The sequence below is a fragment of the Arthrobacter sp. NPDC093125 genome (assembly GCF_044754225.1).
Taxonomy (GTDB): Bacteria; Actinomycetota; Actinomycetes; order Actinomycetales; family Micrococcaceae; genus Arthrobacter.
Map to the genome: position 1 here is coordinate 1 of NZ_JBIVOQ010000017.1, position 56292 is coordinate 56292.

The window sequence follows — 56292 nt, forward strand, 5'->3', positions numbered from 1 at the left end:
CAACGCGCTACGACAAACTCGCACTCACTTACCGCGGCGGAGCCGTCCTCCGGGCCGTCAGCATTTGGCTGACAGCTTTAGGAGACACGCCCTAGGCCCCGGCCGTCCGGGGCCAACCGCCTCCGGCCCTGCAGGCCAGGCGCGGCGGTCTAGGACTCTGCAGCCCCAGCCCACGCCATGCTGGGTCCGATCGCCTCCACGGCCTGCGAGAGAGGAATGCCCGAACCGTCGCGGCGCCCGTGTTCCTGGGGGAGCGAACGTGCCACACCCGCCAGGGACGACGCCTTCGCGGGCCCATGGCCGGCCCACGCCTGCAGCAGGATGTCCTCGCCCTTCAGGAAGCGGTGTGCCCGGACTCCGGCGGTGGCCCGGCCCTTCGCCGGGTACTCGGAAAACGCGGTCACCTTCGCGGCTCCCGGCGCGGTGCCCGGCAGCGCGCCGTCGGTCCCTGAGATGGTGACGACGACGGCGGCCTCATCGCCGGGGGCAACGGCGCCGAAGAAGATCACCTGGTCGCCCGGTGCAAGCTTGATGCCTGCCATGCCGCCAGCCGTCCGGCCCTGCGGGCGGACATTGGCCGCGCTGAAGCGCAGCAGCTGGGCCTGGCGGGTCAGGAAGGCGAGCTCGGTGTCGTCGCTCCCGGCCGGTGCGACGCCCACCACGCTGTCCTTGTCCTTAAGCGCGATGACCTCCCAGTCCTCACGGTTGAGCGGGTAGTCGGGCTGCACGCGCTTCACAACGCCCTGGGCGGTACCGATCGCGAGCACTTCATCCAGAGGCGCGAACGCCACCAGCGACTCGCCCTTCAGCAGCGTTATGAAGTCCTTTGCAGGGACACCGCCGGCCAGGTTGGGCAGGCCGGACATCGGAGGGAGGACCGGCATGTCCATCACCTGGATGCGCAGCATCCGCCCCTGCGACGTGACGGCCGCAATCTCGCCCCGGGCCGAGGTCTTCACGACGGAGCGGAACACATCGTGCTTGGAGCGCGGCCCTGATTCGGCGAGGCTGTCCTGATTGGACGTCCTGGCGATCTGCCCGGACGCAGTGAGGATGGCCCAGCAGGGATCGTCCGCGATTTCCAGGGCGAGCGGCGCAGCCTTGCCCTTAACGCCGGCTTTGCCCTGAAGGCCAACTGCTGCCGCTGAGACAGTGGGGGAGACAGCCTCGGACTCCAGGAGCACAGTTCGCCGGGGAGTGCCGTATTTCTCCGCGATCTCCGCCAGTTCCCCGGAGACCAGATCACGCAGCATTTCGTCGGACGCGAGGATCGCTTCGAGCTCGGCGATCTCGCGGCGCAGCTCGTCCTGCTCCTTCTCCAGCTCGATCCGGGAATACTTCGTGAGCTGGCGCAGGCGCAGTTCCAGGATGTAGTTGGCCTGGATCTCCGATAGGTCGTAGATGGACATCAGCCGTTCACGCGCTGCTGACGCCTCATCCGAGGACCGGATGATCTGGATGACTTCATCGATGTCCACGATGGCAATCAGGAGGCCCTCCACCAGGTGCAGGCGGTCCTTCTTCTTCCCGAGCCGGAACGCCGTGCGACGCCGCACCACGGTCAGGCGGTGGTCCACGTAGACAGTGAGCAGCTGCAGCAGGCCCAGGGTCTGCGGCTGCCCGTCCACGAGCGTGACGTTGTTGATGCCGAAGGAGTCTTCCATGGGCGAGTAGCGGTAGAGCTGCTGGAGCACCGCATTGGGGTTGAAGCCGTTCTTCAGCTCAATGACCAGGCGCAGGCCGTGCTTGCGGTCGGTCAGGTCAACGATGTCGCTGATACCCGCCAGCTTCTTGCTGTTGACGGCGTCCTTGATCTTTTCGATCACCTTTTCCGGGCCCACCATGTACGGCAGTTCGGTGACAACGAGGCCCGTGCGGCGGGCTGACAGCTGCTCCACCTCCACCTTGGCGCGGGTCTTGAAGGAGCCGCGGCCGGTGGCGTACGCGTCCCGGATGCCGTCCAGGCCGACGATGCGGCCCCCGGTGGGAAGGTCGGGGCCGGGCACGAACTGCATGATGTCATCCAGCGTGGCATCCGGGTTGGCGATCAGGTGCCGGGCCGCGGAGATGACTTCCACCAGGTTGTGCGGGGCCATGTTGGTGGCCATGCCCACCGCAATGCCCGTGGCGCCGTTGACCAGCAGGTTGGGAAACGCTGCCGGGAGGACGTCAGGCTGGGTGAGCTGGTTGTCGTAGTTCGGAACGAAATCAACAACGTCTTCGTCGAGGTGGTCGGTCAGGGTGAGGGCGGCCGCCGCTAGGCGGGCCTCCGTGTAACGCGGGGCCGCAGGGCCGTCGTCGAGAGATCCAAAGTTGCCGTGTCCGTCGATCAACGGAAGCCGCAGCGAAAAGTCCTGGGCCATGCGGACCATGGCGTCGTAAATGGCGGTGTCACCGTGCGGGTGGAGCTTTCCCATGACCTCGCCCACCACGCGGGCGCTCTTGACGTGGCCGCGGTCCGGCCGCAGGCCCATGTCGCTCATCATGTACAGGATGCGCCGCTGCACGGGCTTGAGCCCGTCCCTGGCGTCGGGAAGCGCCCGGGAGTAGATGACGGAATAGGCGTACTCCAGGAAGGAGCCTTCCATTTCGGAAGTGACGTCGATGTCTACGATGTTTTCGGTGTAGTCCTGGACAATTTCCCCTGCGGGGGTGGAACTCTGGCGGCGGGCCATGGGGCTGGTAGATCCTTTTTGGGGTGCACTTCGGAAGTCTTAGCTAGGCTAAGCCTATGGTGGAACATCCCGCAGACGGCGAATATCCGGAATATTGGGAAGCCGATGTCGTGCTGCGGGACGGCGGAACTGCCCACCTGCGGCCCATCCATCCTACCGATGCGGACGCCGTACAGGCCTTCCACACCGGACAGTCGCAGAACTCGATTTACATGCGGTTCTTCTCTTTCAAGGCCCGCCTTTCAACCAAGGAGCTCAAGCGGTTCACCGAGGTGGACTACCGAAACCGGGTTGCCTTCGTGATCACCATCGGCGGGGAAATCATTGGCATCGGCCGCTACGACAGGCTGGATGACCCTTCGGAAGCCGAGGTGGCCTTCAACATCGCCGACAGGCACCAGGGCCGGGGCATCGGCTCCATCCTGCTGGAACACCTGGCCGCTGCTGCCCGTGAAAACGGCATCCGCCGCTTCACCGCCGAAGTCCTGCCGGAGAACCGGAAAATGCTGACGGTCTTTTCCGAGGCGGGTTACGACGTCAAAAGGCATTTCGACGACGGCGTGGTCAGCCTGGAGTTCAACATCGACCCCACGGACAAATCCCGTGCGGTGATGGAAGCCCGGGAACACCGTGCAGAGGCGAGGAGCGTGCGGGACCTGCTCGCGCCGTCGTCGGTTGCGGTGATCGGTGCGAGCCGCAGGTGGGGCACGGTGGGATACCAGCTCCTTGAGCACATTATCGGAGGCGGGTTCCCTGGCCCGGTCTATGCCATCAACCCTGAGGCGTTTGAACTGGCCGGGATGCTGTCCTTCGGCAAACTCTCGGAAGTTCCCGGGCCTGTGCAGCTGGCCATCATCGCCGTGCCCTACGAGGAAGTCCCCAAGGTGGTCGACGAATGCGCGGCTGCCGGAGTGAAGGGAATCCTCGTGGCGTCGGCCGGGTTCGCCGAAGACGGGGAGCGCGGCCTGGTGCGCCAGCGGGCGCTGGTCCGCCAGGCGCGGGCGAACGGGATGAGGGTGATCGGACCGGCTTCGCTGGGCATTGTGAACACGCATCCGGCGGTGTGCCTTAACGCGTCCATGGCGCCCAGCCTCGCCATCCGCGGGGGGCTGGGCCTGTTCAGCCAGTCAGCGGCGATCGGGGTGGCCCTGTACGCGGCCTCCAGCCGCCGCCGCGTCGGCATCTCCACCTTCCTGTCCGCGGGCAACCGCGCGGACGTCTCCGGCAACGACATGATGCAGTTCTGGGAGGACGACGCCGACACCTCCGCCGTGGGGCTGTACCTGGAGTCGATCGGCAACCCTCGCAAATTCTCCCGGCTGGCCCGCCGTCTCGCCCTCACCAAGCCCGTCATCGTCGCCAAATCGAGCTCCATGGGCCTGCAGCTGCCGCCGGGGCACGCGGTGCGCACCACCCAGGCCCCGCCGGGCGCACTCGACGCAATGATGCGCCAGGCCGGAGTGATCCGCGTGGAAACAATCGAGCAGCTCATGGATGTTGCACAGATCGTCTCCTCGCAGCCGCTGCCCAAGGGCGCCGACGTCGCCGTGTTCAGCAACTCAGGGGCGCTCGGAAAAGTCGTGGCGGACAGCGCGGCATCCCACGGGCTCGGTATCCAGGACCTCGTGGCCGACCTCGACCTGGATACCGGCATGTCCCGCGCGCTGCCGGAACTGCAGCGCCGGCTGCGCGCTTCCCTGGCCCGGGACGAGGTGCATGCGGCCGTGGTGGCTTTCCTGCCGGCCCGGGGGCTGACCGTGGAGAAGATCGCCGACGCGCTCGCGGACTGTTCTGCGGAGGCCGGAAAACCGGTGGTCGCGGCCTTTACCGGCATCCTTGACCCTTCCATTTACGTTGAGGGCATGGTGGGGGACGGCACCCCCGCCCCGCCCGTTCCCTGCTACTCAAATCCGGGGGCCGCCGTCGCCGCCCTGTCGGCGGTGGTGCGCTACGCCGAATGGGCGGACCGCGACCAGGGGCTGTTCGCAGAACCGGAAGGCTGTAACAGTGAGGCCGCGCACGCCGATCTTGAGGGGCTGCTTCACGACGTCCGCGGGGAGCAGCTGAAGGAACTGGCCCCGGCTGACGCTGCCCGCCTGCTGGGGCACTACGGAATCAGGGTGCTGCCCTCTGAGGGCTTCGTTACGGCCGACGAAGCGGTGGCCGCCGCGGACGGGCTGGGCTGGCCGGTGGCGCTCAAGACAACCGACCCCACGCTGCGGCACAGGCTCGATCTGGGCGGAGTGCGGCTCGACATCCAGGATCCGGAGTCCCTCAGGCTTAACATCGCGCAAATGCGGCGTGCGCTGGAAGGCTACGGCTCGTCATCCCTGGAAGTGCAGGCCATGGCTCCCGTGGGGCAGGCCTGCACATTCCGGGCCATCGAGGACCCGCTGCTCGGACCCGTGGTCTCCTTCGGACTGGCCGGTGACGCCGTGAACCTGCTGGATGACTGGGCCCACCGGGTGCCGCCGCTGTCCGGGGCCGATCTTCGTGACTTCATCCGCAGTCCCCGCGCCTCCCGCAGGCTCTTCGGCTACCAGGGACTTCCCGCCGTCGACGTCGCGGCGCTGGAAGACCTGGCTGCCCGCCTGACCCTGCTCAAGGACGCGCATCCGGAGATTTCCGTGGTCGAGTTCAACCCCGTCCTCGCCACGCCGCAGGGCGTGTTCATCCTCGCGGCGGACGTGCGGATCGGCAACGCGGCTCAGCGGACTGACAGCGCCCGCCGGGCCCTGCGCAACTGAACACCCGGTTAGCATGTGCCAAGCCGATCTGTGAAAATGGGGAAATGAGCTCCCAGCCTCCCACCTCGAAGCCTCAGGCCCCTGACCACAGCCCCCAGGCTTCCATCCACCACAGCTCACACAACCACACCGCCCAGGGCCAGAGCCTGGACGGGGCCCTGCAGCAGGCCGGTTTCTACCCGCGCCTCGTGGCCGACGTCGTGGATGACGCGCTCGACGGCCGGGACTGCCTTGCCCACCTCGTGCACCTTGAGACGCACTTCGACCGTGCTGAAGTCCGGCGCCACATCACCGTCCTGGTGCTCACCGAGGACATGCTTGTGATCACGCACGTGGATGACCAGCAGCTCGACGAGGCCGGTGAGCAGATCGTGGCGCAGATTTCCACGGAGTCCGTCCCCGTCGCCCAGATCCGGTCCGTGGTGCTGAGCTACATGTACTCCCAGCCGCAGAACTACAAGCCCTCTGACCCGGTCCGGGAAGTCACCCTGTCCATCGCGTGGTCGGGCGGCCAGCGGCTCGAGATGGGCCCGGCCAGCTGCGGTGACCCGCAGTGCGAGGCAGACCACGGCTACAGCGGCACCATCGCCCAGGAGGACATCGTCCTGCGCATCTCCGCCGAAGCGGACGGGCTGCAGGCCGTGCAGGACGCCAAGCTTTTTGCCCGCGCGCTCCGCGCAGTAAACACCGGTTCCCCGGCTCCCGTCCCGCACGGGGGCCGCTCGTCCCAACCGCGTCCCCGGATGGGCGTTTTTTCCAACCGCCTCAGCCGCGGACACCAGCGCTGAGATGGGGCCGGACCACGACCTTTCCGCTCCCGTCATACCCTCAACGCCTTCGGCGTCATCCGCGCTTCCCCCTGCGCCAGCGTATGGGCGGCGGTCGGTTGCCGAGGTGCTTGGCAGCGCCGCCGCGAGCATCGGCGTGGACGGCTTCGAGAACCGGCTCGGGCTGCCGGCCGCCAAGCGGATCTGTGTTGTCCTCGCAGATGGCCTGGGCCGCGGCCTGCTGAAGCAGAAATCCGCGCACACCCCGTTCCTCCGGGGTGTTCTGCAGCAGGGCCAGGGCGAGGTCCCGGTGTGGCTCGATTCCGCATTTCCCTCCACGACGGCGGCCTCGCTCGCCAGCCTCGGCACCGGCCTTGCTCCCGGACAGCACGGCCTGGTCGGGTATGACGTCCTTGATCCGTCCCAGGACAAGGTGGTCAACATGCTGGGCAACTGGGATGCCGGCGTGGACCCTCAGGACTGGCAGCCGTACCCCACCATTTTTGAGCGGGCCGCGGAACACGTCGACGTCACCACTGTCAGCCTGCCCCAATTCGGTGACTCGCCCATGACCCGCGCAGCCCTCCGTGGCGGCACGTTCGTTTCAGCGATTACGTCACATGCCCGCACAGCCGCCGCTGCCGAGGCGATGGCCGGCACGGACGCGTCCCTCATGTACTTCTATGTGAACGACCTCGACAAGGCCGGCCACCGCCACGGATGCCAGTCGCCCGAGTGGGAGCACCAGCTGGAAGAACTGGACGCCACCGTCAAGCGCCTTGATTCTTCCCTGCCCGCAGGGACCACAGTGCTTCTGACCGCCGACCACGGCATGCTTGACGTGCCCGAGCCGCAGCGGATCGACTACTCCGCCGACCCGGCACTGGTGGCCGGCGTCCGGCACACGGCGGGGGAGCCGCGCATGCTGCACCTGTACCTGGAGGACAACTCTTCCCGCAGCGGCGCCGGCGCCGGCCGGCAGCGCCTGCTGGACGCGTGGCGTGGCAGGTTCGGCGAGCGGATCTGGGCCTTCACCCGGGAAGAAGCCATAGCCGCCGGTCTCTTCGGTCCGGTCCGGCCCGGCGTCGAACAGCGCATCGGCGACGTCATGATCGCGGCCCGTGATGCCTTGGCCTTCTACGACATCGGCCGCGTGCGTCCCACCGCCATGGAGGTGGTGGGCCAGCACGGTTCCCTGACCAAGGCGGAGCGGGAAGTTCCGCTGCTCTGCTTCCAGGCCTCCGGCAGGACGTCAGGCCCGGCCTCCGCCAAGACCGCCCGCCGCAGGGGAGCCCGTGGCTGAGCTCGTCTTCTTTTCGGGAACCATGGACTGCGGCAAGTCCACCCTCGCCCTCCAGATGGACCACAACCACCGTGCCCGCGGCCGCGGCGGAGTCCGCTTCAGCCGCAACGACCGTGCCGGAGGATCGCGCATCTCAAGCCGGCTCGGCCTGGAGACGGACGCCGTGGAAGTCCTGGACACTACTGATTTTTGGGAAGAAGTGGTGCTGCGCCGCACCAACGGCGTGCGCGTGGACTACCTCATCTGCGACGAAGCCCAATTCTATTCGGCTGCCCAGGTGGAACAGCTCGCCCGGGTAGTGGACGAGATCGACATCGACGTCTTTGCCTTTGGCATCACATCCGATTTCCGCACCCGCCTTTTCCCCGGTTCCCAGCGCCTCATCGAGCTTGCCGACCGGGTGCAGGTGCTGCAGGTGGAGGCGCTGTGCTGGTGCGGGCGCCGGGCCACGCACAACGCCAGGACGGTCGACGGCGTCATGGTCACCGAGGGAGCCCAGGTGGTGGTCGGTGACGTCGCGGCCGCCGGAGAGACAACTGCAGGCGCAGCGCCTGCTGGAGCAGCCCCGCTTGCCGGAGAAGCGCTGCCTGCCGGAGCATCGGGCAACGTTGGGACGGACGACGCCGGGACGGCACCTGCCGTGGGCTACGAGACGCTGTGCCGGCGGCACTTCATGCGCCGCGTGACCGCCCACGGGGCCAACATCATGGCCCAGAAGGACCAGCTGTTGCCGTTTGAGGTCGATGCCTGCCTGTGGCGCGGGGCCGGCAGTGTTGCGGGCAGCTCAGCGTAGCGGCAAATCAACCGCCGACGGCCAGCCCGGTCTAGGCGCCCTAAACCGGACTAGCTGCGTGACCCTATTAGCCGCGCAATCTGATTAGCCGCCGGGCCTTGCTAGTCGCCCCTGGTCCCGAAGACAATTTCGTCCCAGCTGGGGACGCTTGAGCGTTTCGGCCGTGCCGGCTGGCGCTCTGGTTCTTCCCTGTCCTGGTTCTGGCGCGGAGATGCTCCATGATCCGTTGCTGGCCGGCCTGCATCAAGCCGGCGGCGGGGGACTCCCCGGCCGAGTAGCTCATCAAGTCCTGGATTACCCGCAGCGGACGCGCTGGCTGGACGTTCGACCGGACGGTCCGTCGGCCGCTCCGCAGGTTTGTCCTGGGCGGCAGGATTTTCCGTATCCGCATTTCCGGCAGGGCCCGCACTTCCGGCAGGGCCCGCACTTCCGACAGGGCCCGCACTTCCGACAGGGCGCAGCGGTGACGGGACGATGGTAATTTCGCGGGTGTCGGTGCTGACGCCCTCGTGAAGCTGGAGGGAATCATCCTCCCGGTCGCCGGAGAAGGTCTGGTGCTGGGGTGCCAGGCTCAGGCGGGACATCATGGAGGGCCGGGCATCGCGGCGCCGTGTGGCAGGTCCGTGCGTTGTTGCAGCGCCGTGCTCAGCCGTAGAGTCCGTAGCCCCGCCAGCAGTGTCATCATCCGCAGGTTCGTCTTCGTCCGAAGCCGGGGCGGCAGAGACTTCCTCCGGTCGGGGGTGGGCTGCGGGCACGCCGTTAGCCAGCAGGAGCGCCAGGGCGTCGTCGCTGTCTTCGTCCAGACCCAGCCGCTGACCCCTTCGGGAGCGCAGCATGTCCAGCAGGCCATCCGCGTCCTTCTGCTGATCGGCGCTGTTCCGGGCTGCCGTCTCGGCGTCGGTTTCAAAGTCGAATGGCCGGTCGGAAACCGCTGACAGGCGGCGGGCGGGCACGGGACCGTCCAGGGGCTCCAGCTCACTGAGCTGCTGCGCCCAACGGTTGGCGTTCTGCAGAGATTTGCGGGACGGGTTGAACGTCCACATGGCAGGGGGCTCTTCGCCGATGGTTACGGGACTGCCCGCCTGCGTCTCGAACCTTGCCACCACAGTCCAGGTGCCGTCGGGGCGGCGCCAGGAATCCCATTCCAGGGTGGACGAAGAGATTCCATGCGCCGTGAGGCGGTGCCCCACCATGTCACCGAGGGTGGCCGGGTTATCGCCGAAGGCCGACCGGTAGATGTCGTGGCCGGGGGCCGGTGAGGCAACCTCCACCTTGCGGGCCTGCTGGGCGATGTATTCGCGCTCGGCCAGGACCGGGCCTTCATACCGCTCGACCTTTTCCAGCGGCAGCCCGGAGGCCTCGGCTACCTCGGCAGCGGTCGCCCCGCTGCGGATTCTGGCCTGGATATCGCGCGGGGACAAGGCCGTCACTGGGGCGGCCTGCCTCCGCACGGAGGGCCGGCTTGCCGCCAGCCGTAACGCTTCATTGATCGGCAGCTGGAACATCTCGCCGCCGGCGCCGCTCAACAGGAGATGCTCCCCGTCGTCGTGGACGCCTACAAGCCGTAGATCCTGCATACAATCCTCCACCCTGGCTTTACTATCATTCGAAACTCTGCCACCGCAGCCCGTCTTTTCCGGTTAGGACGGCGGGCGCGCCGCGAAATTCCGGGACTTTGCGGCCGCGGGCAGGACTTCCACGTGCAGGAGGCCGCCGGCCGCCCTCATGGCCGGGCTATGGCTTTTCCCCGGCTCTTAGGGAAAAATGGCCCCGAACCGGGCACAAACCGGGCGCTTTCGGCGTTGTGCACGTTGCATCATCCATGTGAGTCGACGGAGTGTGAGCAGCAGGCCATGGCCACAGACTATGACGCGCCGAGGAAGTCGGAAGAGGATCTCAACGAGGACTCGATTGAAGAGCTGAAGACCCGGCGCGCCGAAAAACCGACCGCGGTGGTGGAAGAGGACGAAGCCGACCTCGCGGAGGGATACGAGCTGCCCGGAGCCGACCTCTCCGGAGAGGAACTGCTGGTCCGCGTCATGCCGGCCCAGGCCGATGAGTTCACCTGTTCCTCGTGCTTCCTGGTCAGGCACCGCTCCCAGATTGCCCGCGAAAAAGACGGCCTCCTGTATTGCCGGGACTGCGAAGGCTGAAAAATTACCGGAGGGACCGGCTTTCCGGGAGGACTGCTGGGCGCAGAGTCATTGGGCAGACGGCGATTATTTGGCGAACAGCGATTGAGTGGCAGGCAGTGGTTACTTGGGGGAAAGCGCGGCCACGAGTTCTTCCGGGCGTCGGGTGGATGTCAGCCAGTACGGCGTGGGATCAGAGGGGTCGTTGATGTCAATCCGCACCACCGGATCGATCCAGCCGCGGATGCAAAGGTACGCCAGGCCGTTCAGGCGCGTGCCCCGCTCAGCCGTGGCTTCCTCCTTGCGGAACGCCTCCGCCTGACCGACCAGCCTGCGTTCGATGACTGCCCGACCCACCTGCAGCGTCCGGGACGTGACGGTGACGGCGGGCGTCGAGAGAATGAGCAGGGTGGCCTGGATGGCGAACAGGACCGCGGCAGCCGTGAACCCGGCGGCCGGGCTAATGGGTGCAAAAACAAGGATGCCTGCCCCAGCCAGCCCAGCCGCAACCAGCCAGATCCAGGCACTGGGCCACAGCTTCTCAGTAAAGAGGACGGTGTCGTCCTGTGGCGGCTGGTGGTGGGCAGGCACTGCTGCGCTCGATTCGGGCATGCACCCAGCTTTCCATCTTTGCCGGGGCATTTCATCCCGGCCGGGTTTCGCCTGCCCAATAGGAGTAGCGGCACCCCGGGCGATAGAGTGAGGGACTGTGACTGACGAACAAACAGCCATTAAGCCCACGCTGCAGCACACTGTGCAGATCCAGCTGAAGATGCTCGACGACGGCCTGGAGGCCCCTTCCTACGCCCACCCCGGCGACGCCGGTGCCGATCTGCGCGCACGAGAGGACGTCGTGCTGGAACCGGGGGAGCGGCGCCTCGTGCCCACCGGTGTATCCATCGCTCTTCCGGACGGCTTCGTGGCGCTGATCCACCCGCGGTCCGGCCTTGCCACAAAGCACGGTCTCACCGTGGTCAACGCCCCGGGAACAGTCGATGCAGGATACCGCGGCGAGATCGCCGTGACGCTCCTGAACACCGACCGGGACAAGGCGATAGAACTCCGCCGCGGCGATAGAATTGCACAGATGGTCATTCAGCGCGTGGAGTACGCGCAGTTCGTCGCCGTGGGGGAACTGAGCGACTCCGTCCGCGGCACCGGGGGCTTCGGCTCCACGGGCGGCTTTGCCCTGCCAGACGTACAGGTATAAAAGCGCACAGCATAAGAGCGCACAGGGTAAAAGCGCCGAGGGTCAACGCCCCCGGTAAACAGCGCGGCTGTCCCCAAATGCATAGGGGACAGATCACAACTAAGGAGACAACCCATGGTTTTTGGGCGGCGCAGGAAAGCCAAGATGGAAGAGGCTGCACACCTGGAAGAAGTGCAGGATTACGACGCAGCCGATGAGGCAGGCGGCGTTCCCGAAGCATCCGGCCGCAGCGTCACGGGCCCCTTCGATGTCTCCGAGGTCAGCAGCAAGGACGGCTACGTCGACCTGGGCGCCCTGCTGATTGCACCCCGCGAAGGGCTGCAACTGCGGCTGGAGGTCGAGGAGGCTACCCAGCGCGTAGTGGCAGTCACCATGGACCTGGACGGGTCGAGCCTGCAGCTGCAGGCGTTCGCGGCTCCCCGCTCCGAGGGCCTGTGGGATGAAATCCGCGAACAGATCGGCCAGTCGGTCGGCAGCCAGGGCGGGCAGGTCGAGGAGATCCCGGGCGAGTTCGGCACCGAGCTTGTGGCCAAGCTACCCTCCGGCATCAACGACGGGACCCAGGGATACCGCGTGGCGCGCTTCATCGGCGTCGACGGTCCGCGCTGGTTCCTCCGCGGTGTGTTCGGAGGCGAGGCTGCCCTGAACCGGGAAGCCGCGGCCGGCCTCGAGGAACTGTTCCGCAAGATCGTCGTTATCCGGGGCGACAACCCCATGCCGCCAAGGGACCTGCTGCAGCTGCGCCTGCCCAAGGACGCGGCAGGACCTGCACCGCAGGGCGCACCTGAGGGCGCGCCGGAATTCGAACAGCCTGAGCGCGGCCCGGAGATCACCCAGATTGGTTGACGCCCGACCCTCTCCGCAGGACGGACCGGTGCCCATCAGCGGCCTGCCGGAACGGGGGCGCGTGCTGTGCCAGGGCTTCATCGAGTCGGTGACCTACGTCCCTGCCAGCCAGGTGGCGTCTTTCACCGCCACAGTGTCAGACCATGAAGGTCGCGGCCGGCTGCGCGTCATCTGGCTGGGGCGCAGGCGCGTTCCCGGTATCGACGCCGGCACTGAAGTCCGCCTGCAAGGCATGCTGACCGTGCGTGAGGGCGTCCCCACCATGTTCAACCCCCGCTACGAAATACTGTCCCGCCAGGAGAACCAATGACACTGCCCGACAACCCCGAGCAGGAGAGGGATAGGCCCGAGCAGGAGAATCATAGGCCGACGCCGCCGGAGGCTCCGGGCTTCGCGGACCTGGCTGAGGGCTACGCCTCCAAGGCAGGGCTGCACCGCACAGACGACGGCCGTATCGACGTCCTCAAGAGCGCCGGCGGCTACCAGGGTATCGCGGAGAGCATCCTCCCCGGCCTGGTGTTCCTTGTCTCCTTCACCGTCACAGCTGCCCTGACGCCGTCGCTGATTGCCGCACTGGCAACGGCCGCGGTGTTTACCGTGGTGCGCCTCGCCCAGCGCCGCCCGCTGACCCAGGCCCTGGCCGGAGTGGTCGGCGTCGGGATTTCCGCCTGGCTTGCCAACAGCACCGGCAAGGCGGAGAACTTTTACCTTCCCGGCTTCCTGACCAATGCGGCCTACATCGTGGCGATGGTCACTTCCATCGCCGTCCGGTGGCCCATCGCCGGACTGCTGTTCGGCTTCATCCGCAATGAGGGTCTGGACTGGCGGCAGCACCCGGCCCGGGTGCGCGCCTACCAGCTGGGCACATGGATCATCGTGGGTGTGCTGGCCCTCCGGCTAGTGGTGCAGGTGCCGTTGTACCTCATGGGCCCTGACGGACTCGCCGCCCTGGCCACCACGCGGCTCATCATGGGCGCGCCGCTGTACATACTGGGCGTGTGGCTGGCATGGCTGGTAACCCGGCCGGCACCCGTGCCGGGAACTCAGCCGGCGAAGCCGTCGTCGTCCACCGACTGATCCAGCCTCGTCTGCGGGACCGGAGCCGGGACGTCCTCTGAAGTCCCGCTGGAAGCTGCCTCGTGCGACGGCAACCCGGCCTCATCGGAGGACGCGGTTCCGCCGAAAGCCTCCTCGCCGTGTAACGATCCGGGGCCCTGTGACGATCCGGGGGAGAGCAGCTCACGCAGCTGGTCCTCCGCGGCAATCGTTGTCACGAAGAAGAGCTCGTCGCCGCCGTCAATGACGTCGTCGCGGCTCGGCGTGATCGGTGCCTGGTCGCGGAGGATCGCCACGAGCGTCGAGTCCTCCGGCCAGTCGATGCTTCCAACGGTGAGGCCAATGGCGTGGGAGTCGTGCGGCACCGTGAATTCCACGAGGGATGACACACCGGTCTGCAGCGTGAGCAGCCGGACGAGGTCGCCGATCTCCACCGCTTCCTCCACCAGCGCCGTCATGAGCTGCGGAGTGTTGACCGCGACGTCGACGCCCCAGGAGTCGTTGAACATCCAGTCATTCTTGGGGTTGTTCACGCGCCCCACCGTGCGTCCCACACCGAATTCGGTCTTGGCCAGCAGGGAAACGACCAGGTTGACCTTGTCGTCGCCGGTCGCCGAGACCACCACGTCCGCGTCTTCAAGCTTCGCGTCCTGCAGCGTGCTCAGTTCACACGCGTCGCCCACCAGCCAGTGCGCGCCGCGCAGGCCGCTGCGGCCGATGACTTCGGGTTTGAGGTCGATGAGCAGGATCTCATGCTTGTGGGCCAGCAGCTCCCGGGCGATCGAGGAACCCACGCTTCCGGCTCCGACGATGACGACTTTCACTTACAACTCCTTGGCGGGTGCTTTGGCGAGAATCTGCGACACTTCCGCGCTGCGGTCCAGGCGCATCATGGCGTGCACGGTGTCGCCGTCCTGATACGAGGTGCCGGAGGTTGGAAGCATCCCTTCGCCGAAGCGGGTCAGGTACGCGATGCGGACATCGGCGGCCTTTTCAATCGAGGCGACAGGGTGGCCGATCCACGCGGGGTCGATGTCGAGTTCGGCGAGGACCAACCGGCCCGAAGGCTCGCGGAAGTCCCCGGCCATGTGCTGTTCGGGGAGGATGCGGCGCAGGACCTGATCGGCGCTCCACCGCACGGCGGCCACCGTGGGAATGCCCAGCCGCTGGTAGATCTCGGCCCGGCCCGGATCGTAGATCCTGGCGACCACGTGCTGGACGTGGAAGGTCTCGCGCGCTACGCGGGTGGCCAGGATGTTGGAGTTGTCACCGCTGGACACCGCGGCGAAAGCGTAGGCCTCGGCCACTCCCGCCTGCTTCAGAGTGTCGCGGTCAAAACCGACGCCGGTGACTTTGCGCCCCGTGAAGCCGGAACGCAGCCGGCGGAAAGCGCGGTCGTCCTGGTCGATGATGGCCACTGAATGGCCTGCGTCCTCGAGCGTGTGCGCGAGGGTGGCCCCGACGCGTCCACAACCCATGATCACGAAGTGCGCCACCCGTGTCTCCTCCAGTTTCCTCTGCTGCCCGGTACGACTCTACCGCCGGATCACCGCCATGACATCGCGCGTGAATCAGACTAACTTTGTGTGGTGCTGACAATTCTGAATGCCGTGAAGCGGGTGCTCGTGGGGAGGCCCTTCCGGAGCGACCGGATGGCCCACACGCTGCTGCCGAAGAGAATTGCGCTTCCCGTCTATGCTTCGGACGCATTGTCATCCGTGGCCTACGCCCCCGATGAGATCCTCCTGACGCTGGCGCTGGCCGGCGTGAGCGCGGTGGCGTTTTCCCCCCTTGTGGGACTCGCAGTCATGGTGGTGCTGCTGACGGTCGTGGCCTCCTACCGCCAGAACGTCCACGCCTACCCCTCCGGCGGCGGCGACTACGAGATCGCAAACGTGAACCTGGGAAGGCACGCCGGACTGACTGTGGCATCGGCGCTGCTCGTCGACTATGTTCTGACCGTTGCCGTCTCGATGTCCTCTGCGGCGACCTACCTGACTACAGCCATACCCTCCCTCCACGGCCAGCAGGCGATGCTGGCCACGGTCGGTGTGATCATCCTGGCCCTCGTGAACCTGCGCGGCGTCAAGGAGGCCGGAAGTCTATTCGCGGTGCCCACGTACATCTTTATGGCATCGATCCTGGGCATGACCGCCGTCGGTATTTTCCAGGGGCTGGCAGGCCAACTTGGCCAGGCGCCGTCGGCCGCCTTCACTATCGTGCCGGCTCCCGGCTTCGACGAGGGGCTGGTGGGCCTGGCCGGCGCATTCCTGCTGCTGCGGGCGTTCTCCTCCGGGGCCGCGGCGCTGACCGGCGTGGAGGCCATCAGCAACGGCGTGCCCAATTTCCAGAAGCCGAAGAGCAAAAACGCCGCGACGACGCTGCTGCTCCTCGGGATCATCGGGTCGTCCATGCTGGCTGGCGTCATCTACCTGGCCAATGCAACCAAAGTGCACATCGTGATGGATCCGGCCACGGAATTCCTGCTGAACGGGCAGCCACCGCCGACGGGGTACATTCAGACCCCCGCCATCAGCCAGATCGCGCAGACCGTTTTCGGGCCCGGGTCCATCTTCTTTTACATTGTGGTCGCCGCGACGGGCGTGATCCTGGTGTTTGCCGCCAACACGGCCTTCAACGGTTTCCCCGTGCTGGGATCCATCCTCGCCCAGGATGGCTACCTGCCCCGCCAGCTCCGCACCCGCGGCGACCGCCTGGCGTTCAGCAACGGCGTGCTCGCCCTGGCCGCCGGTGCGCTGGTGCTCATTCTGTCGTTTAACGCTGATGTGACCAAGCTCATCCAGCTGTACATCGTAGGGGTCTTCATTTCCTTTACGGCCAGCCAGCTGGGCATGGTCAGGCACTGGGGCCGTGAGCTGAAACTGGCCCGGGACAAGGCCGTGCGCCTCCGGATGATCAAGTCCAGGACCATCAACATGATCGGCTTCGGGATGACAGCGCTCGTCCTCGTCATCGTGCTCGTCACCAAGTTCGAGCAGGGTGCCTGGATCGCCCTGCTGGCAATGGTCGTGCTGTTCCTCATCATGTGGAGCATCCGGGCGCACTACGACAACGTGGCCAGGGAACTTGCCGTCGACGAGGATTCCTCACCGCGCGCCCTGCCCACCCGTGTCCACGCCGTGCTGCTGGTGTCCCACGTCCGCAAGCCCGTGCTCCGAGCCCTGGCCTACGCCCGCGCCTCCAGGCCCTCCCGGCTGGACGCCATCACCGTGGACATCAACGAGGAGGAAACAGCCCACACCCTCGCCGACTGGGAAAAGCTGGACATCCCTGTGCCCCTCACGGTCCTTGCCAGCCCCTACCGCGAAACCGTGACTCCCATCATGGAGTACATCAAGAACATGCGCAGGGACTCACCCCGCGACCTCATCGTTGTCTACATACCCGAATATGTGGTGGGCAAGTGGTGGGAACAGCTCGTCCATAACCAGACGGCGCTGCGCATCAAGACCAGGCTCCACTTCGAACCAGGCGTCATGGTGGCCAGCGTTCCCTGGCAGCTCAAATCATCCGAAGAAGCAAAGAAACTGCAGGACATCCAATGAACCCCGAACCTCAGACCTCCTCCGCCGGCGAAGAACTGGTGGTGGACGTCGGCCCCGTGGCCCACGGCGGGCACTGCGTGGCACGGCACGAGGGCCGCGTGGTTTTCGTCCGGCACGGCATTCCCGGCGAAAAGGTGCGGGTGCGCCTGACCGATGCGGGGGAGACGGCCAAGTTCTGGCGCGCCGATGTGGTGGAGGTCCTGGAAGCTTCGCCTGACCGTGTGCCGCATTTCTGGCGGGTTGCCGATTCGCTGGCTGCGTGGCAACGGGGGCGGCCGCCGGTCGGCGGCGCCGAGCTGGGGCACATCGCACTGGCGCGGCAGCGGAGCCTCAAGTCCGAGGTGCTGGCCGAACAGCTCAAGCGGCTCGCCGGCGTCGGGCTTTCCCCCGCAGTGGAGGCAGTGGACGGCGCCGGCAACGGCGCGGGCAACGGAGCAGCGTCCGACGGCGGCGACGGCCTCGCGTGGCGCACCAGGGCCAGCTTTGCTGTCACCGCCGGCGGCAAGCTGGGCATGCATGCCCACCGTTCGGACCATATTGTGCCGGTCCGGGAAATGCCGCTCGCCGTGGCGGCCATCAACGATCTTCACCTGTGGGACGTCGACCTGCAGGGCATCGAGAGGGTGGAGGTCGCCGCACCCGCCAACGGTTCCCGCCCGCTCGTGCTGCTCGCGCCTGCCCCGGGCACCAGTGTCAAACGTCTCAATTCCGTCCTCGCCCAGCTTCCGGCGGACGTCTCCGTGGCGAGCTACGATCCCCTGAAGGATGAGACGCTGCAGCTGCGCGGCAGGACCTGGGTGCAGGAAACCGCCGTCGGCCATGAGTACCGCGTTACCGGCGCCGGGTTCTGGCAGATCCACCGCGCTGCCCCGGAAACACTCGTCGGCGCTGTCGCAGAGTTCCTGCACGACGGCGGCTTCCTCGAGCCGGGCGCTGCCGTGGCGGACCTGTACGCCGGCGCCGGACTGTTCACCGCCCCGCTGGCGGACGCCGTCGGCGTCACAGGATCAGTGCTTTCGGTGGAAGGTGCGCCCGGCACCAGCCGGGACGCGCGGAAAAACCTGCACGGTGCCCCGCAGGTGGAAATTGTGCAGGGCCGCGTGGAGCGGATCCTGCGCCAGCGGCCCCGAAGCTTCGATGCACTCGTGCTGGATCCCCCGCGGGCCGGTGCCGGCAAGGCAGTGGTGAACCAGCTGATGGCTTCCAGCCCGCGCGCCATCGCGTACGTCTCCTGTGATCCGGCGTCCTTTGCCCGCGACATCGGGTACTTCCAGCAGGGCGGCTGGGAACTCGTGCGGCTCAGGGCCTTCGACCTGTACCCGCACACGCACCACCTGGAGACGGTGGCTCTGCTGACGCCCCGCAGCTGATGCCACTACTATGGGGCTCGTAGTCCCACGTCGCGCTCCGGCCTCACGGCTGGCCCCTGCAATTTGACGAGTCGAGCACTAATTAGGCTCCCCTAACTAGCAAGCGGTCAACCGCGCGACAAAGATGAAACTGTTGCGAGAGGAGTCCTGCGATGAGCACTGTGGACAGCTTCGGTTCAAAAGGCAAACTTAATGTAGCCGGAACCGAATACGAAATTTTCCGGTTGAACTCCGTTGAAGGGTCAGAATCCCTTCCGTTCAGCCTCAAGGTATTGCTTGAAAACCTGTTGAGGACCGAGGACGGCGCGAACATCACTGCCGATCATGTCCGCGCCCTGGCAGGGTGGGATCCGAATGCCCAGCCCGACACTGAAATCCAGTTCACGCCCGCACGCGTGATCATGCAGGACTTCACGGGTGTGCCCTGTGTTGTTGACCTCGCCACCATGCGCGAGGCTGTCAAGGAGCTGGGGGGCGATCCGAAGAGGGTGAACCCCCTGGCACCCGCCGAGTTGGTCATCGACCACTCCGTGCAGATCGACGTCTTCGGAAACTCCGGCGCACTGGAGCGCAACATGGAGATCGAATACCAGCGCAATGGTGAGCGCTACCAGTTCCTGCGCTGGGGCCAGACCGCGTTCGACGACTTCAAGGTTGTTCCTCCGGGAACCGGCATCGTGCACCAGGTCAACATCGAGTACCTGGCCCGCACCGTCATGACCCGCGAGGTGGACGGTACGGTTCGCGCCTACCCCGACACCTGCGTCGGCACTGACTCGCACACCACCATGGTCAACGGCATGGGTGTGCTCGGCTGGGGCGTTGGCGGCATCGAAGCCGAGGCAGCCATGCTGGGCCAGCCGGTCTCCATGCTGATCCCGCGCGTCGTGGGCTTCAAGCTCAGCGGCAGCATCCCCGCCGGCGCCACGGCGACCGACGTGGTGCTGACCATCACCGAGATACTGCGCAAGCACGGTGTGGTGGGCAAGTTCGTGGAATTCTACGGCGAAGGCGTTGCCGCCGTGCCGCTGGCAAACCGCGCCACCATCGGCAACATGAGCCCGGAGTTCGGTTCCACGGCTGCTATGTTCCCGATCGACGACGTCACCCTCGACTACCTGCGCCTCACCGGCCGTCCGGACGAGAACGTCGCGCTGGTTGAGGCCTACGCCAAGGAGCAGGGCCTCTGGCACGACCCGTCACGCGAACTGCGCTTCTCGGAGTACCTCGAGCTGGACCTGTCCACGGTTGTTCCGTCCATCGCCGGCCCGAAGCGCCCGCAGGACCGGATCGAGCTCACCGAGGCCAAGGACGAGTTCCGCCACGACCTCAAGAACTACGTCAACCACGATGCCGACGCAGGCACGCTGGATGAGTCGCTGGAAGAATCCTTCCCGGCTTCTGACCCGCCCTCATTCACCACGGGCGGCACGAACGTGACGGACACGGACCGCGTTCCGCCGAAGTACTCCGCAGCACACGGTGCCGAGGGCCGGACCTCCAGCCCCGTCCCGGTGAAGATGGAAGACGGCCGCGAGTTCGACCTGGACCACGGAGCTGTCACGATCGCCTCGATCACGTCATGCACCAACACGTCCAACCCCTCCGTCATGCTTGCGGCCGCCGTGCTGGCCCGCAACGCTGTTAACAAGGGACTCACCGCGAAGCCGTGGGTAAAGACCTCGGTCGCCCCCGGTTCCAAGGTAGTCACCGACTACTACGAGAAGTCGGGCCTCACCCCGTACCTGGAGAAGCTGGGCTTCTACATCGTGGGCTACGGCTGCGCCACCTGCATCGGCAACTCGGGCCCGCTGGAAGCTGAGATTTCGGAGGCCATCCAGGCCAACGACCTCGCTGTCAGCGCCGTGCTCTCGGGCAACCGCAACTTCGAAGGCCGGATCAACCCGGACGTCAAGATGAACTACCTGGCTTCCCCGCCGCTGGTCATCGCCTACGCCCTGGCCGGTTCCATGGACTTCGACTTCGACACTGACCCGCTGGGCAAGGACGAAGCAGGCAACGACGTCTTCCTGAAGGACATCTGGCCGAACCCGGTCGAGGTGCAGGAAGTCATCGACTCCTCCATCGACAAGGAAATGTTCGCCAAGGGTTACGAAGGCGTCTTCGAAGGTGACGACCGCTGGAAGGCGCTCGACACCCCGGCCGGCGACACCTTCGCCTGGGATGAGAAGTCCACGTACGTCCGGAAGCCCCCGTACTTCGAGGGCATGCAGGCCCAGCCGGAGCCGGTCCAGGACATCACCGGTGCCCGCGTGCTGCTCAAGCTCGGCGACTCCGTCACCACTGACCACATCTCCCCGGCCGGTTCCTTCAAGTCGGACACCCCGGCAGGGCAGTACCTGCTGGCCAACGGCGTGGAGCGGAAGGACTTCAACTCCTACGGCTCGCGCCGTGGCAACCACGAGGTCATGATCCGCGGCACGTTCGCGAACATCCGCATCAAGAACCAGCTCCTGGACGGCGTGGAGGGCGGCTTCACCCGCGACTTCACCCAGGCCGACGGCCCGCAGGCTTACGTCTACGACGCCGCCCAGAACTACCAGGCTGCCGGCACCCCGCTGGTTGTTCTGGCAGGCAAGGAGTACGGCTCTGGCTCGTCCCGTGACTGGGCTGCCAAGGGCACCGCGCTGCTGGGCGTCAAGGCCGTCATCGCCGAGAGCTACGAGCGCATCCACCGCTCCAACCTCATCGGCATGGGTGTCCTGCCGCTGCAGTTCCCGGCGGGCGAATCCGCTGCCACCCTGGGCCTGACGGGCACGGAAACCTTTGCTGTCGAGGGTGTGACCGCCCTGAACGAAGGCACCACGCCCAAGACCCTGAAGGTCACCGCAACCGCAGAGGACGGCTCCACCAAGTCGTTCGACGCTGTGCTCCGCATCGACACCCCGGGTGAAGCGGACTACTACCGCAACGGCGGCATCCTGCAGTACGTTCTGCGCCAGATTTCCGCGAACTAGCGGATTTCTGCCGGGGCTGACCCGGCAACCAGTACGCCAACCAGAACGCTGAAAGGCCCCGGCCGGTCACTGACCGGCCGGGGCCTCATGCGTTGGTGCAGGTTTGAAGGCGTTAGAGTTATAAGGCATGTTTACCACCCTGAAGGAGAGGCCGTTGGGAATCTTGGAGACCATCCGGAATCCGCAGGACCTGAGCAAGTTGTCCCAGGCACAGCTGACGCAACTGGCGGCCGACATCAGGGAATTCCTGATCGGCAACGTCTCCCAGACGGGCGGACACCTCGGTCCGAACCTCGGCGTCGTTGAGCTGACCATGGCGGTGCACCGAATCTTCGATTCCCCCCGCGACAGCATCGTCTTTGATACCGGCCACCAGTCGTACGTGCACAAGCTCCTCACCGGGCGCCAGGATTTCAGCACCCTCCGCCAGCAGGGCGGGCTGTCAGGCTACCCCGACCGCGCCGAGTCCGAGCACGACATCGTCGAAAGCTCGCACGCCTCGTCCTCCCTTTCCTGGGCCGACGGCATCTCCCGTGCCCGCAAGCTGAAAGGTGAAGGCGACCGCTACGTCGTCGCCATTGTCGGAGACGGCGCGCTGACCGGCGGCATGGCGTGGGAAGCCATCAACAACATCGCTGCGGACAAAAAGCGCCGCGTCGTCATTGTCGTCAACGACAACGGGCGCTCCTACGCCCCGACGGTGGGCGGCTTCGCTGACTACCTCGCGTCACTGCGCCCCACCATTGACTCCCTCCGCACCGCGCCCGCGTACGAGGTAGCCCTCGACTGGTGGAAGAAAAAGCTGCAGAGCGGCGGCCCCGTGGGACAGTTCACCTATAAGAGCCTGCACGCCATGAAAAAAGGCATCAAGGACTGGTGGGCTCCGCAGGGCATGTTCGAAGACCTGGGCATGAAGTACATCGGCCCCGTAGACGGACACAACCTCCACGCGATGGAACATGCCTTGTCCACCGCCAAGAACTATGCCGGCCCCGTCATTGTGCACGCCATGACGGAGAAGGGCCACGGTTACGCGCCGGCGCGTGCCCACGAAGCGGACCAGTTCCACGCTGTCGGCATCATCGATCCGGAAACCGGCGAGCCCACCGAGGCCGGCGGAGCCAAGTCCTGGACCTCGGTCTTCGCCGACGAGATCGCGGACATCGCGGATGAGCGCAAAGACATTGTCGGGATCACCGGAGCGATGCTCATCCCTGTGGGGCTGCACAAATTTGCCGCCCGGCACCCGGAACGCGTGTTCGACGTCGGCATCGCCGAGCAGCATGCCCTCACCTCCGCTGCCGGGATGGCTTTCGGCGGGCTGCACCCCGTGGTCGCCGTTTACGCCACCTTCCTTAACCGCGCCTTTGACCAGCTGCTCATGGACGTGGCGCTGCACAAGGCCGGCGTGACCATCGTGCTTGACCGGGCCGGTGTCACGGGCCCCGACGGCGCCAGCCACCACGGCATGTGGGACATGGCGATGGTCCAGATCGTTCCGGGGCTGCACCTCGCGGCGCCTCGTGACGCCACACGGCTGCGTGAAGAACTGCGCGAAGCAGTGGCCATCAAGCATGCTCCCACCGTGGTCCGCTACTCGAAGGGCACAGTCGGGGCAGAAATCGTGGCAGTCGAGCGGCTGAGCGACGGCGTGGACGTGCTCGCCCGGCGTCCCTCCGGCTCCACCGAAAACGACGTCCTCATCGTCAGCGTCGGCGCCATGTCCGAGCTTGCCCTCAACGTCTCAAACAGGCTCGGCGCGCAGGGCATCAGCTCCACCGTCGTGGATCCGCGCTGGGTGCTTCCGGTCCGGAAATCCATCATCGCCCTCGCGGCACGGCACCGCCTGGTGATCTGCATCGAGGACGGCGTGCGCGCCGGAGGGGTGGGATCCCGGATCCGCCAGGAGATGCGCGCTGCAGGTGTGGATACCGCCCTGAACGAAGTCGGCCTGCCGGTGGAGTTCCTCGACCACGGCACACGCAGCCAGGTGATGGAACGCGTGGGCCTCACAGCACAACAGATCACCCACGACGTCGTCGCCCAGGTCCTGGGCACCAAGGTGCCCTTTGCCCGGCCCCTTCCGGGACAGGAGCACCCCACCACGGGCAGCCTGCCCAAACTGTAGAAAGACTTTGCCGTCAGCATCGCGGCAATCTTCATTTCGCCGTAAGGCGGGAGTTCCACTGTTTGGCATCCACTGCCAGGCATCCACTGTTAGGCGGCTCAGACCGCGGGCGATCCACCGAAGGACTGGCATGAGCGGCATTATCCGGGTTTACAAGCGCAACGAAGACGGGACCCTCCACTTCAGGGAGGCCTGGTTCGACGAGGACTACAGCCAGTTCGTCATGAACCACGGGGCAGTGGGCCACCAGAGTAAGACCGAGGAAACGGACGTCGACGACGCCGAGGCCGCCGACCGCCTGATGGATGCGTTCGCTGCGCAGTGCGAGGAGGACGGATACGCGGAGCTTCCGGAGCAGGAACAGTTCTGGGTGGTGGCCCAGTACGCCCTGAAAACCCGGGAAGGCACCAGCCGGGACAGGTACCTGGAGGAGAAAGCCAAGGATGCGCTGATCAGCCACCTGGCCTGGCGCGGCCTCGGCACGGTGGAGCGCTCGGAATTCAGCGACTCCAAGCTCAACATCTTCTGCCTGTGCCCGGACGTCAACAAAGCCGTGAACGCCATTAAGGTCTGCATCCGCGGCGAAGACCTCGACTTCACCAAGCTGAGCATCGGCGCCGCTCCCTACACCGATCCCACAGCACTGAAGCTCAAGCACTCACCGAAGCAGGCTTCTGTTTTTACCCTTTAACCGTTCCTTTACCCCTTCACGATTCACTCTCACGATTCATTCCCTGACGGGTCATCCTGTAACGCCAGTCCTACGTTCCCCAGAGGAAGGCAGACCGAATGCCGCAGAAACCAGCACAACCGGGCCGGACACCGTTGCCGCGTGGCATAGCCTCGCCCACCCGGAGAATGCTGGCTCATGCCGGCGTGGAGACCCTCGAACAGCTCGCGCAGCTGGGACACCGCCAGGTCACGCAGCTTCCGGGCATGAGTCCGAAAACGCTGGCGCAGCTGCAGGATGCCCTCGACGAGCACGGCCTGTCGTTTTCCGGCAGCTGAGCAGGCGTTCATCGCCGCCGTTGTAGGGTGTTTTCATGACTGAATACCGCAGGCTGGGAAAATCCGGACTGACCGTCTCCGTTGTGGGACTTGGCTGCAACAATCTCGGCCGGGCGCATACGGTGACCGAGTCGCAGGAGGGGACTGACGCCGTCGTACATGCCGCGCTCGACGCCGGGGTGACCCTCTTCGACGTCGCAGACTCGTACGGCCGGGAGCCCGGCCTGAGCGAAACGATGCTCGGCAAGGCCCTGGGCAGCAGGCGCGGTGAAGCCGTGGTGGCCACCAAGTTCGGCCTGGACATGCGCGGGACCAACGGCAGGGACTACGGCGCCCGCGGATCCCGAAGCTACATCATCCGTGCCGCGGAGGCCTCACTCCGGAGGCTGGGTACGGACTGGATCGACCTGTACCAGTTCCACACGCCGGACCCGCTGACGCCGATCGAAGAGACGCTGGACGCCCTGAACGACCTGGTGACCAGCGGCAAGGTCCGGTACATCGGCCACTCCAACCGGGCGGGCTGGCAGATCGCCGAAGCCGAATACGTAGCCCGGGCCAGGGGCGGGGCACGGTTCATCTCTGCCCAAAACCATTACAACCTGCTGGACCGCCGCGCTGAACTGGAGGTCACCCCGGCCGCTGAGGCCTACGGAATCGGTGTGCTGCCCTATTTCCCCCTGGCGAACGGGCTCCTGACAGGAAAATACGCACCGCACCAGGCGCCCGAAGGCACGCGGCTGAGCCACACCCGGACGCACCTGGTGGACGAGGCCGACTGGCAGCAGCTAAAGGAGTTCAGCGCCTTTGCCGCAGAACGCGAACTCACCGAGGTCCAGGTCGCCTTCTCCTGGCTGGCGGCGCAGCCCTCCGTCAGCAGCGTCATCGCCGGGGCCACCCGGCCCGAGCAGGTCCGGCAGAACGCCGAAGCGGTGGCCTGGGTTCCGGACAAGGCGGAGCTTGAAGAGCTGGACAGGATCTTCCCGCGGACACCCAAGGTTGCCCTCTTTTAATGGATGCTGGTCTGACGCACTCCGTCCTCATGGACGTCGACACCGGGATCGACGACGCGCTGGCGCTGGTCTACCTGCTGTCCCGCCCCGAGGTCCGGCTCGAGGCAATCACCTGCACCGCGGGAAATGTGGGTGCCCGGCAGGTGGCGCTGAACAATCTGGCACTGCTGGAACTCTGCGGCAAAAGCGGTATTGAAGTAGCCGTTGGCGCTGAAGTGCCGCTCGAGATTCCGCTGGTCACCACGGAAGAGACCCACGGGCCGCAGGGGATCGGCTACGCAGAGCTTCCGCCTCCAGTGCAGCAAATTTCACCGCGCCATGCCGTTGATGTCTGGGTGGACACTGTCCGCGCCCGTCCCGGGCAAATCACCGGCCTCATCACCGGCCCGCTGACCAACTTCGCCCTGGCCCTGCGCCGCGAGCCCGGGCTGCCGGCGCTGCTCAAGGGCCTGGTGATCATGGGCGGATGCTTCAACTACCAGGGCAACACCACACCCACCGCGGAGTGGAACGTCTCCGTTGATCCGCACGCCGCCCAGGAGGTCTTCACGGCCTACAGCGGCTTGCCCGAGGACCGGCTGCCCGTTGTCTGCGCCCTTGAAACAACCGAGCGGATCGAGCTGCGGCCCGAACACCTGCAGAGGCTGGCCGAGGCCGCCGGGGCACGCGAGCCGGAACTCGTGCTGCCTGGGCAGCCTGAAGGACAGCGCAGTGTTTCAGACAACCCGCTGGTGGCCTGCCTCTCGGACGCCATCCGCTTCTATCTGGAATTCCACCGGCTCTACGACCAGGGCTACATCGCGCACATGCACGACGCCTTTGCCGCCGCCGCCGCCATTGGCCGCACCCCGTTCCGGACGCGCACGGCGACCGTCCACGTCGAAACCGCATCGCCCCGCCTTATCGGCACCACGGTGGCTGACTTCCGCGGCATCTGGAATGAGCCTCCCAACGCCCGGATCGTCACCTGGAACGAACCGGAGCAGTGCTTCGACGAGCTGATCTCCTCTGTCGGTGCGCTGGCCCGCATGCTGGCACCCCGCTCCGCCGTCGAGAGTTAGCCCGGAGCTCCCGCTGTAGCAGGGCGTGCCCGCAGCTCGGTAGGATGGTAGCCGCGTCGAGGTGACATAGGCGCCCTGTTTTGCGTACGCGGAAGATCACGCCACAGGGCGGAACCGCCGTCATCAGCCAAAGGATCCATCATGTCTCAGCCCTCCCTGACCCTCCCGACCCCTGGACGGCAGTCGGCCCGTAAGCGCCGGCTGCTCGAACTTCTCGGCGCTGCCGCGATCGCGGCCACCTTCATCTACCTGGTGCTCACCCAGCCCACCGACATCGCCGGCGGACTCAGCAGCGTCTCCGCACTCGTGGCCCTGGGCGGTTTCCTGCTCGGCGCCGCCCTGCTGATCGCCGGGGTGCTGCCCACGCTTCCGACGTCCACCGTGGTCCTCATGCCGGTGGCCCTCGTGCTGAACATCGTGCTCGGGCAGCTCATGGGCACCAGCGGCCTGCCCTTCTACTTCGACGCCATCGGCACCGTGCTGATCGCAGTTCTCGCCGGCCCCGCCGCCGGAGCGGCCACCGGAGCCCTGAGCAGCATCGTCTGGTCCTTCATCAATCCCACGGTCCTTCCCTTTGCAGCCGGTTCCGCGCTGATCGGGTTCCTCGCGGGAACCGCCGCCCGCTACGGTCTGTTCCGACGCTTCTACCTGGCACCCGTTGCCGGTTTTGCCACCGGCATCCTCGCCGGAGTGGTCTCGGCCCCCATCGCGGCATTCGTTTTTGGCGGAACCTCCGGCGCAGGCACCGGTGCCATCGTCAGCGCCTTCCGCGCCATGGGCGACACCCTGCTCGCCGCCATCACTAAGCAGGCCCTGATCTCCGACCCCATGGACAAGGCCATCGTGTTCGCCATCGCCGCCATGCTCGTCTACGCCCTGCCGCGCCGCACCACGTTCCAGTTCCCGTTTGTGCGGCGTTACAACGTTCTGGCCGGCAAGAGCCGTGGTGAGGAAAACGCTGCCGGGAAAACTGCCGCCCCGAAAAACGCCTAAGGCTTCCTTAACAGACGTGGCGCCGCGACTTAACCCCCTCACCCTGCTGGCCGCGGCGGCCGCAGTCCTGGCAATTACGACGGCGGCCTCCAGCTGGCCGGTGTCCCTCGCCGTCGCTGCCGGCGCCGCAGCGCTGGCGGCCGTTACGGGCACCGCCCGCCGCGTCCTGCTCGCCGGCGGCGCCATCCTGGTGCCCTTCTGGCTCTCGCTGCTGCTGATGCACGGCCTGTTTTTCCCGGAGGGGCGCACTGTTCTGGCCGCCTTCGGGCCCGCCAGGGTGACAGCCGAAGGGCTGGGGTTTGCCCTGGACATGGGGCTGCGAACCTCCGCGTTTGTGCTGGTGCTGATGCTGTTCTCCTTCAGCGTCAGGGTCCCGGATCTGGTGGCGGCGCTGACAACGCTCCGTGTGTCGCCACAGTTCGGCTACGTCCTGGTCTCCACCCTGATGCTGGCCCCGATCATTGCGGCGCGGCTCCAGACTGTGCGCCAGGCGCAGGAGTCCCGCGGGCTGGTGATCGGGAAGGACTTCCGGAGCCGCCTGCATGCCCTCCGGCTGCAGATGTTCCCGCTCGTGCTGGGCCTCGTCCACGAGGCCGGCACCCGGGCGCAGGCGCTTGACGCGCGCGGTTTCCGGCGGCCGGGTCCAAGGACCAGCTACCGGAAAGTGTACGATTCGGCAGCACAGCGCGCCTTCCGGTGGGCTGTCCTCCTGCTCGCCGGGGCTGCGGTTGCGCTGCGGGTTGTGACGTCCTACTCCGCAGGAACTCCAGCATGAGCGGCCAGCCTGCCTCCACTGCAACCCTGCGCGCGCACATCACGTCATTCACCTTCCATGGCGATTCCTCCCCGGCACTGGAAGGTGTTGACCTCATTGCTGCCCCGGGATCGTTGACTGTCGTGCTTGGTGGGTCCGGAAGTGGCAAGTCCACCCTGGGGCGGTTGCTGGCGGCCTGGCTGGCGGGCGGACGCGACGGCAAGCTCACGGGTACCCTGCACGTGGATGTCGGCGGAAGCACGAACGACGGCGGGCCGCTCACTTTTGCCGGTGGCGACGGTGACCCACGCATTGACCCGGCCGCCTGGGCCGAGCACGTGGGCTACGTCCCGCAGGATCCGGCAGCCATGCTTTCAGGGGTGCGGAGCACAGTGGCTGAAGAGCTTGCTTTCGGCCTGGAAAACCTGGGAGTCGCCCGGGCTGACATGATGCGGATTGTGACTGACACCGCCCTTCGAACCGGTCTCACAGGCCTGCTGGAACGGGACCCGGCAACGCTGTCCGGGGGAGAGCTGCGGCGTCTGGCCGTCGGGTGCGCCGTCGTCACCGATCCCGCTGTCCTGGTCCTCGACGAACCCCTGGCGTCCCTTGACACTGCGGGGGCACAGACCATCACGGAACTCATCGCCGCCTTGCTGGCAAGGGGGACCGCCGTCGTGGTCTTGAGCCAGCAGGCCGACGGGCTGGCCCGGGCGGCGGCGCAGTGGCTGGTCCTGAATGAAGGGGCACCCACAGCAGCCGGGCCTCCGGCCCGGCTGCTGGCCGGAGGATCCCTGGCCGGTTCCGGGGTTATCCTCCCAGGGCCTTCCGGACCGCCTCCCGTTCGAACGGTGCCTCCGGCTGTCGCCGCCTCCACGGCTCTCCCCGCCCCTGCTGCGCCTGCGCTGGAACTGGACGGCGTGTCCTTCGGCTTCGACGCCAGAAAGTCCGGCGGCAGGCTGCTGCTGGAGAATGTTGACCTGAATGTCCGCCCGGGCGAAATTCTCGCTGTCACCGGACCCAACGGCGCCGGGAAATCGACGCTGCTGCGGCTCTGCAACGGCTTGCTGCGGCCGGCGCAGGGGGAAGTACGGGTGGCGGGTGAATCGATCGCAGGTGTCCCCACGGGCATCGTTGCCGCGCGGCTCGGTCTCTTGTTCCAGCATCCCCACCACCAGCTGTTCGAGCGGACAGTGCAGAGAGAGGTGCTGTTCGGGCTGGAGCGGCTGTACGGCAAGCAGGCGCAAGCGAAGGCGGGTGAAGCACTGGAGTCGGTGGGGCTCGAACGTTCACTGGACGTCCATCCCCACGAGCTGTCCGGCTCGGGACGGCGTCTGCTGGCGCTGGCCACCGTCCTCGCACGGGAGCCCGCCGTCCTGGCCCTCGACGAGCCCACAGTGGCGCTTGATGCGCACGGCCTGGACCGGCTCGCCGCCGCCATTGCCCGGGCGACGGACCGGAACGCCGCCGTCGTCATGGTGACCCACGACCTGGCCTTCGCCAGGGCCCACGCCCACAGGACTGTCGAGCTCAGGAATGGCAGGCTTGTGGGTAGTTAGCTACCCGCGCTTCGCCCGTCCCTGGGTGCTGCGGTGGACGTGCGGACCACCAGGTGTGGCGTTCTGACGATGTGGGCGGGCCCCTGCGGCTCTTCGATCCGGTCAACAGCCCGTTTGACGGCCGTGGCTGCGAGTAGGGGCGCGTCCTGGCTGACGGATGACAGTTGCATGTAGCTGAGCCGGGCAAACTGGCTGTCGTCGTAGCCGAGCACGGAGATGTCGTCGGGCACCTTCAGCCCGTCGGCACGCAGGCCCTCGATCAGGCCGAGGGCGCAACGGTCGTTGAAGGCCAGAACGGCGGAGGGGAGGTTATCGCGCAGGGACCGGAATGCATTCAATCCGTCCTCTTCCGTGGGTCCGCCGGCGACAATCCCCACTTCAAGGCCGTGCCGCTCCATTTCAGCCCGGAAAGCCTCCCGGCGCTGGCTGGCGGAAACGGCCGCGCCGCCGTCGACATGGACGATGGTGTGGTGCCCGAGGCCTGCCAGGTGCTCCACGGCCAGCCTGATGCCGGCGCTGTCATCGCTGCTGACCGAGTCCACCAAGCCGCCGACGTCGTTCCGCAGAAGGCTGACCACCGGAACGTTGGCGGCATATCCGGCCAGCTCCGGTGCGCTGAGGGTGGGCGACACCATGATCAGCGCCTCGGAACCAAAATCGAGGAGCGATTCGATCGCGCGTGCCTCAGGCCGGCCGCTGCCCACTGCGCTGAGGGCGATCTCATATCCGCAGGCTGCTGCCTCCGCATAGGCGGCATCCACGATCTCGGCATGGAAGGCCTCGGAGCTGAAGAAGCTCAGGCCCAGCAGCCTGGTGCGGCTGCTGCGCAGCAGGCGGGCCCGGCTGTCAGGCCGGTAGCCGAGCTCCCGTGCAGCTTCCAGAACCTTCTGCCTCGTTGACTCCGACGCACCCGGGACCCCTCGCATCACGATGGAGACCAAGGCCCGCGAAACGCCTGCGGCCTGGGCCACGTCCACCAGGGTGGGCCTGCGCTGCTGTTCGGTCATGTTCCTCCTCCGTCCGGATCAGTCTATAGAACGATCTAGACAGGGCGGCCACTTTACTGTCATTATGGTTCAACTAGAACGATCTAGCTCTCGGCTCCACGTTCCAATGTCACTAGGGAGAAACCCATGACTTACCTCAAGCATCCGGTCAGCGCTGACCGGCCGGCCCGCATCGCCTTGATCGGCGCGGGCTGGATTGGCGGTTTCCACGCCGAGTCCGTTGCCCGCCGTATACCCAACGCGCGCCTCGAAGCCATTGCCGATCCCGCGCTGCCCGCGGTCGAAGCCCTAGCCGGCAGGCTGGGAGTCGCCAAGATCAGCACCGACCCAGCCGACGTGCTCTCTGATCCCGACGTCGATGCGGTGCTGATTGCCGCGCCCGCACGTTTCCACTCGGAACTGATCGCCGCCGCTGCACAGGCGGGCAAGGACGTCTTCTGTGAAAAGCCGGGAGGGCGCACCGTCGAGGAGCTGGACGGAGCGATGGAGGCAGCCGAGAACGCCGGGGTCACGGTGCAGTTCGGCTTCAACCGGCGGTTTGCGACGGACTTTGCCGCTGCACGGAAACTGATCGACGACGGCGTGGTGGGGGTGCCCCAGCTGCTCCGCTCGCTGACGCGGGATCCTGGCACAGCAGCCGGCATCGCGAACCCTGAGCGGATCCCGCCGCGGACAATCTTCCTGGAAACCCTGATTCATGACTTTGACACGCTCAACTGGCTTAACCCCGGTGCTGTTCCTGTCCGCGTCCACGCCGTCGCTGACGCCCTCGTGGCACCGGCAGCGAAGGCCGGAGGACTCCTCGACACGGCGGTTGTGACCGTGACCTACAGCAACGGCGCCATAGCCGTGGCCGAGGCGAACTTCAACGCGCTCTATGGCTATGACGTGCGTGGCGAGGTATTCGGCTCCGCCGGCATGGTGACGGCCGGCGGTCCCCAGGCTTCGGGAGCAGTCAGCTACACCGCGGCCGGGATCGGCTCGGCAACCGTGCGGCTGAACGTGGATCTCTTCCACGATGCGTACACCGCGGAAGTGGCCCGGTTCGCGGATGCCGTCATTGCACGCCGGGACGGTGCTGGTGCTTCCGCCAAGCCGGGTCCGGGTTGGACCGATGCCCGCAACGCCCTCGCGGTTGCCTTGGCAGCAGCAGAGTCAGCCGAAACAGGTCTCCCCGTCGAGGTGTCCGCCGTCGCCGAACTCCGGGCAGCCGAGCCGGAACTGCGGGCAGCCGGATCTGAACGGCAATTGGCGGGGGACACGGTATGAGTTTCCGTCTGGCAGTCTGCGCCGAGATGGTCTACGGCGCACTGCCTCTGATTGACCGCGTTCGCAGAATTCATGACCAGGGCTTCGAGGTTGAGCTCTGGGACACCCGGGGCAGGGACATCGCTGCCCTCGCGGCCACTGGGGCCCGTTTCTCGTCGATGAGCGGCTACTTCGGCGGTAGCCTCGTCGATTCCGACAGCGCTGATGAGGTGGTCGCTTCCGCCGAGAAGCTCATTCCGACCGCCCTGGAACTTGGCGTCGAGCGGCTGGTGGTGCACCCGGCTGAGCTCGGTGAGGGCGGCGTCGCCGTGCGGCCGCTGCACCGGGCCACCGGCCAAATGTGGCTGACCGGCCTCCGCACCCTGGAACGCCTTGCCGTCTTGGGCGAGAAGCACGGCGTCACCTTTGCCCTCGAGAACCTGAACACCATCCTGGACCATCCAGGGATACCGCTGGCGCGGGCCAAGGACACCCTTGCCCTCGTCACGGCAGTCGGCCACCCGAACGTCAAGATGATGCTGGATCTCTACCACGCGCAGCTCGGCGAGGGGAACCTCATCGAGCTGGTCCGGGCAGCACTTCCCCACATCGGCGAGGTGCAGGTGGCCGACGTTCCAGGAAGATTCGAGCCCGGAACCGGAGAAATCAACTACCGCGCCGTTGCTTCAGCGCTGGCGCAGGCAGGGTACGGGGGCGTCGTTGGTCTGGAGGCCGGTGCCTCCGGCGGGCCAGGGGTGGAAGCAGGGGACGCCGCCCTCGCTGCCTTCCGCTCGGCTTTCGAGGTGTGAGCGGCAACGCGCCGAGCTTAAGTGGCGGCACCGGCCTCAAGCGCGGGAAGCCACTCCCGGGGGAAGGAACCGCTTGCCGTTAACTCGCTCCGACGCGCCTACCCGGTCCAGGTAGGGCGTGATGCCGCCAAGGAACATCGGCCAGCCGGCGCCAAGGATCATGCACAGGTCGATGTCCTCCGGCCCGGCCACCACACCTTCGTTGAGCATCAGGCCGATCTCCTCCGCCAGTGCGTCCTGGGTCCGCCGGAGAACTTCCTCGCCGGTGGACGGCGAGGAACCGAAGGACAGCAGGGCCATGGTCGACTGCGGAATCTCCTGGCCGCCGTTGGCAGCAGGGGCCCAGAGGGATTTTGCACCGTTGTCAATCAGCTTTTGCAGGTTCTGCGAGACCCGGAACCGCTCACCGAAGGCTTCGTGCAGCGACTCCTGCACGTGCTGCGCCACAGGCAGTCCCACCATCGCGGCCAAGGTGAACGGCGTCATCGGAAGACCCATCGGTCGCAGGGCGTTGTCGGCGACCTCCGCCGGCGTGCCCTCGTCGAAGGCAGCGATTACTTCGCCCATCAGCCGCAGGAGGATGCGGTTGACCACGAACGCCGGGGCGTCCTCAACGAGCACGGCCGTTTTCTTCAGTCCCCGGGCGAGGTCAAAGGCGGTGGCCAGCACGGCGTCGTCGGTCGTGGGTGCCCGCACAACCTCCAGGAGCGGCATGACCGCCACCGGGTTGAAGAAGTGGAAACCGACCAGCCGCTCCGGGTGCTGGAGGTCAGCCGCCATGGCCGTAACCGAGAGTGACGACGTGTTGGTGGCGAGGATGCAGTCGGGGGAGACCACGGCCTCCACCTCTGCAAACACCTGCTTCTTGACGTTCAATTCCTCAAAGACCGCCTCGATGACGAAGTCCGCATCAGCAAACAGTTCCTTGGACACAGACCCGGTCACCAGGGCTTTTGTGCGGTCTGCTGCTTCCTGGCTGAGCTTCTTCTTGCCGAGCAGCTTGTCCAGTTCCCCATGGACGTAGCCCACGCCTTTGTCCACGCGGGCCTGGTCGATGTCGGTCATGACGACCGGTACCTTGAGTTGGCGCGCGTACAGGAGGGCGAGCTGGCTGGCCATCAGCCCGGCGCCCACGACGCCGACCTTCGTCACAGGGCGGGCAAGCGCACGGTCCGGCGCCCCTGCAGGGCGCTTGGAGCGTTTCTGTACAAGGTCCAAAAACGCGTAGACCGTGGCCCGGAACTCGTCGGTCTGCATGAGCCCGGCCAGCGTTTCACATTCGAGGGCCGCGGATTCAGTCCGGGACATCGTCCGGTTTGCCTCCATGAGGTCCAGCACCCGGGCAGGGGCGGGTGCGGCATTGGAGGTCTTGGACTCCACAAACGCCCGTCCGCCGGCCACCGCACGTGCCCAGCGCGCCTCAACGTCCGGATTTGAGGGCTCGACGGCGTGCGGCCGTTCCGGGGTGACCTCGCCGGCGATGACCTGGGCAGCCCACGAAAGGGACTCTTCAAGGAAGCCGGCCGGCTCGAACAGCACGTCGGCTATGCCGAGCCCGTACGCTTCCGGACCGGACAGCGTCCGGTTGTTGCTGAGCGGGTTTTCGATCATCACCCGCACCGCATTCTCCGGCCCGATGAGCCTCGGAAGCAGGTACACGCCACCCCATCCGGGAACCAGACCGAGAAGGGCTTCCGGCAGGGCCAGCGCTCCGGCAGCGGATGACACAGTGCGGTAGGTGGATTGCAGGGCTATTTCCAGCCCGCCGCCCAGGGCCACGCCGTTGATGAACGCGAAACTGGGGACGCCGAGGTTCCCGAGCGTGCCATAAACCTCGTGTCCCAGTTGTGCCATCCACAAGCCGTGCTCGCGGCGGCTGAGTCTTTTAACGGCGGACAGGTCGGCCCCCGCCACGAGGAAGTTGGGCTTGCCCGTGACGCCGACACCGACAATTTCTCCGTTGGCCGCGCGGTCCCGGAGTCCTTCCAGCACGGTGCCCAGTTCCACAAGAGTATTGGGTCCCAAGGTGGTGGGCTTGGAAGGGTCGAGGCCGTTGTCGAGGGTGATGAGCGCAAACGTGCCCACGCCTGGTCCGCCCCCAGTGGCCGGCAGTTGGACGTCCCGCACATAGGAGTGCGTGACCGTTTCGTCCGGGAACAGCCCGGCAAGCTTGCTGAATTCGGCGGCGCTCATGCTGGTACTCCTGCAGGCTGGCTGGCTCACGTGCTGCTCCTCATTGAGACATTTGGTGCCGGTCCTGTCCAGATGAACAGGGCGCCGGGCGTCAGTGAGCACAACGTTACTCGCCAGTAACTTACCCTGCAACCACGGTCGGTGCAGGGTGGAAGGTCAGCCTGCAAGGAGGACGGTCAGGCGTTCGGCTCCTTGGATTCCTTTGGCGGCAGAGGCTGGGGATTGAGGAACGCTTCAGTGATCAATGGCGCCACGATCTCCACCTGCCATGGTCTTGCACCCAGCCCGCGAAGCTCCTCGGCCACGGACAGTTCATTGATGTCTGCCGGCGGACGCCAGGCAATCCGGCGCAGGTAATCGGGCGTCAGGAGGTTCTCAAGGGGCAGGTTCAGCTCCTCGGCCTTCTCCTGCAGCAGGGGGCGTGCAGTGGAAAGCCTTTCCGCGGCGGGCAGGTCCCGGTCCGCCCACACGCGGGGCGGCGGAGGCGCATTGGTGGGCAGGTGCAGCGGCGGGAGGTCTTCGAGTGCCCTCGCAGCAGCAATGCACCGGAGCCAGCGGGGGGCCTCGCGCTGGGCTGCCCGCCCATGGAAGCCCTTGGTGCCCAGAAGTTGCGGCACGGTCGTTGGCATCGCCTTCGCGGCGGCCACCAGGGCGGAGTCAGGAATGAGCCGGCCGGGGGCTACGTCGCGCTTCTGCGCGAGGGCGTCGCGTTCCAGCCACATCTCGCGGACCGCCGCCAGCTGGCGGCGGTCGCGGATCTGGTGGAGCCCCGAGGTTTTCCGCCAGGGGTCGATCCGGGGCGGCGCCAGGCCTGCCGCGAGGATGGCGGCGAATTCCTGTTCGGCGAATTCGAGTTTGCCGTCCGCTTCGAGCAGCTCAATGAGTTCCTCGCGCAGTTCGGTGAGGACTTCGACGTCGAGGGCGGCGTAGCGGAGCCAGGGTTCGGGCAGCGGCCGGGTGGACCAGTCGGCAGCTGAATGCTCCTTCGCCAGACCAAAGCCCAGGAGCTGCTCGATCACAGCGGCGAGCCCGACCCGCGGAAGCCCGGCCAGGCGCGCAGCCAGTTCCGTGTCGAAAAGTTTGTCCGGCCACATGCCGAGCTCGGAGAGGCAGGGGAGATCCTGGCTGGCCGCATGCAGGATCCATTCGACACCCTGCAGGGCGTCGTTGATGATCTTAAGGTCCTCAAATGGCTCCGGATCGATGAGCCACGTGCCCGAGCCCTCCCGCCGGATCTGCACCAGGAAAGCCCGCTGGCCGTACCGGAAACCCGAGGCCCGCTCCGCGTCCACTCCGGCCGGGCCCGTTCCGGCGGCGATGGCCGCCGCGCAGCGCTCCAGCCCGGACCGGGTTTCAATAACCAGGGGCACGCCCTCGCGGGGGGAGTCGAGGTCGATGACGACGGGGACGCGGCTGTCAAAGCCCTCTACGGATATGTGGGGTGCGGTTTCAGCAGCCGGAGCGCCGGCTGTGGTGTTTTCCGGATTTTGCGGGGTCATGATGCCCCTAGTTTACCGGCAGCACCATGCCGGCCTGAGTCGACTCTCCCCACAAGGGCTAGTTCCTGCGCCTGCGGGGCAGTGCGGAGACGCCGTCAGGCAGCGGCGGCAGCCCTGCGAACGTGCACACCATGTCGGACCAGGCCTCCAGATGCGCCTGCACGTCTGAGCCTGCCGGGGTCCATGAAGCGCGGAGTTCAATGTCGATCGAGCCGGGCCTGTCGGACAGTGTGCCGAAGCTCTCCGAAAGCACGCGGGTGGCGGTTCCTCCGGCTGCGCGGTAGGGGGCATGGTGCGTCTCAAGTGCTTCCACGAGCCAGGTCCAGGCCACAGAACCGAGCAGTTCGTCGTTGCCCATCTCGGCATCAAGCTGGGCCCGGATATACGTCACGATCCTGAATTCACCGTCCCAGACAGCCGACCCATCGGGATCATGAAGCAGGATGAACCTGCCGGTGGCGAGTTCATCGCCGTCGTCATCGCTGGCCGCGGATGAGCGGGCCAGGGCCACCGCCGCCGGGCCGTGCGCTGCAAAGGGTTCGCCGCTCCGGGTTGCGGGGGCAATGACCTCCGCGCCGAGGGCTACGGCGAACGGCGCGAGCCGGGAGGGAGCCGGGATCTCGTCCAGGCGCAGTTCGCCGCGGCATCGTGCTTTCCGGAGTGTTCCCAACGCGTAAAGAAAGTCCGCGGGAACCTGGGCAAGTGCGTTCACAATCGCAGGGTACGCAACAGTGGTCGCTCCGCCCGGCAGGCACGCCGCGCGGCAGCGTGATCGCTCATAGTCATTCCCTGCTCGCCTCAGTGGGCGGATGAGAAGCCGTGTAGGTGGACATCTCCAGGCGGATGGCCTCAACAAAGGCATCCACATCTTCCTCGCTGGTATCGAAGGAGCACATCCAGCGGACCTCGCCGAGCGCTTCGTTCCAGTCATAAAAGCGGAAGGACTTCCGGAGCCTGTCACCAACTTCCCGGGGCAGGATGGCAAAGACGCCGTTTGATTCCGTTTTCTGTGTGGGGACCACGCCGTCGATCCCGTCCACCGCCTGCCGCAGCCTGGCAGCCATGGCGTTGGCATGCGCAGCCGAGCGCAGCCACAGGTCACCCTCCAGCAGCGCGATGAACTGGGCAGACATGAAGCGCATCTTCGACGCCAGTTGCATGTTCATCTTGCGCAGGAACAGGAGGCCGTGGGCGGCCTCCGGATTCAGCGCCACCACCACTTCACCAAACAGCAGCCCGTTCTTGGTGCCGCCGAAGGACAGAATGTCCACGCCGGCGTCGCGCGTGAACGCCCGCAACGGAACGCCGAGGTGTGCGGCTGCGTTCGCGAGCCGGGCGCCGTCCATGTGCAGTTTCATGCCTTTGGCATGGACATGCTCGGCAATCGCGCGCACTTCTTCCGGCGTGTAGCACGTGCCGAGTTCCGTGGTCTGGGTAATGGAAACGGCAAGGGGCTGGGCGCGGTGCTCGTCCCCCCAGCCCCAGGCCTCGCGGTCAATCAGTTCGGGAGTGAGCTTGCCGTCGGTGGTTTGCACCTGCAGCAGCTTGATGCCGCCAATGCGCTCCGGCGCGCCGTTTTCATCCATATTGATGTGCGCCGTCGACGCGCAGACCACCGCGCCCCAGCGCGGGAGCAGGGACTGCAGCGACAGCACGTTGGCGCCGGTGCCGTTGAAGACGGGAAAGCACTGGATGCCCTCGCCGAAGTGCTGCTCCATCAGTTCCTGCAGCCGGGCGGTGTAGTCGTCCTCGCCGTAGGACACCTGGTGGCCCTCATTGGCGGCCGCCAGGGCGGCCAGCACTTCGGGGTGCACGCCGGAGTAGTTGTCCGAGGCGAAACCCCGGACGGACGGGTCATGGAGCCGGGACACGGCGCCGGTGCCGGCCGCCTCAACATTGGCCGTTTCAAAACTGGCCGTCTCAACACTGGTTGTCATCGCTTTGGTCACACTTTCAGTCTAGGGATTTCCGGCCGGGCACGCCCGCGGTCACCGGGTGAGCAGGATCCGCTGCCCGTTCAGTTCAGCGGCCGGCTTTTGGAAAAGCCCGACGACGGCGGCCGCCAGGTCTTCGACGTCGGTGTAGCCGGGAAAGGTGCGTTCGGGGTGGCGGCTCCGCATGGCGCCGTCCACGAGCGCTTTGACCACGAGGACGACGGCGGCACTGTGCTCTTCGGGGGCACTGTGCTGTTCGGGGCCACTGCGCTGTTCGAGTCCACTATGCTGTTCGGCTGCGTCCGCCGCTTCCCGCCGGAAGCCGTCCGCCACAGCCATGGTCCAGGTTTCCGCAGCTGCCTTGGCCGCTACGTAGCTGGCGGCGGCAGCGGACGGTGCGGTTACCACCGTCGACGACACCATGGCAAACCGGCCGTTAGGGGAAGCAGCCAGGTCGGCGTAGAACACACGGGTGATATTCCGAAGGGTTGTGACGGAACTGCTTTCGACGAAATTCCAGTCTTCGTCGCTCTGGTCGGCAATGCCCTGCGCTCCCCGCCAGCCTCCGACCAGGTGGATCACGCCGTCGATCCCGCCGGCCATGCGGGAGAGCTCTTCGTGAAGCCGCCGGACGGCAGGGAGGCTGGCCAGATCGCAGGTAAGCGGCTGGACCTCCGGGCCTGCCGCTGCCGCAGCGGCCGCGATTCGGTCCGGATCCGAGCCCACTGTGTAAACAGTGCAGCCGGCCCGGGCGAGGGCGCGCGCTACGGCGATGCCCGACGCGCTGCTGCCCCCGGCGACCAGCACCTTGATGCTGCCCTCGCCCGCTGTGCTGCCCTCACCCACTGTGCTGCCCTCACTCATGGGGCAGTCATCCTCGTGGTCGCGGGACCGGGGTTGGCCGGGTCCGTCGCTCCCGTGATGCCGGCTGTGGACTCAATCACGGGCCGCATCTTCTTCTCCAGCGCCTCGTAGAACATGGAGAGCGGGAACTCGTCGTCCAGCACCTGGTCGGTGAGCCCCCGCGGCGGCCCGTCGAGGGGGAGGGCGCCGGGACCCTTGGCCCATACGGACGCGGGGTTCGGCGTGAGCGTTCCGGAGATGAGCTCATAGGCGGCCAGCCAGTGCGCGGTCTTGGGCCGGTCGATCGATCGCCAGTACAGCTCTTCGATGCGGGCGCCGAGTTCGATGACGACGGCGGCGACTTCGTCCCAGTCGATGCTGAGGCGGCTGTCGGTCCAGTGCAGCACCCGGTGCTGGTGCAGCCAGGCAAAGAGAAGCTGGCCGCCCAGGCCGTCGTAGTTACGCACCCGGCTGCCGGTGATGGCGAAACGGAAGATGCGGTCGAAGATGACGGCGTACTGGACGAGCTTTGCGTGCCGGCGCGCCTCCGGGGAGGCGTTTTCGTCCTTTTCGATCCTCACCGATTCGCGGAAGGCCGTGAGATCGCACCGCAGTTCCTCAAGCGAGTACAGGAAGAACGGCATGCGCTGCTTGATCATGAACGGGTCGAAGGGCAGGTCGCCGCGCATGTGGGTCCGGTCGTGGATCAGGTCCCACATTACAAAGGTTTCCTCGGTGAGTCTCTGGTCCTCGAGGAACTGGGCGGCCGCTGCCGGCAATTCGAGGGAGGTGATCTCGGCGGCGGCGGCAAGGACGCGCCGGAACCGGGCGGCCTCACGGTCTGCGAAGATGGCGCCCCAGGTGAATATGGGGGTCTCGCGGACGGCGACCGTTTCCGGGAAGAGCACGGCCGAGTTTGTGTCGTACCCCGGGGTGAAGTCGAGGAAGCGGATGGGCACGAACAGCTTGTTGGAGTAGTCGCCCTCTTCGAGCCCGGCGATGAATTCGGGCCAGACCACGTCGATCAGCACGGCCTCAACCAGGCGGCTGGTGCTTCCGTTCTGGGTGTACATCGGGAAGACCACGAGGTGCTGGAGCCCGTTTTCGCGGTGCTGCTGGGGCTGGAACGCCAGAAGGGAGTCCAGGAAGTCCGGGATCCCAAAGCCGGACTCCATCCACCTGGCGAAGTCGCTGCCGAGGAGTTCCAGGTAGCGGGCATTGTGCGGGAACGAGGGGGCCAGCGCCTCCACCGCGTCGATGATGGCGAGCACGTGATCGCGGGCAGTTGCGTGGTCCGCCGGATCCGGTACCGAGCCGTCCTGGATTTGCAGGCCGCGCAGGGCCGTCGCGGCCGTCTTGAGCCGCTGCCACTCCGGGTGGTTTGCCGTGACCCTTACGGGGGCGTTGATAGCTGTGATCGTCATCGTTGGCGTCGCCTTTCTGGTTGCCTGAGCTTCTACGGCGAGCGTAACAAGCAGCCAGAGTCGCTAATGCAAAATCGAGCCGAGAGTAAGAAACTGTTTTGCTCGGAAGCCGCCCGAGGCTGCCCAGATATAGCGGGAGGCAGCCTCAGGGGCCGGGCTTCAGGAACCGGACGGCGCCGCGCTGCTCTCCGCATCGGCTGCCGGAACCAGCTTCAGGGAAACGGAGTTGATGCAGTAGCGCTGGTCAGTCGGCGTTCCGTAGCCTTCCCCTTCAAAGACGTGGCCCAGGTGGGAATCGCAGGCTGAGCATCGCACCTCGATGCGGTCCATGCCGAGGGTGCGGTCGTGGATGTAGCGCACCCGCCCCTCGGCGAGAGGTGCCCAGAACGACGGCCAGCCGCAATGCGAATCGAACTTCTCACTGCTTGTAAAGAGTTCGGTGCCGCATGCCCTGCACTGGTACACGCCGGCTGTGTGCGTATCCCAGTACTCACCCGTATAGGGACGCTCGGTGCCTGCCTGGCGCAGCACGTGGAATTCCTCAGGGGTAAGTTCCCGGCGCCATTCGTCTTCGCTCCGGACAACCTGTGTGGCGTTTTCTGCTTTTTCTGGTGTGCTCATAGCCTCTTCAACGCTTACGAGTCGCCGATAAATCCCGAGCCGGCATACAGGTGCAGCACGGGAAGGCCCAGCCGGTCCTGGGCCTTGTTGGCCCAGTCGGTGTGGAAAGTGTCGGCCACCGCGTGCGGACGAGTGATGACGACTGCCTGTGAGGCGCCGAGCTCCTTCACCTTCGCCACGAGGCCGTTCACCGCACCGCCGTCCACCACTTCACCTGTAACCCCGCCGCCGAGCCCCTCGAGGGCGAGGAGCGAAGCTGACAGGGTTTCAGCGGCCGCAGCACGCTGTGTTTCCGGGTCCGGTGCATGGGAGGTCAGTTCCCGGAAGGCTTTGGCGATGTCCAGCATCGAGAGGTTCTCGAGGAAGTCGACAAGCAGATGTCGCTCAGTGTTGGCCGGGACCACCACGACCAAGGGCGTGTCACCCCCGTTCACCAGGCGTTCGATGTTGACGCGGTCGTCCGCACCAAGCGGCTCTTCTGTGAGAATGACGATGGGATCGCTCATGCCATCAGCCTAGCCCGGCGGCACCGCGCCTGTATGTATGTTGAGCCCGATGTGCCTTGGACGCTGACTCCGGTAAGAATGGAGGAATGGATTCTTCCTTCCAGCCCGGTACAGAGTTGCTGCGCCACGCGGTTTCCCGCGCCGGCGCACGCTTGGGACAGGAGCTCCTCGCAGGCACGGGTCAACAGAATGGCGCGGGTCAGCAGGCAGGCACCGGTCAGCAGGTTGTCACGGCACAGCAAAACGGTGCGATGAGCCTGCGGGCCAAGTGGACGCTCGGCGGCATTGTCGCCGGAGGCGCCGCTGCGGCACTGCTGGGGGCAGGATCATCTGCCCTTGCGCTGTACTTTGCGCGCCGGGTCCTCACCCCCGCCCGTGTGCGGGTGGCCGACCAGGAAGTACTGGCCGTCATCAGGCAAAGCAGCGGCCTGCAGGTCATCCTTGCAGCGACGCCGGAAACGACCCAGGACGGCACGTACAGTCTCTTTTTTGACGGCGGCAAAGGCCATGCCCGCATTGGCAGGATCATTTCATATTCCCCGGCGGAGCGTACCGTCCTGCGCTACGTGGACGCCGTCTACCAGGGGAACCTGGAAACTGCCCGGCGCGGCTGGTGGGGCGGCGCGGTCTATCCCGATCCTTCCGCGGTCGGACTCGCCTCAGAGGAGATCGCCATCGAGGTCGAGGGCGGAGCCGCTCCTGCCTGGCTGATACCCGGCGAGCCCGACGCCGAAACCTGGGCCGTCCTGGTACACGGCCGTGGTGCCACCCGGCAGGAGAGCCTTCGCGCGGCCAGGCCGGTGCACGAGCTCGGACTGCCCGCGCTCCTTATCTCCTACCGCAACGACGGACTCGCGCCGTCGGCGCCCGATGGCAGGTACGGCCTGGGCTCAACGGAGTGGCGTGACGTCGAGGCTGCGATCGCGTACGCCCTCGCTCATGGTGCCAGGGAGGTTGTGCTGTTCGGCTGGTCCATGGGCGGCGCCATCTGCCTGCAGACAGCGGATCTCTCCGGGTACCGTAACGTCATCCGTGCCATGGTCCTCGACGCGCCGGTTATCGACTGGGTCAACGTCCTGGCGCACCACGCCGAGCTGAACCGGATCCCTTCGGCCGTTGGGCGTTATGGCCAGCTGATGATGGGCCACCGCCTGGGGCGCCGGCTGACCGGCCTCGCGGCGCCGGTGGACCTGAAATCCATGGACTGGGTGTCCCGCGCTGTCGAACTGCGGACGCCTACCTTGATCATTCACAGCGTGGATGATGAGTATGTCCCCTACCGCCCTTCGGCGCTCCTTGCGGAAAAGAATCCTGAAATGGTCACCTTCGAGGCATTCGAAAAGGCGCGGCACACCAAGGAATGGAACGCTGATCCTGACCGCTGGGAGAGCCTCGTCAAGGCGTGGCTGCAGAGGCAGCTGGCCCCGCGTGTTAATCCGGGGCAGGGGACGGTTCTTAGCGGGGACTGACTGAACTGATCGGCGCGGTGATGGCCTTCGTGAGGAGAACAAGGTCTCCGGGCGCAACCTCGATGTCGAGGCCCCGCCGGCCTCCGGAGACCAGTATGGTGTCCTGTCCGAGGGCGCTGTCGTCAATGACGGTGGGGGAGGGCAGCCGCTGCCCCAGCGGCGAGATGCCGCCGAGCACATATCCCGTTCGCCGTTCGGCAGCCGCGGGGTTTGCCATGGCTGCCTTCTTGCTCCCCAGGGCCGCAGCAATTGCCTTCAGGTCGAGGCTTCCGCTGACAGGAACGACGCCGACCGCGAGCCGGCCGTCGATCTCCACCATGAGCGTCTTGAAGACCCTGGCGGGGTCGATGCCCAGAACCTCGGCAGCCTCCAGCCCGTAGCTCGCTGCGGAGGGGTCGTGGTTATAGGGGTGCAGGGTAAAGGAAACGCCTGCCGCAGCCAATGCGGCTGTGGCAGGCGTTCCCTGGGACGTGTTTTTGCGCGCCATTCGAATCCCGGTCCGGAAATCCCTTAATTCTGGAAACGGGCTGCAGCCGCCACCTTGCGCTTGATGCGCCCCAGCATTGCCGTCATGCCGCGCATCCGCAGCGGCGTGATGGCCCGGGTCAGGCCGAGCAGCTCGGGCATGTCATCCGGCACGGCGAGAATCTCCTCGGCCGTGAGGCCGTCCAGCCCTTCATGCAGCACACCCGCGAACCCGCGGGTTGTGGGGGCCTCCGGGGGTGCTTTGAAGAACAGGCGGAAGGCGGGCGAGCCGCCGTCGTTCTTCTCCGTTTCGATGGTGAGGAACAACGGCGACTGGCACTCAACAACCTGTTCCAGCAGTTCCGGGTGGTTCTGGAGCCGCTCCGGCAGATCCGGCAGGCCGCGCGAGAACTCCAGCAGCAGCTGGAGCCTTTCCGGCTCGCTCAATGCCTGGAAGTCATCGACAATCTCCGCCAGCGCGGTGGGAAGTGCTTGAGTACTCATCACTTCAAGCTTACGCAGTTTGTCCCGGTCCGGCCGGTTTCTTACGGATTGCTTACCGTACTGCCGGTGCTTACCGTACTGCCAGTGCTTACCGTGCTGCCAGCGCCGGCAGGGAACCGCGTTCGGCACCCTTGACGATCGGCACGCGGACGGCGTTGCCCCATTCAGTCCAGGAGCCGTCATAGTTGCGGACAGTCTCAAACCCGAGGAGGTACTTGAGGGCGAACCAGGTGTGGCTGGAACGCTCGCCGATGCGGCAGTAGGCCACCACGTCGTCGCCTTCTGTCAGTCCGGCTTCACCCAGGTAGAGCGCCTCGAGCTCGGGGCGTGTGCGGTAGGTGCCGTCCTCTGCCGCAGCGCGGGCCCACGGAATGGATGCCGCGGTGGGGATGTGGCCGCCGCGGAGGGCGCCTTCCTCGGGGTAGGCAGGCATGTGGGTCCGCTGTCCGGTGTATTCCTCGGGGGACCGGACGTCGATCAGCGGCTTGCCGAGGTGGGCCAGGACGTCTTCCTTGAAGGCGCGGATGGGCGCGTCGTTGCGTTCGACGACGGGGTAGTTGCCGAGGGCGGGGGAGGGAGTGTCCGTGGTCAGTTCGCGTCCTTCGGCAATCCACTTGTCGCGGCCGCCGTCGAGCAGCCGGACGTCGTCGTGGCCAAAGAGGGTAAACACCCAGAGTGCGTAGGCGGCCCACCAGTTGGACTTGTCACCGTAGATGACCACGGTGCTGTCGCGTGAAATGCCTTTTGCGGCGGCCAGGGCCGCGAAAGCCTTACCCTCGACGTAGTCGCGGGTGACTTCGTCGTTCAGGTCCGTGTGCCAGTCGATCTTCACGGCGCCGGGGATGTGTCCGGTCTCGTAGAGCAGCACGTCTTCATCGGACTCCACCACCACGAGCTTTCCGTTCTCGAGGGCGCCGTCTTTGATTGCCGCGGCGAGCCACTCGGTGGAGACCAGCCGTTCGGGATGGGCGTAGGCGGCGAACTTGTCGTTCTGTTCAACTGGGTAGGACATGCGTATGGCCTTTCACTGAAGGGGTCACGTCAGACGGCCCGGGGAACGGCCCGTCACTGCTCCAACACTAGCCACGGGTCGATGCGAAAGCTTCCCTGCGTTAACAGGACGAAATGTGGGCTTAGTCACGGCGCGGGCGGCGGCGCGCAGGGGCATGCGGGGGTCTTCGCCATTGCCGGTATTCTTGCTGGGGACAAATCACCAGCAGAACGGACCCCCTCGGTGCAGATTGAAAAGCTTGCCACCCGCACGCCGGCCGTATCGGTGGATGAGCTCCTCAAAGGTTTTTACCCCTCACCCAGGTTCGGGGAGGTGTCCTTCGCCAGCTACCGCCCCGATCCAGCCCAGCCCAGCCAGGCCGCCGCAGTGCACGCGCTTGAATCGTTCGCCGGCGACGTGGGCTCCAACGACGGCGGCGGTCTCTTCAAGAAGCTTTTCGGCAAGAAGGTGGACTCCCGGGCCGGGATCTATCTCGACGGCGGTTTCGGCGTCGGCAAGACCCACCTGCTGGCATCGCTGTGGCACGCTTCCCCCGGGCCCAAGGCGTTCGGCACGTTTGTGGAGTACACAAACCTGGTGGGCGCGCTGTCCTTCCGGAAAACTGTCGACGCACTGAGCTCCTACAAGCTCGTGTGCATCGACGAGTTTGAGCTGGACGATCCGGGCGACACCGTGCTGATGTCCCGCCTCATGCGGGAACTCGCGGACGCAGGGGTCAAACTGGCTGCCACCTCCAACACGTTGCCTGGTTCCCTGGGTGACGGCCGGTTCGCCGCCGTCGACTTCCAGCGGGAGATCCAGGTTCTGGCCGATCAGTTCGACGTGATCAGGATCGACGGCGAGGACTTCCGGCACCGGGGGCTGCCTGCTGCGCCGGCTCCGCTGCGGAACAGTGAACTCCACAGCCACATGAAGGCGGAGTTCGATGGCCGGACGGTGGCCGAGGACGATTTCCAGACCCTCATCGCCCACCTGGCCGGGGTCCACCCGAGCCGCTACCGCAAGCTCATCGACGGCGTGGACGGTGTGGTGTGGCGGGACGTGGAAACCATCACGGAGCAGGCCGTTGCACTGCGGTTTGTGGTGCTGGCTGACCGGCTGTACGACAAGGACGTACCGATCCTGGCCAGCGGCGTTCCGTTCGACAAGCTGTTCACCGAAGAGATGATGACCGGTGGCTACATGAAGAAGTACTTCCGGGCGGTCTCGCGCCTGACCGCCCTGGCCCGCGAGGGCCAGAACCACGAGCCGTCCTGACTGGCTTCTGACGCCGTCGGGTTCAGGGTTCTGACGCCGTCCTGACTGGCTTCTGACGCCGTCGGGTCAGGGTTCTGGGCTCCGGCGAGATTTTGTCGCCGACGGGTAGGGCCCTTAGCGCGCCTTCTTGCGTTCTGACAGAGGTTAAATGCCAAGGGCGCCGGTGCCGCCTCTCGGCGGGACCGGCGCCCTGGTTGACGTGTGGGGGCTACACCCCGGGCAAATCCTGGTTGCGGAGCCTTACGGAGCCTTGTCGGCTGGCGGCACGGCATCGCCTGCCGGAGCCGTCCCGGGCTTTCCGTTTGCGTTCTCAACGAAGGTGGAAGCGCCATTCTGGACTTTATCTATGTGGCCGGCGTACTTGCCGCCGGTCTTCGAGTCGACAAAGTCGCCCGCTTTATTGATGCCGTCCTTGATGGCCTGCTCGTTGCCGCGGATCAGACCCTGAGCTTTGCCCTTTAGATCGCCAATTAATCCCACGAGCACCTCCCTTCAATCGCGGAGCCAGTTCGCTCCTCCGCATTCGATCCTAACCCTCGCCGGCTGTGCTGCCAAGGCTTGGTTTACAAATCTTGTCAAGCCGTGTGAATGCACAAAAAAGCAGCTCCCGGGGGGAGCTGCGGACTTTTAGGCTGATGCAATTCAGATGTGCCGTGATCTTGTGGGCGATACTGGGATCGAACCAGTGACCTCTTCCGTGTCAGGGAAGCGCGCTACCGCTGCGCCAATCGCCCGGAACCGGAATGCCGGCTGAACCTTGGTTCGGATCCGTGAGGATAAAAAGAGCGGACGACGAGATTCGAACTCGCGACATCCACCTTGGCAAGGTGGTGCTCTACCAGCTGAGCTACGTCCGCGCATGAAGTACGCCGGCCAGGCCCGACGTTCAACAACAAGCAAGTTTCCTTGCTCTGGTGGGCGATACTGGGATCGAACCAGTGACCTCTTCCGTGTCAGGGAAGCGCGCTACCGCTGCGCCAATCGCCCATTGCATCCGGGATGACCGGAAGCCATGGTTTTCACCGAGGTGGGTACGGGATTCGAACCCGTGTATACGGCTTTGCAGGCCGCTGCCTCGCCTCTCGGCCAACCCACCGTGTAAGCGTCAGTTCCGGGGAACCTTGCTGTGACAGTGTCCTGCGAGCGGACGACGAGATTCGAACTCGCGACATCCACCTTGGCAAGGTGGTGCTCTACCAGCTGAGCTACGTCCGCATTTTGGAGTGGTGATTCCTTGCCGTGATTGGCAATTCCTCGCGTTCCAACGAGTAAAAACTCTATAGGAGGTTCCGGGATTCTCCAAATCGGCCACTGCTGCCAAGGCTGCAACCCCTCCAGTTGGTTGAATTCTAGGGAAATTTCTGAATTACAAGGGTGTAGTTCCATTGGCGCTCGGGGTCGCCGTCCGCCTGCTTTTGGTGCCGCCCACCCTGCCGATTCGGTACTGCTTTCCTCGATTTCCTAAACTCCCCAGAGTGGGCTAGCATTCAAATGCGTCGGGGCGATTGGCGCAGTGGTAGCGCGCTTCGTTCACACCGAAGAGGTCACTGGTTCGAACCCAGTATCGCCCACCGATGAGAGTCCGTTCCGCACAGGGAATTCCCTGCGCGGGACGGGCTTTTCTGTTTCCCGGCTTATCCTCAAACTGTCAGACCCCTGTGAAAGAGTCCTGCCATGACTGCTCCACTCCTTGCCCACGCGACGGAATACGGCCGGATGTATGCCCGTTCCACCACCGCGGAATTCTCAGTTCCTTCCATCACTACAGTGATAGGCCAGCAGCCACACGGCATGGACGGCTGGTTCGGTTACATGGGGGCAAGCACCCTGGCTAAGGATCCCTCTCTGCCCGAGATCCTCGGCAGCCCTGCCAAAGTCCGGCAGGCCGTGAACCGTGCGGCCAAGGCGGCGGAGGCCTACCGTGACGAGGCCGCCCAGCGCGGAGACCGCGTCCATACCTACTGCGAACAGGTGGCGCTGCGGGCTTTGGGCCGGCCCCACCGGATGCAGGAAACCCGTGAGGCGCTGGCAGCCAACGGCGAGGAAGCCTTCGCTGCCCGCTTCGATGAGTGGTGGGAACTGTTCCGGGTGGAGCCCCTTGCGCCGGAAATCACCGTCTGGAACCAAACCGTGGGATACGCCGGAACCCTCGACTTGGTGGCGAAAATCAACGGGCGGACCTGTCTGATCGACTACAAGACCAAGGGCACCACCCGTGATGGCCAGGTGAAGCCCCTGGATGACAAGGTGGTAATGCAGCTCGTTGCAGGCATGAAGGCAGAGGAGAGTCTGGTGGATCCCGTGGCCGGGGACTGGGAGCCGTGGCAGCACGGCGAGTCCCCGGTGCTGCTGGCAGTCGCCATCGGGGAAACGGAAGTCCGCCCTGTCCGCGCGAATCCGGAGGTGCTGCGCCACCACTGGTGGAAGTTCTGCGCTCTCCGCCGCGTCTGGGAAATGTCGGCGGACACGCTCAGCGCCGGGCCGGCCCTGCTCCCGGTGGCTCCGCCCGTGTACGCCTGAGATCAGCAACTAAACTGGACTGGATCCGTTAACGCCCACCGTGAGGAAATGACTGCAGATGGCAATTCTGAATATCCGTATCATCGGCGATCCCGTGCTGCGCACGGTGGCCGAACCTGTCACGGATTTCGGGCCAGAGCTGGCCAGGCTCGTTGCCGACATGACCGAAACGATGGAAGACGTGGAAGGCGCCGGCCTGGCAGCGCCGCAGGTAGGCGTCAGCCTCCGGGTCTTCACGTATCGGATCGGCGGGGTTGAAGGCCACATCATCAACCCTGTCCTGGAAAACAGCGAGGACTACCAGCCGGACGAAGTGGAAGGCTGCCTCTCCATCCCCGGGCTCGGCTTTCCGGTCCGCCGCTTCCGTACCACGCGGGTTACCGGAGTGGACGTCAACGGCAACGCCGTGTCGGTGGATGGGGAAGGCATGCTGGCGCGGTGTTTCCAGCACGAGACAGACCACCTTGACGGGATTCTCTTCACTGACCGCCTGGAAGGAGAGGACCGCAAGGCCGCGCTCCGCTCCATCCGTAATGCCAACTATGACTCCATCACGGAGAGCACGACGGCGAAGCGCGCCAAGACTGTCGGCTCCAGTTTCGGGGGCGGCAGCTTCGGGCCGGGTAGCTCCGGACCTGGCAGCTCTGGGGTTAGCGCCTCCGGCGCGGGTAGCTTCGGCGCCGCCGGATGAGGGTTCTTTTCGCAGGAACGCCAGGGGTAGCGGTACCGTCACTCGACGCGTTGATTGACGCCGGGTTTGACGTCGCAGCCGTCCTCACCAGACCGGATGCGCCGACAGGCCGCAAGCGCGTTCTCACGCCGTCGCCTGTCGCCGCCCGTGCAGCCGAGCTCGGGCTCGAAATCATCCACGCAGCGAAAGTGGACGCCGGGGTTACAGCCCGGATCGCAGCTGTGCGTCCCGACGTGGCCGCCATCGTCGCCTACGGGGGCCTGGTGCCCCGGGCAGCCTTGGACATTCCACGCCACGGCTGGATCAACCTGCACTTCTCGTTGTTGCCTGCCTGGCGCGGCGCGGCGCCCGTGCAGCGCGCCGTCATCGCCGGGGACGACATCACCGGGGCGGTGACCTTCCAGCTGGAGGAAGGGCTCGACACCGGGCCCGTCATCGGCACCCTTACCGAACAAGTCCGCCCCGACGACACCGCCGGAACGCTGCTGGAACGGCTGTCCCACAGCGGATCCGTGCTGCTCGCCCAGACACTGTCCGCCATCGACTCCGGAGCTGCGTACCCGCAGCCCCAGCAGGGCGCAGTTTCCCTGGCGCCGAAGCTGACCATCGAGGACGGACGGATTAACTGGTCTGAACCCGCCCTCGCCATCGGCCGGCGGGCCCGGGGCGTCACCCCGGAACCCGGAGCCTGGACCATGCTGGACGGACAGCGGGTAAAACTCGAGCCCGTGCTGCTGCGGCCTGGGCAGTCCGCGCTGGCGCCGGGCCAATTGGCGATGGACGGAAAAAGTGTCCTGGTAGGAACGGGTTCGCACCCCGTGGAACTGGTGCGGGTCCAGCCTGCCGGTAAGAAAATGATGTCTGCGGCCGACTGGGCCCGCGGACAAGCCTCCCTTGAAAGCGTGGTATTCGAATGAGCGAGTCCGGCAGAAGCGGCTTCGGCCGCGGCGGTGCGGGGCAGGGCGGTTCAGGTCAGGATGGTTCAGGCCAGGGCGGTTCGGGCCGCGGCGGCCAGCGCGGTTCCGGGGCAGGAGGGCCCGATCAGCGCCGGGGCGGGGGAGGTGCCAGCCGCCGCAACGCGCAGGGCCGGGAACGCAACCGCGGCCCGCAGCGCAACTTTACTGAGAACGCGCCCTCACAGCGCACGCGCCGCGCCGACCCGGCCCGGCTGGTTGCCTTCGAGGTGCTGCGTGCCGTCGCAGCAGAGGACGCCTACGCCAACCTCGTGCTGCCGGCGAGAATCCGGCACCACGGGCTCGACAAGCGCGACGCCGGCTTCGCCACCGAACTGAGCTACGGTGCCCTGCGCGGTCAGGGCACCTACGACGCCGTGCTGTCCCGTTGCGTCGACCGGCCGCTCGAGCAGCTGGACCCGGCGATCCTTGACGCCCTGCGCATCGGTGCCCACCAGTTGCTGGCAATGCGCGTTCCCGCTCACGCCGCGCTGGACCAGACCGTGGGACTGGCGCGCGCGGTCATCGGCGCCGGACCATCCACACTGATCAACGCCGTGCTTCGGAAGGTGTCTGCCCACACCCTCGAGGAGTGGCTTGACCTGCTCCTCAGCGACGAGCAGGACGGAATCAAAGTTGCCTCGGTGCGTCACGCACACCCGGAGTGGATCGTGCGCGCGTTCCGGCAGTCCCTGGTGGCCCATGGACGGCCGGTCTCGGAGATCGACGATCTTCTCGAGGCAGACAATGCCGCCCCGGTGGTCAACCTGGTGGCTCTGCCCGGACTGGGCACCCTCGATGAAGCCCTCGAGAACGGCGCTTCTCCCGGCCAACTGGTCGAGGATTCGGCGCTGTCCAGCGGAGGCGACCTGGGCAGGCTTTCCTCGGTCCGCCAAGGCACCACCCGCGTACAGGACGTCGGTTCCCAGCTGGTGGCCCGCGCCCTTGCCGCCATCGAGCTGGGTGATCCAGGGCTGGGTAATTCAGGTCCGGGCGATTCAGGGCTGCGGGATGCAAGGCTGCGGGATTCAGAGTCTGGCGGCGCAGAATACGCCGAAGCCTGGCTTGATCTGTGTGCCGGACCCGGCGGCAAAGCCGCGCTCCTCGGGGCGCTTGCCCACCAGCGGGGTGCCACCCTGCTGGCCAACGAACCCGCCCCGCACCGCGCGCAACTCGTACGCCAGGCCCTGACCGCCGTTCCCCGGGACACGTGGAAAGTCCGCACGGGAGACGGCAGGGAAGTGGGCGCGGAGCAGGCGGAAAGCTTTGACCGTGTCCTGGTGGACGTTCCCTGTACCGGGCTGGGTGCCCTGCGCCGGCGGCCGGAGTCCCGTTGGCGCCGCACACCCAAGGACCTGGTGGACCTCGGGCCGCTGCAGCGGGACTTGCTGCGGTCGGCACTGGATGCCGTGAAACCCGGGGGCGTGGTTGCGTACGTAACGTGCTCGCCGCACCCTGCGGAAACCACAGCTGTAGTCAGCGATGCGCTGCGTAAACGCGACGACCTTGAGCTGCTGGACGCAGGAGACGCGCTGGATGCCGTCAGCCTGACGGGGAATCTCCAGGCTGGCCATGAGCTCACAGCCCAGCTGTGGCCCCACCTCCACCAGACGGACGCGATGTTTTTGGCTCTGATTCGCAAGAAAGCGTGATCTGGAAGTCAGCCGACCCGCAAGAAATTCTGATACCCAGGAAATCCTGACCAGCAAGAAGTACTGAACCCCTTCCGCGAAAGGACCAGCATGCCGCAGTGCTGCATCAACCCGAGCATCCTCTCCGCAGATTTTGTGAATCTCGAAGCCGAGCTGCAGCGCATCAGCAATGCCGATTCGGTCCACGTGGACGTGATGGACAACCACTTTGTCCCGAACCTGACCCTGGGGCTGCCGGTCGTGCAGCGGATCCAGGCCGTCAGCCCCGTTCCCCTCGACGCGCATCTGATGATTTCCGACGCCGACCGCTGGGCTCCCGGCTACGCGGACGCCGGGGTCGCGTCGGTGACGTTCCATGCCGAGGCGTCCATCGCGCCGGTGAAGCTTGCGCGTGAGCTGCGGGCTCGCGGGTCGAAGGCCGGCATGGCGCTGAGGCCGGCCACGCCGGTGGAGCCGTACCTGGACATGCTCCCCGAACTGGACATGCTGCTGATCATGACAGTGGAGCCCGGGTTCGGCGGCCAGGCCTTCCTGGATCTCACCCTTCCCAAGATCCGGCGCGCCCGTGCGGCCATTGACGGCTCCGGCATCGGCGTTGCACTGCAGGTGGATGGCGGCATCACCGAGGAGACCATCCTGCGTGCCGCCGAGGCGGGTGCGAACGTGTTCGTCGCCGGCTCGGCCGTGTACTGCGCCCCCGACCCCGCCGAAGCCATCGACCGGCTGCGGAAGGCCGGCTCGCTGTAGCCCCACGTTACGCGTTCCGTGACGCATGGGGCAGGGAATACCCGGAGCATCCCTGAGGTTGTGTCAGAATAGCAACACACAATACGTGCTCCGGGGTCGGTGTAAGTCCGAACCGGCGGTGACAGTCCGCGACCCGCGAGCCGGTGTCCTCCACCAGGAGAACCCGGCAGACGGTTGAACCGGTGAAATTCCGGTACCGACAGTTAAAGTCTGGATGAGAGAAGCACGTACGGCTGTACCTGCGGCGTTGGCAAACGCCGCAGCATTGCACTGTCGTATACCCCCGGAGCCTTGGCGGTTCTAGTGGGAAGGAACGACACACACGCATGGACACTCGTACCGTGTGGCCGGATGCGGCGGTTACTACATGAGCACCCAGCCCGTCCACGCCTTCAGTGCCGCTGAAATTGCGGCCATGGACGCCGCCCTTAAAGCTGCGCTGCACGGCCCTCGGGGTGCGAACCCCCTGGTGGGTGCCGTCGTCGTCGGTTCTGATGGAAGGCAATTGGCCGCCGGATATCACCGCGGTGCCGGAACGGCGCACGCCGAGGCTGACGCAATAGCTGAAGCGGCCAGGGCGGGCGTCGACCTCACCGGCTCCACTATGGTGGTGACGCTGGAACCGTGCAACCACGTGGGACGCACCGGACCCTGCGCGCAGGCCATTATCGAGGCTGGAATCACCGACGTCGTGTACGCCGTCGATGATCCCCACGATCCCGCCGCCGGCGGGGCTGCGACCCTGCGTGAAGCAGGGGTCAGCGTGCGCAGCGGACTGGCAGCGGCGCAGGCGCTGGAGCTGAACCGCCGCTGGTTCGAAGCAGTTGACGGCAAGCGTCCGTTCGTGACCCTGCACATCGCGCAGACCCTGGACAGCCGGATCGCCGCTGATGACGGCACCAGCCAGTGGATTTCGTCCCCCGAATCGCTGGCAGACAACCACGCGATCCGCCGCCGCATCGACGCCATCCTCGTCGGAACACAGACAGTCCTGGTGGACAACCCCCGGCTCACGGCGAGGGACTCCAGCGGTGATGCCACCGGCGAACAGCCACTCAGGGCCGTCATGGGACTCCGCGGTGTTCCCGAGGACGCCGCCGTGCATGGAGAGGACGGCAAGGTTATCCACCTGCCCACCCGGAACCCGCATGAAGCGCTGTCCCAGCTGTTTGCGGCAGGTGTCCGGCACGTCATGGTGGAGGGCGGATCCAGGATCCTGAGTGCTTTCCTGTCTGAAGGCCTGGTGGATGAGCTGATCGTGTATCTGGCTCCCACCCTGCTGGGATCCGGAACCTCTGCGCTTGCCGGGCTCGGCATCGGCACACTCGCCGACGCCCAGCGCTGGGACTGGGATGCTGCCTCCGGCGGTGCCGTCCAGACCCTGGGCCGGGACTTGCGGCTGCATCTGCTCCCGGAAGGACCCTCTTCACCCCGGGAATTTGAAGGCCGCCAAAGCCACAACTCCGTGCCCGCAGCGGCACAGGAACCGTCAACTGATCCACTACCAGCCCGCACCGCTGCGGGCACAGCCACGGGAGGCTACTGATGTTCACCGGAATTATTGCCGAGCAGGGGAAGGTCCTCTCCGTGGACCGGAACGGGGACACGAGCGCAACGCTGCGCCTGCACGCCCCCGGCACGGCCGAGGGCCTGCCGCTGGGCGGCTCCATCGCGGTCAATGGCGTCTGCCTGACGGCGACGGCGATTGACGGGAAAGACTTCAGCGTCGACGTCATGGGGGAGACCCTCGTCCGCAGCACCATCGGCGACCTCGCTGCCGGAGACGCCGTCAACCTGGAACGCTGTGTTCCTGTCGGCGGCCGGCTGGACGGCCACGTCGTCCAGGGACACGTCGACGGCGTCGGCGAACTTCTTGAGCGCGAAGCCCAGGGAAACTGGGAGCGGCTGCGCTTTGCCGTGCCGCAGCGGCTGGCCCGCTACATCGCCGAAAAGGGCTCCATCGCGATCGACGGCGTCTCCCTCACGGTCACCGCTGTCAGCCCGGCAGCGGAAAACGCCCCGTGGTTCGAAGTGGGACTAATCCCGACGACCCTGGCCGAAACCGGGCTGGGGGCCAAACCCGCCGGCGGAAAAGTAAACCTTGAAGTCGACGTGCTTGCCAAGTACACCGAACGCCTGCTGTCCTTCAGCGGCGCCGGAACCGCAACGGAGGACCAGCTGTGAGCACCGCAAAACTTGACCCGTCCGCAACGGGCACTTTGACGCTCGATCCGATCGGGGAAGCAGTCCGGGCCATGGCGGCCGGACGGCCGGTCCTGGTGGTCGACAACGAGGACCGTGAGAACGAAGGCGACATCATCTTCGCCGCCCAGCACGCCACGCCTGCCCTGATGGGATGGACCATCCGCCACAGTTCCGGCGTCATCTGCGTTCCACTCGACGGCGGCCGTGCGGAAGCCCTGGACCTGCCGCCGATGGTGGAGGTCAACCAGGACTCCAAGGGAACGGCCTACACCGTCTCCTGCGATGCCGCCGCCGGAGTGAGCACCGGGATCTCCGCCACGGACCGGGCACTGACGGCGCGCGTCCTCGCAGACGCCGCCAGCAGCCCGGCGGACCTGACCCGGCCCGGGCATATTTTCCCGCTCCGCGCGGTTGACGGGGGAGTGCGTGAACGCCCCGGCCACACCGAAGCGGCCGTGGACCTGTGCCGGCTGGCCGGCTTGGAGCCGGTGGGCGTGATCGCGGAGGTGGTGTACGACGACGGCGAAATGATGCGGCTTGACGGTTTGCGCGCGTTCGCCGCGGAACACGGTTGCCCTCTGGTTTCGATCGAGGATCTTGTGGCCTACCTCGACGCGAACGACCGTGTATCTTCACAGGAGAGAAGTCCGGAAGCGAGCCCGGACGGAGAAAGGGAAAGTCGATGAGCGCATCACAAGCAGCCGGGACCAGCAGCAACGGCCGGGTGCCGCATCCGGTAAGCGGCGGCCCTGTGGTCCAGCTGCCGGGCGCCTT

Annotated in this window: 51 protein-coding genes, 6 tRNA genes and 1 riboswitch (1 of these 58 only partly in view); of the genes, 34 read left to right on the plus strand and 23 right to left on the minus strand. The window is 66.1% G+C overall.

Annotation, left to right across the window (positions count from 1 at the left end):
- Positions 1-149 precede the first annotated feature (149 nt).
- Positions 150-2675 (minus strand): DNA topoisomerase (ATP-hydrolyzing) subunit A, encoded by a 2526-nt coding sequence (locus tag ACIP9X_RS19860; RefSeq protein WP_400481480.1) that lies wholly within the window; start codon positions 2673-2675, stop codon positions 150-152.
- Between the two features lie 56 nt (positions 2676-2731).
- On the opposite strand from ACIP9X_RS19860, the gene ACIP9X_RS19865 reads away from it, so the two are divergent.
- From ACIP9X_RS19865 to ACIP9X_RS19880, 4 genes are read left to right on the plus strand one after another with little or no spacing between them, the layout of a single operon-like run.
- A complete protein-coding gene (locus ACIP9X_RS19865; RefSeq protein WP_400481481.1) occupies positions 2732-5422 on the plus strand; it encodes a GNAT family N-acetyltransferase in 2691 nt (896 codons plus the stop codon).
- Between the two features lie 44 nt (positions 5423-5466).
- Positions 5467-6210 carry a DUF5998 family protein gene (locus ACIP9X_RS19870; protein ID WP_400481482.1) on the plus strand — a complete coding sequence of 248 codons (744 nt, stop codon included), beginning with the start codon at positions 5467-5469 and terminating at the stop codon, positions 6208-6210.
- Position 6211: 1 nt separating this feature from the next.
- A complete protein-coding gene (locus ACIP9X_RS19875) occupies positions 6212-7492 on the plus strand; it encodes an alkaline phosphatase family protein (protein ID WP_400481483.1) in 1281 nt (426 codons plus the stop codon).
- Positions 7485-8285 carry a thymidine kinase gene (locus tag ACIP9X_RS19880; RefSeq protein ID WP_400481484.1) on the plus strand — a complete coding sequence of 267 codons (801 nt, stop codon included), beginning with the start codon at positions 7485-7487 and terminating at the stop codon, positions 8283-8285. The genes ACIP9X_RS19875 and ACIP9X_RS19880 overlap by 8 nt, the downstream gene beginning before the upstream one ends.
- A 101-nt stretch (positions 8286-8386) precedes the next feature.
- Here ACIP9X_RS19880 and sepH read toward each other — a convergent pair whose 3' ends face one another.
- Positions 8387-9862, minus strand: a complete 1476-nt coding sequence (gene sepH / locus ACIP9X_RS19885; RefSeq protein ID WP_400481485.1) for a septation protein SepH — start codon at positions 9860-9862, stop codon at positions 8387-8389.
- Positions 9863-10138: 276 nt separating this feature from the next.
- Between sepH and ACIP9X_RS19890 the strand changes: the two genes are divergently transcribed.
- Positions 10139-10438: a DUF4193 domain-containing protein gene (locus ACIP9X_RS19890; RefSeq protein ID WP_400481486.1), complete on the plus strand. Its 300-nt coding sequence runs from the start codon at positions 10139-10141 to the stop codon at positions 10436-10438.
- A 102-nt stretch (positions 10439-10540) separates the two neighbouring features.
- On the opposite strand, the gene ACIP9X_RS19895 is transcribed toward ACIP9X_RS19890, so the two are convergent.
- Positions 10541-11029 carry a DUF3093 domain-containing protein gene (locus ACIP9X_RS19895; protein ID WP_400481487.1) on the minus strand — a complete coding sequence of 163 codons (489 nt, stop codon included), beginning with the start codon at positions 11027-11029 and terminating at the stop codon, positions 10541-10543.
- A gap of 97 nt (positions 11030-11126) precedes the next feature.
- On the opposite strand from ACIP9X_RS19895, the gene dut reads away from it, so the two are divergent.
- The 4 genes from dut to ACIP9X_RS19915 all read left to right on the plus strand — a co-directional run bounded on the left by dut (position 11127) and on the right by ACIP9X_RS19915 (position 13550).
- Positions 11127-11627 carry a dUTP diphosphatase gene (gene dut, locus ACIP9X_RS19900; RefSeq protein ID WP_400481488.1) on the plus strand — a complete coding sequence of 167 codons (501 nt, stop codon included), beginning with the start codon at positions 11127-11129 and terminating at the stop codon, positions 11625-11627.
- Positions 11628-11741: 114 nt separating this feature from the next.
- A complete protein-coding gene (locus tag ACIP9X_RS19905; RefSeq protein ID WP_400481489.1) occupies positions 11742-12473 on the plus strand; it encodes a DUF3710 domain-containing protein in 732 nt (243 codons plus the stop codon).
- Positions 12466-12783: a hypothetical protein gene (locus tag ACIP9X_RS19910; protein WP_400481490.1), complete on the plus strand. Its 318-nt coding sequence runs from the start codon at positions 12466-12468 to the stop codon at positions 12781-12783. Before ACIP9X_RS19905 ends, ACIP9X_RS19910 begins: the two co-directional genes overlap by 8 nt.
- Positions 12780-13550: a DUF3159 domain-containing protein gene (locus ACIP9X_RS19915; RefSeq protein WP_400481491.1), complete on the plus strand. Its 771-nt coding sequence runs from the start codon at positions 12780-12782 to the stop codon at positions 13548-13550. The genes ACIP9X_RS19910 and ACIP9X_RS19915 overlap by 4 nt, the downstream gene beginning before the upstream one ends.
- Here the strand turns inward: ACIP9X_RS19915 and ACIP9X_RS19920 are convergent.
- Positions 13517-14353, minus strand: coding sequence for a potassium channel family protein (locus ACIP9X_RS19920; RefSeq protein WP_400481492.1), 837 nt, complete (start codon positions 14351-14353; stop codon positions 13517-13519). The genes ACIP9X_RS19915 and ACIP9X_RS19920 overlap by 34 nt on opposite strands.
- Complete coding sequence (locus tag ACIP9X_RS19925) at positions 14354-15025, minus strand: potassium channel family protein (protein ID WP_400481493.1); 672 nt, start codon at positions 15023-15025, stop codon at positions 14354-14356.
- A gap of 93 nt (positions 15026-15118) precedes the next feature.
- Between ACIP9X_RS19925 and ACIP9X_RS19930 the strand changes: the two genes are divergently transcribed.
- The 11 genes from ACIP9X_RS19930 to ACIP9X_RS19980 all read left to right on the plus strand — a co-directional run bounded on the left by ACIP9X_RS19930 (position 15119) and on the right by ACIP9X_RS19980 (position 29959).
- Entirely contained in the window at positions 15119-17095 is a 1977-nt protein-coding gene (locus ACIP9X_RS19930) for an APC family permease (RefSeq protein WP_400481494.1), read from the plus strand.
- Positions 17092-18465 (plus strand): class I SAM-dependent RNA methyltransferase, encoded by a 1374-nt coding sequence (locus ACIP9X_RS19935; protein ID WP_400481495.1) that lies wholly within the window; start codon positions 17092-17094, stop codon positions 18463-18465. The genes ACIP9X_RS19930 and ACIP9X_RS19935 overlap by 4 nt, the downstream gene beginning before the upstream one ends.
- A gap of 152 nt (positions 18466-18617) precedes the next feature.
- Entirely contained in the window at positions 18618-21443 is a 2826-nt protein-coding gene (locus tag ACIP9X_RS19940; protein WP_400481496.1) for an aconitate hydratase, read from the plus strand.
- 154 nt (positions 21444-21597) lie between these two features.
- Entirely contained in the window at positions 21598-23571 is a 1974-nt protein-coding gene (gene dxs / locus ACIP9X_RS19945; RefSeq protein WP_400481554.1) for a 1-deoxy-D-xylulose-5-phosphate synthase, read from the plus strand.
- A 130-nt stretch (positions 23572-23701) separates the two neighbouring features.
- On the plus strand, positions 23702-24262 hold the full coding sequence (locus tag ACIP9X_RS19950) for a hypothetical protein (protein ID WP_400481497.1): 561 nt from the start codon (positions 23702-23704) through the stop codon (positions 24260-24262).
- Between the two features lie 167 nt (positions 24263-24429).
- Positions 24430-24579 (plus strand): helix-hairpin-helix domain-containing protein, encoded by a 150-nt coding sequence (locus ACIP9X_RS19955; RefSeq protein ID WP_400481498.1) that lies wholly within the window; start codon positions 24430-24432, stop codon positions 24577-24579.
- Positions 24580-24614: 35 nt separating this feature from the next.
- Positions 24615-25592, plus strand: coding sequence for an aldo/keto reductase (locus tag ACIP9X_RS19960; RefSeq protein ID WP_400481499.1), 978 nt, complete (start codon positions 24615-24617; stop codon positions 25590-25592).
- Positions 25592-26653, plus strand: a complete 1062-nt coding sequence (locus tag ACIP9X_RS19965; protein WP_400481500.1) for a nucleoside hydrolase — start codon at positions 25592-25594, stop codon at positions 26651-26653. The genes ACIP9X_RS19960 and ACIP9X_RS19965 overlap by 1 nt, the downstream gene beginning before the upstream one ends.
- A 141-nt stretch (positions 26654-26794) precedes the next feature.
- Positions 26795-27646 (plus strand): ECF transporter S component, encoded by an 852-nt coding sequence (locus tag ACIP9X_RS19970; protein WP_400481501.1) that lies wholly within the window; start codon positions 26795-26797, stop codon positions 27644-27646.
- Between the two features lie 16 nt (positions 27647-27662).
- The gene (locus tag ACIP9X_RS19975; protein WP_400481502.1) at positions 27663-28421 is read left to right on the plus strand and encodes an energy-coupling factor transporter transmembrane component T; all 759 of its coding nucleotides are present in this window, start codon (positions 27663-27665) and stop codon (positions 28419-28421) included.
- Positions 28418-29959: an ABC transporter ATP-binding protein gene (locus tag ACIP9X_RS19980; RefSeq protein WP_400481503.1), complete on the plus strand. Its 1542-nt coding sequence runs from the start codon at positions 28418-28420 to the stop codon at positions 29957-29959. The genes ACIP9X_RS19975 and ACIP9X_RS19980 overlap by 4 nt, the downstream gene beginning before the upstream one ends.
- On the opposite strand, the gene ACIP9X_RS19985 is transcribed toward ACIP9X_RS19980, so the two are convergent.
- Positions 29956-30966, minus strand: coding sequence for a LacI family DNA-binding transcriptional regulator (locus tag ACIP9X_RS19985; RefSeq protein ID WP_400481504.1), 1011 nt, complete (start codon positions 30964-30966; stop codon positions 29956-29958). The two genes, ACIP9X_RS19980 and ACIP9X_RS19985, sit on opposite strands and share 4 nt — an antisense overlap.
- 126 nt (positions 30967-31092) lie before the next feature.
- On the opposite strand from ACIP9X_RS19985, the gene ACIP9X_RS19990 reads away from it, so the two are divergent.
- Together ACIP9X_RS19990 and ACIP9X_RS19995 are read left to right on the plus strand one after the other, a co-directional pair.
- Positions 31093-32235: a Gfo/Idh/MocA family oxidoreductase gene (locus tag ACIP9X_RS19990; protein ID WP_400481505.1), complete on the plus strand. Its 1143-nt coding sequence runs from the start codon at positions 31093-31095 to the stop codon at positions 32233-32235.
- Positions 32232-33023 carry a TIM barrel protein gene (locus ACIP9X_RS19995; protein WP_400481506.1) on the plus strand — a complete coding sequence of 264 codons (792 nt, stop codon included), beginning with the start codon at positions 32232-32234 and terminating at the stop codon, positions 33021-33023. Before ACIP9X_RS19990 ends, ACIP9X_RS19995 begins: the two co-directional genes overlap by 4 nt.
- Before the next feature lie 36 nt (positions 33024-33059).
- Here ACIP9X_RS19995 and ACIP9X_RS20000 read toward each other — a convergent pair whose 3' ends face one another.
- From ACIP9X_RS20000 to ACIP9X_RS20035, 8 genes are all read right to left on the minus strand, one after another.
- Entirely contained in the window at positions 33060-35216 is a 2157-nt protein-coding gene (locus tag ACIP9X_RS20000) for a 3-hydroxyacyl-CoA dehydrogenase NAD-binding domain-containing protein (RefSeq protein ID WP_400481507.1), read from the minus strand.
- Positions 35217-35392: 176 nt separating this feature from the next.
- The gene (locus ACIP9X_RS20005; protein ID WP_400481508.1) at positions 35393-36715 is read right to left on the minus strand and encodes an HRDC domain-containing protein; all 1323 of its coding nucleotides are present in this window, start codon (positions 36713-36715) and stop codon (positions 35393-35395) included.
- A gap of 58 nt (positions 36716-36773) precedes the next feature.
- Positions 36774-37430, minus strand: coding sequence for a DUF3000 domain-containing protein (locus ACIP9X_RS20010; RefSeq protein ID WP_400481555.1), 657 nt, complete (start codon positions 37428-37430; stop codon positions 36774-36776).
- A gap of 67 nt (positions 37431-37497) precedes the next feature.
- A complete protein-coding gene (locus ACIP9X_RS20015; protein WP_400481509.1) occupies positions 37498-38664 on the minus strand; it encodes a threonine aldolase family protein in 1167 nt (388 codons plus the stop codon).
- A 39-nt stretch (positions 38665-38703) separates the two neighbouring features.
- The gene (locus ACIP9X_RS20020; RefSeq protein WP_400481510.1) at positions 38704-39513 is read right to left on the minus strand and encodes an SDR family NAD(P)-dependent oxidoreductase; all 810 of its coding nucleotides are present in this window, start codon (positions 39511-39513) and stop codon (positions 38704-38706) included.
- Complete coding sequence (locus ACIP9X_RS20025) at positions 39510-40916, minus strand: DUF6421 family protein (RefSeq protein WP_400481511.1); 1407 nt, start codon at positions 40914-40916, stop codon at positions 39510-39512. Before ACIP9X_RS20025 ends, ACIP9X_RS20020 begins: the two co-directional genes overlap by 4 nt.
- 159 nt (positions 40917-41075) lie before the next feature.
- Positions 41076-41537 carry a peptide-methionine (R)-S-oxide reductase MsrB gene (msrB, locus tag ACIP9X_RS20030; RefSeq protein ID WP_400481512.1) on the minus strand — a complete coding sequence of 154 codons (462 nt, stop codon included), beginning with the start codon at positions 41535-41537 and terminating at the stop codon, positions 41076-41078.
- 14 nt (positions 41538-41551) lie between these two features.
- Positions 41552-42043, minus strand: a complete 492-nt coding sequence (locus ACIP9X_RS20035) for a hypothetical protein (RefSeq protein WP_400481513.1) — start codon at positions 42041-42043, stop codon at positions 41552-41554.
- Between the two features lie 251 nt (positions 42044-42294).
- On the opposite strand from ACIP9X_RS20035, the gene ACIP9X_RS20040 reads away from it, so the two are divergent.
- A complete protein-coding gene (locus ACIP9X_RS20040) occupies positions 42295-43512 on the plus strand; it encodes an alpha/beta hydrolase family protein (protein ID WP_400481556.1) in 1218 nt (405 codons plus the stop codon).
- Here ACIP9X_RS20040 and ybaK read toward each other — a convergent pair.
- The 3 genes from ybaK to ACIP9X_RS20055 all read right to left on the minus strand — a co-directional run bounded on the left by ybaK (position 43499) and on the right by ACIP9X_RS20055 (position 45493).
- Entirely contained in the window at positions 43499-43999 is a 501-nt protein-coding gene (gene ybaK / locus ACIP9X_RS20045) for a Cys-tRNA(Pro) deacylase (RefSeq protein WP_400481514.1), read from the minus strand. The genes ACIP9X_RS20040 and ybaK overlap by 14 nt on opposite strands.
- 23 nt (positions 44000-44022) lie before the next feature.
- Entirely contained in the window at positions 44023-44481 is a 459-nt protein-coding gene (locus ACIP9X_RS20050) for a SufE family protein (RefSeq protein WP_400481515.1), read from the minus strand.
- A gap of 88 nt (positions 44482-44569) precedes the next feature.
- Positions 44570-45493, minus strand: coding sequence for a sulfurtransferase (locus ACIP9X_RS20055; RefSeq protein WP_400481516.1), 924 nt, complete (start codon positions 45491-45493; stop codon positions 44570-44572).
- A 222-nt stretch (positions 45494-45715) separates the two neighbouring features.
- Between ACIP9X_RS20055 and zapE the strand changes: the two genes are divergently transcribed.
- Positions 45716-46750 carry a cell division protein ZapE gene (gene zapE, locus ACIP9X_RS20060; RefSeq protein ID WP_400481517.1) on the plus strand — a complete coding sequence of 345 codons (1035 nt, stop codon included), beginning with the start codon at positions 45716-45718 and terminating at the stop codon, positions 46748-46750.
- A 240-nt stretch (positions 46751-46990) separates the two neighbouring features.
- Here zapE and ACIP9X_RS20065 read toward each other — a convergent pair whose 3' ends face one another.
- From ACIP9X_RS20065 to ACIP9X_RS20090, 6 genes are all read right to left on the minus strand, one after another.
- Positions 46991-47236, minus strand: a complete 246-nt coding sequence (locus ACIP9X_RS20065) for an antitoxin (RefSeq protein WP_400481518.1) — start codon at positions 47234-47236, stop codon at positions 46991-46993.
- 176 nt (positions 47237-47412) lie between these two features.
- Positions 47413-47484: transfer RNA gene (locus tag ACIP9X_RS20070), tRNA-Val, on the minus strand.
- A 50-nt stretch (positions 47485-47534) separates the two neighbouring features.
- Positions 47535-47607, minus strand: a tRNA-Gly gene (locus ACIP9X_RS20075).
- Positions 47608-47662: 55 nt separating this feature from the next.
- A tRNA-Val gene (locus ACIP9X_RS20080) sits at positions 47663-47737 on the minus strand.
- 38 nt (positions 47738-47775) lie between these two features.
- A tRNA-Cys gene (locus ACIP9X_RS20085) sits at positions 47776-47846 on the minus strand.
- Positions 47847-47892: 46 nt separating this feature from the next.
- Positions 47893-47965 (minus strand) — tRNA-Gly (locus ACIP9X_RS20090).
- Positions 47966-48249: 284 nt separating this feature from the next.
- On the opposite strand from ACIP9X_RS20090, the gene ACIP9X_RS20095 reads away from it, so the two are divergent.
- From ACIP9X_RS20095 to ribA, 10 genes are all read left to right on the plus strand, one after another.
- Positions 48250-48321: transfer RNA gene (locus ACIP9X_RS20095), tRNA-Val, on the plus strand.
- 103 nt (positions 48322-48424) lie between these two features.
- On the plus strand, positions 48425-49270 hold the full coding sequence (locus ACIP9X_RS20100) for a cytochrome (RefSeq protein ID WP_400481519.1): 846 nt from the start codon (positions 48425-48427) through the stop codon (positions 49268-49270).
- Between the two features lie 58 nt (positions 49271-49328).
- Complete coding sequence (gene def / locus ACIP9X_RS20105) at positions 49329-49961, plus strand: peptide deformylase (protein WP_400481520.1); 633 nt, start codon at positions 49329-49331, stop codon at positions 49959-49961.
- Complete coding sequence (gene fmt, locus ACIP9X_RS20110) at positions 49958-50878, plus strand: methionyl-tRNA formyltransferase (protein ID WP_400481521.1); 921 nt, start codon at positions 49958-49960, stop codon at positions 50876-50878. Before def ends, fmt begins: the two co-directional genes overlap by 4 nt.
- Positions 50875-52566 (plus strand): RsmB/NOP family class I SAM-dependent RNA methyltransferase, encoded by a 1692-nt coding sequence (locus tag ACIP9X_RS20115; protein ID WP_400481522.1) that lies wholly within the window; start codon positions 50875-50877, stop codon positions 52564-52566. Before fmt ends, ACIP9X_RS20115 begins: the two co-directional genes overlap by 4 nt.
- Positions 52567-52656: 90 nt before the next feature.
- A complete protein-coding gene (gene rpe, locus ACIP9X_RS20120) occupies positions 52657-53313 on the plus strand; it encodes a ribulose-phosphate 3-epimerase (RefSeq protein WP_400481523.1) in 657 nt (218 codons plus the stop codon).
- Between the two features lie 81 nt (positions 53314-53394).
- Positions 53395-53544: riboswitch (FMN riboswitch) on the plus strand.
- Between the two features lie 136 nt (positions 53545-53680).
- Positions 53681-54859 carry a bifunctional diaminohydroxyphosphoribosylaminopyrimidine deaminase/5-amino-6-(5-phosphoribosylamino)uracil reductase RibD gene (ribD, locus tag ACIP9X_RS20125; protein ID WP_400481524.1) on the plus strand — a complete coding sequence of 393 codons (1179 nt, stop codon included), beginning with the start codon at positions 53681-53683 and terminating at the stop codon, positions 54857-54859.
- A complete protein-coding gene (locus ACIP9X_RS20130) occupies positions 54859-55497 on the plus strand; it encodes a riboflavin synthase (protein ID WP_400481525.1) in 639 nt (212 codons plus the stop codon). The genes ribD and ACIP9X_RS20130 overlap by 1 nt, the downstream gene beginning before the upstream one ends.
- Positions 55494-56204 (plus strand): 3,4-dihydroxy-2-butanone-4-phosphate synthase, encoded by a 711-nt coding sequence (gene ribB / locus ACIP9X_RS20135; RefSeq protein ID WP_400481526.1) that lies wholly within the window; start codon positions 55494-55496, stop codon positions 56202-56204. The genes ACIP9X_RS20130 and ribB overlap by 4 nt, the downstream gene beginning before the upstream one ends.
- A protein-coding gene (ribA, locus tag ACIP9X_RS20140) for a GTP cyclohydrolase II (protein ID WP_400481527.1) crosses the window boundary here: on the plus strand, positions 56201-56292 show its 5' portion. It continues 610 nt past the right edge of the window; 92 of the gene's 702 nt are visible here — the first part of the coding sequence; the start codon lies at positions 56201-56203; the stop codon falls past the right edge of the window. Before ribB ends, ribA begins: the two co-directional genes overlap by 4 nt.

Bases quoted from the DNA above. Each gene is read 5' to 3' on its own strand.
- ACIP9X_RS20055 (WP_400481516.1), bottom strand. From the start codon at position 45,493: ATGTCCTACCCAGTTGAACAGAACGACAAGTTCGCCGCCTACGCCCAT.
- def (WP_400481520.1), top strand. From the start codon at position 49,329: ATGGCAATTCTGAATATCCGTATCATCGGCGATCCCGTGCTGCGCACG.
- ACIP9X_RS19990 (WP_400481505.1), top strand. From the start codon at position 31,093: ATGACTTACCTCAAGCATCCGGTCAGCGCTGACCGGCCGGCCCGCATC.
- ACIP9X_RS19970 (WP_400481501.1), top strand. From the start codon at position 26,795: ATGTCTCAGCCCTCCCTGACCCTCCCGACCCCTGGACGGCAGTCGGCC.
- ACIP9X_RS20115 (WP_400481522.1), top strand. From the start codon at position 50,875: ATGAGCGAGTCCGGCAGAAGCGGCTTCGGCCGCGGCGGTGCGGGGCAG.
- ACIP9X_RS19895 (WP_400481487.1), bottom strand. From the start codon at position 11,029: ATGCCCGAATCGAGCGCAGCAGTGCCTGCCCACCACCAGCCGCCACAG.
- ACIP9X_RS20000 (WP_400481507.1), bottom strand. From the start codon at position 35,216: ATGAGCGCCGCCGAATTCAGCAAGCTTGCCGGGCTGTTCCCGGACGAA.
- ACIP9X_RS20130 (WP_400481525.1), top strand. From the start codon at position 54,859: ATGTTCACCGGAATTATTGCCGAGCAGGGGAAGGTCCTCTCCGTGGAC.
- ACIP9X_RS19980 (WP_400481503.1), top strand. From the start codon at position 28,418: ATGAGCGGCCAGCCTGCCTCCACTGCAACCCTGCGCGCGCACATCACG.
- ACIP9X_RS19985 (WP_400481504.1), bottom strand. From the start codon at position 30,966: ATGACCGAACAGCAGCGCAGGCCCACCCTGGTGGACGTGGCCCAGGCC.
- ACIP9X_RS19875 (WP_400481483.1), top strand. From the start codon at position 6,212: ATGGGGCCGGACCACGACCTTTCCGCTCCCGTCATACCCTCAACGCCT.
- ACIP9X_RS20100 (WP_400481519.1), top strand. From the start codon at position 48,425: ATGACTGCTCCACTCCTTGCCCACGCGACGGAATACGGCCGGATGTAT.
- ACIP9X_RS20040 (WP_400481556.1), top strand. From the start codon at position 42,295: ATGAGCCTGCGGGCCAAGTGGACGCTCGGCGGCATTGTCGCCGGAGGC.
- ACIP9X_RS19915 (WP_400481491.1), top strand. From the start codon at position 12,780: ATGACACTGCCCGACAACCCCGAGCAGGAGAGGGATAGGCCCGAGCAG.
- ACIP9X_RS20005 (WP_400481508.1), bottom strand. From the start codon at position 36,715: ATGACCCCGCAAAATCCGGAAAACACCACAGCCGGCGCTCCGGCTGCT.
- ACIP9X_RS20050 (WP_400481515.1), bottom strand. From the start codon at position 44,481: ATGAGTACTCAAGCACTTCCCACCGCGCTGGCGGAGATTGTCGATGAC.
- ACIP9X_RS19960 (WP_400481499.1), top strand. From the start codon at position 24,615: ATGACTGAATACCGCAGGCTGGGAAAATCCGGACTGACCGTCTCCGTT.
- ACIP9X_RS19935 (WP_400481495.1), top strand. From the start codon at position 17,092: ATGAACCCCGAACCTCAGACCTCCTCCGCCGGCGAAGAACTGGTGGTG.
- ACIP9X_RS19865 (WP_400481481.1), top strand. From the start codon at position 2,732: ATGGTGGAACATCCCGCAGACGGCGAATATCCGGAATATTGGGAAGCC.
- ACIP9X_RS20035 (WP_400481513.1), bottom strand. From the start codon at position 42,043: ATGAGCGATCCCATCGTCATTCTCACAGAAGAGCCGCTTGGTGCGGAC.
- sepH (WP_400481485.1), bottom strand. From the start codon at position 9,862: ATGCAGGATCTACGGCTTGTAGGCGTCCACGACGACGGGGAGCATCTC.
- ybaK (WP_400481514.1), bottom strand. From the start codon at position 43,999: ATGGCGCGCAAAAACACGTCCCAGGGAACGCCTGCCACAGCCGCATTG.
- msrB (WP_400481512.1), bottom strand. From the start codon at position 41,537: ATGAGCACACCAGAAAAAGCAGAAAACGCCACACAGGTTGTCCGGAGC.
- ACIP9X_RS20025 (WP_400481511.1), bottom strand. From the start codon at position 40,916: ATGACGATCACAGCTATCAACGCCCCCGTAAGGGTCACGGCAAACCAC.
- ACIP9X_RS19905 (WP_400481489.1), top strand. From the start codon at position 11,742: ATGGTTTTTGGGCGGCGCAGGAAAGCCAAGATGGAAGAGGCTGCACAC.
- fmt (WP_400481521.1), top strand. From the start codon at position 49,958: ATGAGGGTTCTTTTCGCAGGAACGCCAGGGGTAGCGGTACCGTCACTC.
- ACIP9X_RS19995 (WP_400481506.1), top strand. From the start codon at position 32,232: ATGAGTTTCCGTCTGGCAGTCTGCGCCGAGATGGTCTACGGCGCACTG.
- ACIP9X_RS19870 (WP_400481482.1), top strand. From the start codon at position 5,467: ATGAGCTCCCAGCCTCCCACCTCGAAGCCTCAGGCCCCTGACCACAGC.
- ACIP9X_RS19965 (WP_400481500.1), top strand. From the start codon at position 25,592: ATGGATGCTGGTCTGACGCACTCCGTCCTCATGGACGTCGACACCGGG.
- ACIP9X_RS19955 (WP_400481498.1), top strand. From the start codon at position 24,430: ATGCTGGCTCATGCCGGCGTGGAGACCCTCGAACAGCTCGCGCAGCTG.
- ribD (WP_400481524.1), top strand. From the start codon at position 53,681: ATGAGCACCCAGCCCGTCCACGCCTTCAGTGCCGCTGAAATTGCGGCC.
- ACIP9X_RS19950 (WP_400481497.1), top strand. From the start codon at position 23,702: ATGAGCGGCATTATCCGGGTTTACAAGCGCAACGAAGACGGGACCCTC.
- ACIP9X_RS20020 (WP_400481510.1), bottom strand. From the start codon at position 39,513: ATGAGTGAGGGCAGCACAGTGGGTGAGGGCAGCACAGCGGGCGAGGGC.
- ACIP9X_RS19860 (WP_400481480.1), bottom strand. From the start codon at position 2,675: ATGGCCCGCCGCCAGAGTTCCACCCCCGCAGGGGAAATTGTCCAGGAC.
- ACIP9X_RS19940 (WP_400481496.1), top strand. From the start codon at position 18,618: ATGAGCACTGTGGACAGCTTCGGTTCAAAAGGCAAACTTAATGTAGCC.
- ACIP9X_RS19890 (WP_400481486.1), top strand. From the start codon at position 10,139: ATGGCCACAGACTATGACGCGCCGAGGAAGTCGGAAGAGGATCTCAAC.
- rpe (WP_400481523.1), top strand. From the start codon at position 52,657: ATGCCGCAGTGCTGCATCAACCCGAGCATCCTCTCCGCAGATTTTGTG.